The organism is Rhizobium sp. BK008, from assembly GCF_014197345.1.
In the GTDB taxonomy this organism is placed as follows: Bacteria; Pseudomonadota; Alphaproteobacteria; order Rhizobiales; family Rhizobiaceae; genus Rhizobium; species Rhizobium anhuiense.
The window spans coordinates 341,914-399,007 of record NZ_JACIFK010000001.1; the positions used below are offsets into that span (position 1 = coordinate 341,914).

The 57,094-nt window shown below is 61.2% G+C and carries 52 protein-coding genes; 24 read left to right on the forward strand and 28 right to left on the reverse strand.

Annotation, left to right across the window (positions count from 1 at the left end; translation table 11 throughout):
* Positions 1-49 precede the first annotated feature (49 nt).
* Complete coding sequence (locus tag FHT69_RS01565; RefSeq protein WP_183904822.1) at positions 50-241, forward strand: hypothetical protein; 192 nt, start codon at positions 50-52, stop codon at positions 239-241.
* On the opposite strand, the gene xdhC is transcribed toward FHT69_RS01565, so the two are convergent.
* The 4 genes from xdhC to FHT69_RS01585 all read right to left on the reverse strand — a co-directional run bounded on the left by xdhC (position 214) and on the right by FHT69_RS01585 (position 5,830).
* Positions 214-1,032 carry a xanthine dehydrogenase accessory protein XdhC gene (gene xdhC, locus FHT69_RS01570; RefSeq protein WP_183904823.1) on the reverse strand — a complete coding sequence of 273 codons (819 nt, stop codon included), beginning with the start codon at positions 1,030-1,032 and terminating at the stop codon, positions 214-216. The genes FHT69_RS01565 and xdhC overlap by 28 nt on opposite strands.
* Before the next feature lie 107 nt (positions 1,033-1,139).
* Entirely contained in the window at positions 1,140-3,479 is a 2,340-nt protein-coding gene (gene xdhB, locus FHT69_RS01575) for a xanthine dehydrogenase molybdopterin binding subunit (protein ID WP_183904824.1), read from the reverse strand.
* 79 nt (positions 3,480-3,558) lie between these two features.
* Positions 3,559-5,025: a xanthine dehydrogenase small subunit gene (gene xdhA / locus FHT69_RS01580; RefSeq protein ID WP_097542059.1), complete on the reverse strand. Its 1,467-nt coding sequence runs from the start codon at positions 5,023-5,025 to the stop codon at positions 3,559-3,561.
* A gap of 28 nt (positions 5,026-5,053) precedes the next feature.
* Positions 5,054-5,830, reverse strand: coding sequence for a 3-hydroxybutyrate dehydrogenase (locus FHT69_RS01585; RefSeq protein ID WP_183904825.1), 777 nt, complete (start codon positions 5,828-5,830; stop codon positions 5,054-5,056).
* 158 nt (positions 5,831-5,988) lie between these two features.
* On the opposite strand from FHT69_RS01585, the gene glpK reads away from it, so the two are divergent.
* The 6 genes from glpK (at position 5,989) to map (ending at position 11,954) form a co-directional block, all read left to right on the forward strand.
* Positions 5,989-7,482: a glycerol kinase GlpK gene (glpK, locus tag FHT69_RS01590; protein WP_132572791.1), complete on the forward strand. Its 1,494-nt coding sequence runs from the start codon at positions 5,989-5,991 to the stop codon at positions 7,480-7,482.
* Between the two features lie 163 nt (positions 7,483-7,645).
* Positions 7,646-8,020, forward strand: a complete 375-nt coding sequence (locus tag FHT69_RS01595) for a YciI family protein (RefSeq protein WP_011653034.1) — start codon at positions 7,646-7,648, stop codon at positions 8,018-8,020.
* On the forward strand, positions 8,017-9,276 hold the full coding sequence (locus FHT69_RS01600; RefSeq protein WP_047611372.1) for an RNA polymerase sigma factor: 1,260 nt from the start codon (positions 8,017-8,019) through the stop codon (positions 9,274-9,276). Before FHT69_RS01595 ends, FHT69_RS01600 begins: the two co-directional genes overlap by 4 nt.
* A 100-nt stretch (positions 9,277-9,376) precedes the next feature.
* On the forward strand, positions 9,377-9,844 hold the full coding sequence (locus FHT69_RS01605) for an SRPBCC family protein (RefSeq protein ID WP_063474494.1): 468 nt from the start codon (positions 9,377-9,379) through the stop codon (positions 9,842-9,844).
* A 250-nt stretch (positions 9,845-10,094) separates the two neighbouring features.
* Complete coding sequence (locus tag FHT69_RS01610; protein ID WP_063474692.1) at positions 10,095-11,156, forward strand: LLM class flavin-dependent oxidoreductase; 1,062 nt, start codon at positions 10,095-10,097, stop codon at positions 11,154-11,156.
* A 39-nt stretch (positions 11,157-11,195) separates the two neighbouring features.
* Positions 11,196-11,954 carry a type I methionyl aminopeptidase gene (map, locus tag FHT69_RS01615; RefSeq protein WP_183904826.1) on the forward strand — a complete coding sequence of 253 codons (759 nt, stop codon included), beginning with the start codon at positions 11,196-11,198 and terminating at the stop codon, positions 11,952-11,954.
* Positions 11,955-12,182: 228 nt separating this feature from the next.
* On the opposite strand, the gene FHT69_RS01620 is transcribed toward map, so the two are convergent.
* Positions 12,183-12,758, reverse strand: a complete 576-nt coding sequence (locus FHT69_RS01620; RefSeq protein ID WP_183904827.1) for a PadR family transcriptional regulator — start codon at positions 12,756-12,758, stop codon at positions 12,183-12,185.
* Between the two features lie 166 nt (positions 12,759-12,924).
* Between FHT69_RS01620 and FHT69_RS01625 the strand changes: the two genes are divergently transcribed.
* Positions 12,925-14,109, forward strand: a complete 1,185-nt coding sequence (locus FHT69_RS01625; protein ID WP_174824438.1) for a YbfB/YjiJ family MFS transporter — start codon at positions 12,925-12,927, stop codon at positions 14,107-14,109.
* A gap of 126 nt (positions 14,110-14,235) precedes the next feature.
* Positions 14,236-15,501, forward strand: coding sequence for a peptide antibiotic transporter SbmA (sbmA, locus tag FHT69_RS01630; protein WP_063474495.1), 1,266 nt, complete (start codon positions 14,236-14,238; stop codon positions 15,499-15,501).
* A gap of 210 nt (positions 15,502-15,711) precedes the next feature.
* Here the strand turns inward: sbmA and FHT69_RS01635 are convergent, their stop codons facing one another.
* Complete coding sequence (locus FHT69_RS01635) at positions 15,712-16,701, reverse strand: polysaccharide deacetylase (RefSeq protein WP_183904828.1); 990 nt, start codon at positions 16,699-16,701, stop codon at positions 15,712-15,714.
* A 392-nt stretch (positions 16,702-17,093) separates the two neighbouring features.
* Between FHT69_RS01635 and FHT69_RS01640 the strand changes: the two genes are divergently transcribed.
* From FHT69_RS01640 to der, 3 genes are all read left to right on the forward strand, one after another.
* Positions 17,094-17,678 (forward strand): NnrU family protein, encoded by a 585-nt coding sequence (locus FHT69_RS01640; protein WP_063474497.1) that lies wholly within the window; start codon positions 17,094-17,096, stop codon positions 17,676-17,678.
* 326 nt (positions 17,679-18,004) lie between these two features.
* Complete coding sequence (locus tag FHT69_RS01645; RefSeq protein ID WP_063474498.1) at positions 18,005-18,688, forward strand: tetratricopeptide repeat protein; 684 nt, start codon at positions 18,005-18,007, stop codon at positions 18,686-18,688.
* A gap of 16 nt (positions 18,689-18,704) precedes the next feature.
* Entirely contained in the window at positions 18,705-20,120 is a 1,416-nt protein-coding gene (gene der / locus FHT69_RS01650; protein WP_047611354.1) for a ribosome biogenesis GTPase Der, read from the forward strand.
* Positions 20,121-20,412: 292 nt separating this feature from the next.
* On the opposite strand, the gene FHT69_RS01655 is transcribed toward der, so the two are convergent.
* Complete coding sequence (locus tag FHT69_RS01655; protein WP_063474499.1) at positions 20,413-20,850, reverse strand: MarR family winged helix-turn-helix transcriptional regulator; 438 nt, start codon at positions 20,848-20,850, stop codon at positions 20,413-20,415.
* A 161-nt stretch (positions 20,851-21,011) separates the two neighbouring features.
* On the opposite strand from FHT69_RS01655, the gene FHT69_RS01660 reads away from it, so the two are divergent.
* Positions 21,012-22,025 (forward strand): alpha/beta hydrolase, encoded by a 1,014-nt coding sequence (locus FHT69_RS01660; RefSeq protein ID WP_063474500.1) that lies wholly within the window; start codon positions 21,012-21,014, stop codon positions 22,023-22,025.
* 5 nt (positions 22,026-22,030) lie between these two features.
* Here the strand turns inward: FHT69_RS01660 and FHT69_RS01665 are convergent, their stop codons facing one another.
* Positions 22,031-23,212 (reverse strand): glycosyltransferase family 1 protein, encoded by a 1,182-nt coding sequence (locus tag FHT69_RS01665; RefSeq protein WP_183904829.1) that lies wholly within the window; start codon positions 23,210-23,212, stop codon positions 22,031-22,033.
* Positions 23,213-23,450: 238 nt separating this feature from the next.
* Positions 23,451-24,491: a glutamine synthetase beta-grasp domain-containing protein gene (locus FHT69_RS01670; protein ID WP_047611346.1), complete on the reverse strand. Its 1,041-nt coding sequence runs from the start codon at positions 24,489-24,491 to the stop codon at positions 23,451-23,453.
* A 433-nt stretch (positions 24,492-24,924) separates the two neighbouring features.
* On the opposite strand from FHT69_RS01670, the gene gstI reads away from it, so the two are divergent.
* Positions 24,925-25,113 (forward strand): glutamine synthetase translation inhibitor GstI, encoded by a 189-nt coding sequence (gene gstI, locus FHT69_RS01675; protein WP_063474502.1) that lies wholly within the window; start codon positions 24,925-24,927, stop codon positions 25,111-25,113.
* Positions 25,114-25,266: 153 nt separating this feature from the next.
* On the opposite strand, the gene FHT69_RS01680 is transcribed toward gstI, so the two are convergent.
* The 7 genes from FHT69_RS01680 to FHT69_RS01710 all read right to left on the reverse strand — a co-directional run bounded on the left by FHT69_RS01680 (position 25,267) and on the right by FHT69_RS01710 (position 32,317).
* Positions 25,267-26,187 carry a sugar kinase gene (locus FHT69_RS01680; RefSeq protein ID WP_047614320.1) on the reverse strand — a complete coding sequence of 307 codons (921 nt, stop codon included), beginning with the start codon at positions 26,185-26,187 and terminating at the stop codon, positions 25,267-25,269.
* Positions 26,188-26,371: 184 nt separating this feature from the next.
* Entirely contained in the window at positions 26,372-26,713 is a 342-nt protein-coding gene (locus FHT69_RS01685) for a hypothetical protein (protein WP_063474504.1), read from the reverse strand.
* Positions 26,714-26,878: 165 nt separating this feature from the next.
* Positions 26,879-27,865, reverse strand: coding sequence for an ABC transporter ATP-binding protein (locus FHT69_RS01690; RefSeq protein WP_127430173.1), 987 nt, complete (start codon positions 27,863-27,865; stop codon positions 26,879-26,881).
* Complete coding sequence (locus FHT69_RS01695; protein ID WP_047611339.1) at positions 27,858-28,850, reverse strand: ABC transporter ATP-binding protein; 993 nt, start codon at positions 28,848-28,850, stop codon at positions 27,858-27,860. The genes FHT69_RS01690 and FHT69_RS01695 overlap by 8 nt, the downstream gene beginning before the upstream one ends.
* Positions 28,851-29,768 carry an ABC transporter permease gene (locus tag FHT69_RS01700; RefSeq protein WP_047611337.1) on the reverse strand — a complete coding sequence of 306 codons (918 nt, stop codon included), beginning with the start codon at positions 29,766-29,768 and terminating at the stop codon, positions 28,851-28,853.
* A complete protein-coding gene (locus FHT69_RS01705) occupies positions 29,765-30,688 on the reverse strand; it encodes an ABC transporter permease subunit (RefSeq protein WP_132572773.1) in 924 nt (307 codons plus the stop codon). The genes FHT69_RS01700 and FHT69_RS01705 overlap by 4 nt, the downstream gene beginning before the upstream one ends.
* A gap of 48 nt (positions 30,689-30,736) precedes the next feature.
* On the reverse strand, positions 30,737-32,317 hold the full coding sequence (locus tag FHT69_RS01710) for a peptide ABC transporter substrate-binding protein (RefSeq protein WP_132572770.1): 1,581 nt from the start codon (positions 32,315-32,317) through the stop codon (positions 30,737-30,739).
* Positions 32,318-32,602: 285 nt separating this feature from the next.
* On the opposite strand from FHT69_RS01710, the gene FHT69_RS01715 reads away from it, so the two are divergent.
* The gene (locus FHT69_RS01715; RefSeq protein WP_063474508.1) at positions 32,603-34,249 is read left to right on the forward strand and encodes an alpha-glucosidase family protein; all 1,647 of its coding nucleotides are present in this window, start codon (positions 32,603-32,605) and stop codon (positions 34,247-34,249) included.
* A gap of 71 nt (positions 34,250-34,320) precedes the next feature.
* Here FHT69_RS01715 and ade read toward each other — a convergent pair whose 3' ends face one another.
* Both ade and FHT69_RS01725 read right to left on the reverse strand, forming a co-directional pair.
* A complete protein-coding gene (ade, locus tag FHT69_RS01720; protein WP_183904830.1) occupies positions 34,321-36,018 on the reverse strand; it encodes an adenine deaminase in 1,698 nt (565 codons plus the stop codon).
* A 119-nt stretch (positions 36,019-36,137) separates the two neighbouring features.
* Complete coding sequence (locus FHT69_RS01725) at positions 36,138-37,241, reverse strand: branched-chain amino acid ABC transporter substrate-binding protein (protein WP_047611329.1); 1,104 nt, start codon at positions 37,239-37,241, stop codon at positions 36,138-36,140.
* A gap of 114 nt (positions 37,242-37,355) precedes the next feature.
* Between FHT69_RS01725 and FHT69_RS01730 the strand changes: the two genes are divergently transcribed.
* Both FHT69_RS01730 and FHT69_RS01735 read left to right on the forward strand, forming a co-directional pair.
* Entirely contained in the window at positions 37,356-37,592 is a 237-nt protein-coding gene (locus tag FHT69_RS01730; RefSeq protein WP_183904831.1) for a hypothetical protein, read from the forward strand.
* A gap of 134 nt (positions 37,593-37,726) precedes the next feature.
* Positions 37,727-38,641: an HD-GYP domain-containing protein gene (locus FHT69_RS01735; protein WP_047614315.1), complete on the forward strand. Its 915-nt coding sequence runs from the start codon at positions 37,727-37,729 to the stop codon at positions 38,639-38,641.
* Positions 38,642-38,745: 104 nt separating this feature from the next.
* Here FHT69_RS01735 and FHT69_RS01740 read toward each other — a convergent pair whose 3' ends face one another.
* Complete coding sequence (locus tag FHT69_RS01740) at positions 38,746-40,071, reverse strand: aspartate aminotransferase family protein (protein ID WP_029867900.1); 1,326 nt, start codon at positions 40,069-40,071, stop codon at positions 38,746-38,748.
* On the opposite strand from FHT69_RS01740, the gene FHT69_RS01745 reads away from it, so the two are divergent.
* On the forward strand, positions 40,070-40,354 hold the full coding sequence (locus tag FHT69_RS01745) for a hypothetical protein (RefSeq protein WP_183904832.1): 285 nt from the start codon (positions 40,070-40,072) through the stop codon (positions 40,352-40,354). The two genes, FHT69_RS01740 and FHT69_RS01745, sit on opposite strands and share 2 nt — an antisense overlap.
* A gap of 73 nt (positions 40,355-40,427) precedes the next feature.
* On the opposite strand, the gene FHT69_RS01750 is transcribed toward FHT69_RS01745, so the two are convergent.
* The 5 genes from FHT69_RS01750 to FHT69_RS01770 all read right to left on the reverse strand — a co-directional run bounded on the left by FHT69_RS01750 (position 40,428) and on the right by FHT69_RS01770 (position 44,567).
* Positions 40,428-40,745 (reverse strand): ArsR/SmtB family transcription factor, encoded by a 318-nt coding sequence (locus tag FHT69_RS01750; RefSeq protein ID WP_003561417.1) that lies wholly within the window; start codon positions 40,743-40,745, stop codon positions 40,428-40,430.
* Between the two features lie 116 nt (positions 40,746-40,861).
* Positions 40,862-41,611, reverse strand: a complete 750-nt coding sequence (locus FHT69_RS01755; RefSeq protein WP_029867901.1) for a HugZ family protein — start codon at positions 41,609-41,611, stop codon at positions 40,862-40,864.
* Positions 41,612-41,642: 31 nt separating this feature from the next.
* Complete coding sequence (gene choV, locus FHT69_RS01760) at positions 41,643-42,695, reverse strand: choline ABC transporter ATP-binding protein (protein ID WP_029867902.1); 1,053 nt, start codon at positions 42,693-42,695, stop codon at positions 41,643-41,645.
* On the reverse strand, positions 42,692-43,537 hold the full coding sequence (choW, locus tag FHT69_RS01765) for a choline ABC transporter permease subunit (protein WP_024319499.1): 846 nt from the start codon (positions 43,535-43,537) through the stop codon (positions 42,692-42,694). The genes choV and choW overlap by 4 nt, the downstream gene beginning before the upstream one ends.
* Before the next feature lie 73 nt (positions 43,538-43,610).
* Positions 43,611-44,567, reverse strand: coding sequence for a choline ABC transporter substrate-binding protein (locus FHT69_RS01770; RefSeq protein WP_029867903.1), 957 nt, complete (start codon positions 44,565-44,567; stop codon positions 43,611-43,613).
* Between the two features lie 237 nt (positions 44,568-44,804).
* Here FHT69_RS01770 and FHT69_RS01775 point away from each other — a divergent pair, with 237 nt between their 5' ends.
* From FHT69_RS01775 to FHT69_RS01785, 3 genes are all read left to right on the forward strand, one after another.
* On the forward strand, positions 44,805-45,407 hold the full coding sequence (locus FHT69_RS01775; RefSeq protein ID WP_029867904.1) for a thymidine kinase: 603 nt from the start codon (positions 44,805-44,807) through the stop codon (positions 45,405-45,407).
* Between the two features lie 73 nt (positions 45,408-45,480).
* On the forward strand, positions 45,481-46,554 hold the full coding sequence (locus tag FHT69_RS01780) for a hypothetical protein (protein ID WP_183904833.1): 1,074 nt from the start codon (positions 45,481-45,483) through the stop codon (positions 46,552-46,554).
* Positions 46,555-46,702: 148 nt separating this feature from the next.
* Positions 46,703-47,833 carry a DUF2333 family protein gene (locus FHT69_RS01785; protein ID WP_183904834.1) on the forward strand — a complete coding sequence of 377 codons (1,131 nt, stop codon included), beginning with the start codon at positions 46,703-46,705 and terminating at the stop codon, positions 47,831-47,833.
* Positions 47,834-47,880: 47 nt separating this feature from the next.
* On the opposite strand, the gene FHT69_RS01790 is transcribed toward FHT69_RS01785, so the two are convergent.
* On the reverse strand, positions 47,881-48,342 hold the full coding sequence (locus tag FHT69_RS01790; protein WP_029867908.1) for a PAS domain-containing protein: 462 nt from the start codon (positions 48,340-48,342) through the stop codon (positions 47,881-47,883).
* A gap of 46 nt (positions 48,343-48,388) precedes the next feature.
* Positions 48,389-49,114, reverse strand: coding sequence for a helix-turn-helix transcriptional regulator (locus FHT69_RS01795; RefSeq protein WP_183905363.1), 726 nt, complete (start codon positions 49,112-49,114; stop codon positions 48,389-48,391).
* A 331-nt stretch (positions 49,115-49,445) separates the two neighbouring features.
* On the opposite strand from FHT69_RS01795, the gene FHT69_RS01800 reads away from it, so the two are divergent.
* Positions 49,446-51,095: a hypothetical protein gene (locus tag FHT69_RS01800; RefSeq protein WP_183904835.1), complete on the forward strand. Its 1,650-nt coding sequence runs from the start codon at positions 49,446-49,448 to the stop codon at positions 51,093-51,095.
* Positions 51,096-51,155: 60 nt separating this feature from the next.
* Here FHT69_RS01800 and FHT69_RS01805 read toward each other — a convergent pair whose 3' ends face one another.
* Positions 51,156-51,686: a TIGR00645 family protein gene (locus FHT69_RS01805; RefSeq protein WP_080759844.1), complete on the reverse strand. Its 531-nt coding sequence runs from the start codon at positions 51,684-51,686 to the stop codon at positions 51,156-51,158.
* A 157-nt stretch (positions 51,687-51,843) separates the two neighbouring features.
* On the opposite strand from FHT69_RS01805, the gene FHT69_RS01810 reads away from it, so the two are divergent.
* Positions 51,844-53,523 (forward strand): formate--tetrahydrofolate ligase, encoded by a 1,680-nt coding sequence (locus FHT69_RS01810; protein ID WP_029867912.1) that lies wholly within the window; start codon positions 51,844-51,846, stop codon positions 53,521-53,523.
* A 67-nt stretch (positions 53,524-53,590) separates the two neighbouring features.
* On the opposite strand, the gene FHT69_RS01815 is transcribed toward FHT69_RS01810, so the two are convergent.
* Positions 53,591-54,538, reverse strand: a complete 948-nt coding sequence (locus FHT69_RS01815; RefSeq protein WP_063474510.1) for an extensin family protein — start codon at positions 54,536-54,538, stop codon at positions 53,591-53,593.
* Positions 54,539-54,809: 271 nt separating this feature from the next.
* Between FHT69_RS01815 and FHT69_RS01820 the strand changes: the two genes are divergently transcribed.
* The gene (locus FHT69_RS01820) at positions 54,810-57,044 is read left to right on the forward strand and encodes a TonB-dependent hemoglobin/transferrin/lactoferrin family receptor (RefSeq protein ID WP_063474511.1); all 2,235 of its coding nucleotides are present in this window, start codon (positions 54,810-54,812) and stop codon (positions 57,042-57,044) included.
* Positions 57,045-57,094 lie beyond the last annotated feature (50 nt).

Here is a 57,094-nt window from a genome sequence, read left to right on the forward strand (position 1 = left end):
TTTTAGCCGCAAACTGCAACTCATACCATCAAACCATTGGGGTTATGTCATGGATTGCTATGCTATCGAACAAAGCCCGCCGCAGCCGGCCATTGGAGTTTTCCGGCGCATCGGCGGCCAGCTGGCGCGGATCTGGCGCATGCCCAGCCTCGATCTCGACACGGTGCCGGATCGCGTCAAGCGCGATCTCGGTTTCCTCGACGGGCGCGATCCCTACTGCGAGGACGAACGCATGCGGTAGGCCGCAAGCGCCGTCAGGATTTCGGCGGCGGTCATCGCGGCGATCACCTCAGGGCGCTTGTCCCTGACCGCCGAGCCGCCGATCGGCAGCGTCAGGCGTTCTGACCAGCCACGTTCTCCGCCGCCCTCGCGGGAAAGCCAGCTTACGAACGTGGCGCGCTTCGTCGCCGAGCCGATCATGCCGATATAGGCGAGGTCGGTCCGTTCCAGCGCCTCGCGGGCGATGAGGAAATCCAGCGCATGGTCGTGCGTCAGGATGACCAGCGCGCCGCCGGCCGCAACATCCTTCACCAGCGCTTCCGGCATCGGCACGAGCCGCGTCTTCGTTTCGGGAGGCAGGCTGGTGATTTCTTCCTGCCGCGTCTCGACGACCGTGATTGACAGCGGCAACGGCGCCAAGGCCGCGGCCAGCGCCCGACCGACATGACCGGCGCCGAAGAGATAGACCTCCGGCAGACGCTCGGTCTCGCCGGCAAGCCTGACTTCGATTTCTTCGGCAACCGCCTGTGTCACCCGGCGAAACCGCAATTGCGTGCGCCCGCCGCAGCACTGGCCGATGTCGGGCCCGAGCGGGATATCCATCTCCGCCATCCCGCCGGTTCCCGCCAGCATGTCTCGCGCATTGCCGATCGCCATGAACTCGAACTGGCCGCCGCCGATCGTGCCCCATAAGGCGGTTTGCGAGACCAGCATGAAAGCGCCCACCTCACGCGGGGTCGAACCTTGTGTGCCGGTGATGTCGATGAGGATGCTGTCCGGGTGGGCGGCGAGGAAGCGGCGGATGGCGGTCATGGGTGAATGACCGGTAGGTTCGTGGGTGTCTCACGGCGGTTCCAGTCTCTCTGCCCGCCCCGATCAGCCGCCGAGGCCAATAAACAAGCGGGACGCATTCGCATCTCCTACACCCGCTTCATCCGCTCGACTGCCATCAGTACCCGCTCGGGCGTCGCCGGCGCATCCAGCCTCGGGCAGACCTTGTAGTTGGCCACACTCGCCACCGCCATCGACAGTGCCTCCAGCACCGAGATCGCCAGCATGAAGGGTGGTTCGCCGACCGCCTTGGAGCGACCGATGGTGGCCTCAGCGTTCTCCGACCATTCGGCGAGGCGCACGTTGAAGGTCTTTGGACGGTCGGAGGCGAGCGGAATCTTGTAGGTCGAGGGGGCATGGGTGCGCAGCCGGCCCTTGTCGTCCCACCAGAGTTCTTCCGTCGTCAGCCAGCCCAGGCCCTGCACGAAGGCGCCTTCGACCTGGCCCATATCGATCGCCGGATTCAGCGAGCGACCGACATCGTGGAGGATGTCGGTACGGTCGATCAAATATTCGCCCGTCAGCGTGTCGATCGACACCTCGGTGCAGGAGGCGCCGTAGGCGAAATAATAGAAGGGCGTGCCGCGGCCGGCCTTGCGGTCCCAGTGGATCTTCGGCGTCTTGTAGAAGCCGGCGGCGGAAAGCTGGACGCGGGCGAAATAGGCCTGCTTGATGAAATCGGGAAAGGGAATCTCGATCTCGCCGGCGCGCACCCGGTTCGGCAGGAAGACGATGTCGGAGGGCGCCGCATCCCATTTTTCGGCAGCAAACGCCACCAGCCGTTCCTTGATTTGGCGGGCGGCGTCGAAGGCTGCCATGCCGTTCAAATCCGAGCCGGAGGAGGCCGCCGTCGCCGAAGTGTTCGGCACCTTGGCCGTTGTCGTCGCGGTGATCTTCACCCTGTCGATATCGACTTGGAAGCTGTCGGCCAGCACCTGCGCCACCTTGGTGTAGAGGCCCTGGCCCATTTCGGTGCCGCCATGATTCAGATGGATCGAGCCGTCCTGATAGATGTGGACGAGGGCGCCGGCCTGGTTGAAGGCGGTCATGGTGAAGGAGATGCCGAATTTGACCGGCGTCAGCGCGATGCCCTTTCTGATATAGCGGCTGTCGCGGTTGAAGGCGATGATGGCGTTGCGGCGCGCCTGGTATCCGGCGGTCTCTTCCAGCTCCTCGACGACGCGGGCGATGATATTGTCCTCGACCTCCTGATGGTAAGGGGTGAGCGTGCGCCCGGAGCCCGGCTGGCCGTAAAAATTCCGCTTGCGGACGTCGAGCGGATCCTTGCCGAGGGCATAGGCGATCTCCTCGATGAAGCGCTCGGCGCCGAGCATGCCCTGCGGCCCGCCGAAACCGCGGAAGGCGGTGTTGGAAACGGTGTGCGTTTTCAGCGGTTTCGAGACCAGATGCACATGGGGGTAGAAGTAGCTGGAATCAGCATGGAAGAGGGCGCGGTCGGTCACCGGTCCGGAGAGGTCGGAGGAGAAGCCGCAGCGGGCCGCATAGGTCGCGTCGACCGCGTGGATGCGACCTTCGGCGTCGAAGCCGAGTTCGTAATCGACGAGGAAATCGTGGCGCTTGCCGGTGGCGCTCATGTCCTCGTCGCGGTCCGGGCGGAACTTGACCGCGCGGCCGAGCTTCTTGGCGGCGATGGCGGCGAGTGCTGCGAACTGATTGCCCTGCGTCTCCTTGCCGCCGAAGCCGCCGCCCATGCGGCGCACATTAACGGTCACAGCGTTGGACGGGACATCAAGCACATGGCCGACGATGTGCTGGATTTCACTCGGATGCTGCGTCGAGGACCAGACGGTGACCTCGTCGTCCTCGCCGGGGATCGCTACGGCGATATGGCCTTCGAGGTAGAAATGCTCCTGTCCGCCGATGCGCATCTGACCCTTCAGACGCATGGCCGCATTGGTCATTTCCGTTTCCGGCTCGCCGCGCCTGAGCGTCATCGGGGTGATGACGAGCGGGCTGCCATTGGCGAGCGCACCATCGATATCGCTCCAGTGCTGCAGGTCGCGATAGTCGATCTTTGCCAGCCGCGCGGCGCGGCGGGCAGCGTCGCGCGTTTCGGCGATGACGGCAAAGATCGGCTGGCCGTGGAACTGAACTAAAGTTTCGGCCAGCAGCGGCTCGTCATGGCTGCCGTTCGAGCTGACGTCGTTGACGCCGGGCACGTCCTTGCCGGTGAAGACCCATACGACGCCGGGATAGGCGGCGACGGCGGAAAGGTCGATGCCGGCGATTTTGGCATGCGCCCGGTCGGAGAGGCCGAGGGCGCCGTGCAGCAGGCCTGCGGGTTCCGGAATGTCGTCGATATAATCGGCGGTTCCAGTGACGTGCTTATGCGCGGAATCATGCCGCAGCGCGCCGTGCATCGGGCCTGATATGATAACCTTGCGGTCGTCGAAGGTGGACTTGTCCATTAGCGCCTCCCTGTCGAGAGATTGCCCGCAGCCGATGCTCCGGGCGCTCGCGGCTCAGCGCCGACGGTCAATCTTTCCATCACGCCACCTCCTCGAACCGCTGCAGTTCCGCCGGCGCGCCGACGGTCTCGAGGTAGAACCGCGTCAGCAGGTTCTTTGCCGTCAGCTGGCGGTATTCCGCCGAGGCGCGCCAGTCGGTCAGCGGCTGGTAATCGGCGTCGAAGGCGGGACGGGCCGCCTCGATCGTCGCTTCCGTCCATGGTTTGCCGATCAGTTCGGCCTCCACCGTGCGGGCGCGTTTCGGCGTTGCCGCCATGCCGCCGTAGGCGATGCGGATATCGGTGATCATCTCGGCATCGTCGAGCGTCAGCAGGAAGGCGCCGAGCACGGCGGTGATGTCCTCGTCGCGACGCTTGGTGATCTTGTAGGCGGCAAAGCGGCTGGTTGCTGCCGGATAGGGCACAAAAACGCTTTCGACGAATTCGCCGGGTTTCCGGTCCTGCTTGCCATAGGCGATGAAGAAATCCTCGAGCGGCATTCTGCGCTGGCCTTGCAGGGACCGAAGCGTCAGCGTCGCGCCGAGCGCGATCAGCGGCGGTGGGCTATCGCCGATCGGCGAACCGTTTGCGATATTGCCGCCGATCGTGCCCATATTGCGCACCTGCTCGCCGCCGATGCGGTCGATCAGCCGCCCGAGCGCGGGGATTTTCTTGGAGATCGCCTCGAAAGCCTTGGTGTAACTGACGCCGGCGCCGATGGTGATGCCATCCTCGCCTTCCCCAACCGACTGCAATTCGCTGAGGTGGCTGATGAAAACCACCGGGCTCAGCCTGCGCATCTGCTTCGTCACCCAGAGGCCGACATCCGTCGCGCCGGCGACGATAATCGCATCAGGCTCCTGCGAGAGGACTTCGGCGAGCGCCTGGACCGAAGCCGGCACGATCAGCCGGTCGTCGCCATTGGCAATCCGGATCGTGCCGCTCGCCTGCATCGCCCAGAGCCGGGCGACGATTTCGGATCGCGTCCGTTCCAGCGGATCGAAGAGGGTGCTTGGCCGCATCAGGCTCACCTGCTCGGCAGCCTTGACGATCGGCTCATAGCCGGTGCAACGACAGAGGTTGCCTTGCAGCGCCTTTTCGATCTCGTAGCGGCTGGGGTTTTCCCTGGTCAGCCACAGGCCATAGAGCGACATGACGAAGCCCGGGGTACAGAAGCCGCATTGCGAGCCGTGACAATCGACCAATGCCTGTTGCACCGGATGCAGCGCGCCGTCCCTGCCGGCGAGATGCTCGACCGTCACCACATGGGTTGCGTGCAGTGAACCGATGAAACGGATGCAGGCATTGACGGATTCATAGGCGAGCTTACCGTCGGCAAGCCGCCCGACGAGCACGGTGCAGGCGCCGCAATCGCCTTCCGCACATCCTTCCTTGGTGCCTGTCAGCCGTCGCTTCAACCGCAGAAAATCGAGAAGCGTCTCGGTCGGCCTGACATCGGTGAGCGTGATGTCCTCGCCATTCAGGATGAAGCGGATGCTGTCGTTCATGATATTCCCGGTTATTTTTTCCAAATGGTTAAGCCGCCGTCCAGCCACCGTCAATCGAGATATGCGTTCCGGTCACCTGGCGGGCCGCGTCGCTGGCGAGGTAGAGCGACAGTGCACCGATTTCCTCGGCCTTGACGAATTCACGCGTCGGCTGCGCCTTGAGGATGACTTCGCTCTTCACCTGCTCCTCGGTCATGCCGCGGGCTTTGGCGGTATCCGGGATCTGCTTCTCGACGAGCGGTGTCAGCACATAGCCGGGGCAGATGGCGTTTACGGTCACGCCGAATTCGGCAAGTTCAAGTGCTGCCGTCTTCGTCAGGCCTAATATACCATGTTTTGCCGCGACATAGGCGGATTTGAAGGGGGAGGCGACGAGCCCGTGGGCCGAGGCGATGTTGATGATGCGGCCGTACTTCCTGGCCTTCATCAGCGGGATCGCGGCGCGCATGGTATGAAAGGAGCTCGACAGATTGATCGCGATGATCTGATCCCATTTTTCGATCGGGAAATCCTCGATCTTCTCGACATGCTGGATGCCGGCATTGTTGACCAGGACGTCGACGGTGTCGAAGGTCTTGTCAGCCGTTTCGATCAGGTCGGCGATCTCGGCGGGCTTCGTCATGTCGGCCGGATGATAGATCGCCCGGCCTTTGGACAATGATTCAAGCCGCTCGACGATCGCCTTGATTTCATCGACCTTTCCGAAGCCGTTGATGACGACGTTGTCGCCCATTTCGGCGAAGGCCGTGGCGATCGCAAGGCCGATGCCGCTGGTGGAGCCGGTGACGACGACTGTTCTGCACATGCTTTTCACTCCTGAAATCGCGATGCTGCGTTGCAGCGTTATTTGCGAGGTTATGCCCAAAGCCGTCGGGCTGGCAATTCCGCTTTATTCGCTTTTCTCGCCCGCATCCGTGTCCTATTGATTTGCCTCGACAATTGACATGTTGAGGGAGGGTTTTCATGAGCGGATATGTTCTGGCGATCGATCAGGGAACGACATCGACGCGGGCGATCGTCTTTGACGGCGATATGCGTATCGCCGGCAAGGGCCAGAAGGAATTCACCCAGATCTATCCGCGTTCCGGCTGGGTCGAGCATGATCCCGAGGAAATCTGGGATTCGGTCGTCTCCACCGTCCACATGGCGTTGCGCGACGCCGGGATCGAGGCCAAGGATCTCGCAGCACTCGGCATCACCAACCAGCGCGAGACCGTCGTCGTCTGGGAGCGCGAAACAGGGCGACCGATCCAGAATGCCATCGTCTGGCAGGACCGGCGCACGGCAAGCTATTGCGACAATCTGAAAAGGCAGGATCTGGAGCGGCTGTTCACCAAGAAGACCGGCCTGATCCTCGATCCCTATTTTTCCGGCACGAAGCTTTCCTGGATGCTGGCTAACGTAAAAGGCGCGCGGGCACGCGCCGCCAGGGGCGATCTCTGCTTCGGCACGATCGACACTTTCCTGATCTGGCGGCTGACGGGTGGCAAGAGCTTCGTCACCGATGCCACCAATGCCTCGCGCACATTGATGTACAATATTGCCGAAAATACGTGGGACGAGGATCTGCTCGACATTCTGAGGGTGCCGGCCGCCATGCTGCCGGAGGTCAAGGATTGCGCCGCCGATTTCGGCACGGTCAATCCCGACATCTTCGGTGCAGCGATCCCGATTCTCGGTGTTGCCGGTGACCAGCAGGCGGCGACCATCGGCCAGGCGTGTTTTGCGCCGGGCATGATGAAATCGACCTACGGCACCGGCTGTTTCGCGCTGCTCAACACCGGCGCCGATATGGTGCGTTCCAGAAACCGGCTGCTGACCACCATCGCCTATCGCCTGAACGGCGAGACGACCTATGCACTGGAGGGTTCGATCTTTATCGCGGGTGCCGCCGTGCAATGGCTGCGGGACGGGCTCGGCATCATCGACAGCGCCGCCGAAACCAACGCGCTGGCCGAAAAGGCCGATCCGACACAGGAAGTCTATCTCGTGCCCGCCTTCACCGGCCTCGGCGCGCCGCACTGGGATGCCAAGGCGCGCGGTGCAATTTTCGGGCTGACGCGCAACAGCGGTCCGGCGGAGCTCTCCCGGGCGGCACTGGAAGCCGTCTGCTACCAGACCCGTGACCTGCTCGACGCCATGCAAAAGGACTGGAAGAACGGCACAGAAGACACGGTGCTGCGCGTCGACGGCGGCATGGTCGCTTCAACCTGGACGATGCAGCGCCTTGCCGACCTGCTCGATGCCCCGGTCGACCGCCCGGTCATTCTCGAGACGACGGCGCTGGGGGCCGCCTGGCTCGCCGGCAGCCGGGCAGGGGTGTGGCCGGACAAGGACGGTTTTTCGGCGAGGTGGAAGCGGGATCGGCGGTTCGAGCCCGATATGGATGAGAAGCTGCGGGCGGCAAAGCTCAAGGGCTGGAAGAACGCGGTCAAGCGGACCTTGAGCGAGGGGTGATCAGCGCCGGGATGTAGTTCCGTTCGTCCCAGGAGATGCACCGCTATTCTTCAGCTACGGCGCCGCCCGTGCTCCGCAGATCACGAATCTCCGCCCATAATTTTTTGATGCGCGCTGTCGGTCAAGGCGGTACTCCTTCGTCATTCGGAAAGAGGAGTGAGCGATGCTTTATGCAATCCTTTGTTACGCCCATGAGGAAACCGTCTTTGCCTGGAGCAAGGAGGAGGAAGCTGCCGTCATGGAGAAACTCTATGCCGTGCAGGAGCCGCTTGCCGCATCCGGCAAACTCGGCCCCGTCGGCCGGTTGATGCCGACGACCGCTGCGACCACCGTGCGCAAGGGCAAGGACGAACCCTTGGTCATCGACGGGCCCTTTGCGGAAACGAAGGAGGCGCTTCTCGGCTTCTATGTGGTCGACTTCGAAACGCTCGACGAGGCGATCGCCTTCTCGAAGCAGCTTTCATCCGTCAATCCAGGTTCCACCTCTTACGAAATTCGGCCTTTCTACGTGTTCAGGCCCGGAGATGCTTCATCATGACAGACATTGCCTGGATCGACCTCGCGCTTGCATCGGCCCGCCCGAAGGCGCTCGGCGCGCTGCTGCGCTATTTCCGCAATCTCGATATCGCGGAAGAGGCTTTTCAGGAGGCGTGCCTGAGGGCGATCCGGACATGGCCGGAGAAAGGGCCGCCGCGTGACCCCACAGCCTGGCTGATCTTCGTCGGCCGAAACAGCGGCATCGATGCTGTGCGCAAACGAGCGAAGACCCAGGCTCTGCCGGATGAGGACGTCATCTCCGATACCGAGGATGCCGAAAGCGATATTGTCGAGCGGCTCGATGATTCCCATTATCGCGACGATATTCTGCGGCTTCTTTTCATCTGCTGCCACCCGGACCTGCCGGCGACCCAACAGATCGCCCTGGCGCTGCGCATCGTCTCCGGCCTTTCGGTGCCGCAGATCGCGCGTGCCTTCCTGGTGTCCGAAAGCGCCATGGAGCAGCGCATCACCCGGGCCAAGGCGCGCGTCGCCAAGGCAGGGGTGCCTTTCGAAACGCCGAGCCCTGAGGAAAGGGCCGAACGGCTCTCGATCGTCAGCACGATGATCTATCTGATCTTCAACGAGGGCTACAGCCAGGCCGATCCCCGGCATGAGGCGGCTGCCTTCAGCGACGAGGCGATCCGGCTGGCTCGGTTGATGCTGCATATCTTCCCGTCGGAACCGGAGCTGATGGGGCTGCTTGCGCTCATGCTCCTGCAGATCTCGCGCCGGCCGGCGCGCTTCAGCGCCGAGGACGAGATCGTGCTGCTCGAGGATCAGGACCGGTCGCTCTGGAACCAGCCCTTCATCAACGAGGCCTTAGCGCTGCTCGACAAGGCGCTGCGCCATCGTCGGCCTGGCCCCTATCAGTTGCAGGCAGCCATCGCCGCCGTTCACTCCCGGGCAAAACGCGCTGGGGATACCGACTGGGTGGAGATCGACCTGCTCTACCGCGCGCTGGAGCGCCTTCAGCCGTCGCCTGTAATAACGCTCAACCGGGCCGTCGTCGTCTCCAAGCTCCAAGGTGCACAGGATGCGCTCGATCTCATCGATCCGCTTGGCGAAAAACTCGGCGGCTATTTTTACTACCACGGCTTACGGGGCGGGCTGCTGAAGCAGCTTGGCCTGACCAGCCAGGCGCGCGAAGCCTTCGACCGCGCCATTGCCCTGGCCCACTCGGCCGCCGAGGCCGCCCATATCCGCAGGCAGATCGACAAGATGCAGGAAGAGGCCACGCAGCCGATCGCAAAATAAAATCCGAAAAGGCCGGTACGCTGTCGGAACGGCGAACGTCGACACGTCCTTGTAACAACCTGACAGGAGACAGGTTTCATTCAAATGGAGAGATGTCGCAATGACCGCCAGCACGCAACATGAACTCGTCCTCGTGCGCGAATTCGACGCGCCACGCGAGAAGATCTACAAGGCATGGACCAATCCCGATCTGCTGAAGCAGTGGTTCGTGCCGCGTCCCTGGGGTGTGGCGGACGCAACGCTCGACGTCCGCCCCGGCGGTTCCAGTCTCGTCGTCATGCATGATCCCGAGGGCAATCAGTATCCGAACCGCGGCGTCTATCTCGAGATCATCGAGAATGAGAAGATCGTCTTCACAGATGCCTATACCAGCGCCTGGGTACCATCCGAGAAACCTTTCTTTACAGGTGTCATCCTGCTCGAAGATCTGGGCAACGGTCGCACCAGATATACGGCCAAGGCGCTGCACTGGCGCGCCGAGGACAAGGAAGCGCATGAGAAGATGGGCTTCCACGAAGGGTGGGGCAAGGCTGCCGATCAGCTGGCGGAGCTGCTGGCGAAGATGTGAGCGGCGGCTGGACGGCGCGGCGAGGGTGCGCCGTCCAGCCGCTTCAAGTACGATCTAAGGCGGTTCGAAAGATGAATCCGCCGGCGCTTCGAAGTGGTTGAATTCAGATTCGAATTAATCGATCGCTCTGCCTGATCACCAAACACATCATGCCGCCATCGAAATTCTCGAACATTCCGTTCCACAATTTGTATTTGCGCTCCATCCCAGCCATCCTTATCTCAGCCGGGAATTCAATAGGATGCCGATGATGGAACTGGGGCTTTACACATTTGCCGACGTCAATCCGAGCCCTGCCGGCAGCAGAGGTGTCGAAGGGGCGGAGCGGCTGAAGAACCTGATCGAGGAAATCGAGCTCGCCGACCAGGTGGGGCTCGATGTCTTTGGGCTCGGCGAGCATCATCGGCCGGACTATGCGGCATCCGCTCCTGCTGTCGTATTGGCCGCGGCCGCGGTCAAAACCAAGAACATCCGGCTGACCAGTGCGGTCACCGTGCTCTCCTCCGACGATCCGGTGCGCGTCTTCCAGCAGTTTTCGACGCTCGACCTGCTCTCCAACGGCCGGGCAGAGATCATGGCCGGGCGTGGCTCCTTCATCGAGTCCTTCCCGCTATTCGGCTATAATCTCGAAGACTACGACCAGCTTTTCGAGGAGAAGCTCGATCTGCTGCTGGCGCTGCGCGACAGCGAGGTTGTGGAGTGGAAGGGCGAGCTTCGCGCGCCGATCAACGGGCGCGGCGTCTATCCCAGGCCGCTGCAGGATCCGCTGCCGCTCTGGGTCGCCGTCGGCGGCACGCCGCAGTCGGTGGCGCGCGCCGGGGCGCTCGGGCTGCCGGTGGCGCTGGCGATCATCGGTGGTGAGCCACGCCGTTTCGCGCCGCTCTTCGATCTCTACCGCGAGGCTGCGCGCCGGGCAGGGCAGGACCAGGCGAAGCTGAAGACCAGCATCAATGTCCATGGCTTTATCGCCGATACGACGGAGGCCGCCGCCGACCAGTTTTACGGGCCGCAGGCCGAAGTGATGAACCGCATCGGCCGCGAGCGCGGCTGGGGGCCGACGAACCGGGCGCATTTCGATATGTCGCGCGGGCCGAACGGCGCGCTCTTCGTCGGCGATCCCGAGGCGGTCGCCGAAAAGATCATCGCCCATCACGCGCTTTTCAGGAACGACCGCTTCCTGCTGCAGATGGCGATCGGCCTGATGCCGCATGATCAGATCATGCGTGGTATTGAACTGTACGGGACGAAAGTCGCGCCGATCGTCAGAAAGGCATTGACTGAAAAGGGTGAAGGGGCGAAAGCCTCAGCTTGAGGTGGCCGCGGCCGCCCTGCGCACGGCCGGGACAGACGAATGGTTATCGCAAACGACGACGAACTGACAAAGCTCAAGGAGATCGGCCGCATCTGCGCCAACGCCATCCAGGTGATGGCGGCAGCGATGGAGTCCGGCATGACGACGCTGGAGCTCGACGGGATCGGCCGCAAGGTGCTCGAGAATTCAGGTGCGCGCTCGGCGCCGGAGTTCTGCTACCAGTTTCCGGGTGCTACCTGCATCAGCATCAATGAGGAAATCGCCCACGGCATTCCCGGCCCGCGCGTCATCCGCGCCGGCGATCTCATCAATATCGACGTTTCGGCGGAGAAGGACGGTTTCTTCGCCGATACCGGCGCCTCCTTCGCGATGCCGCCGGTCAAGCCGAAGATCGAACGGCTTTGCCGCGACGGCAAGCGGGCGCTTTGGGTCGGGCTCAACCAGGTGAAATCGGGCGAACCGCTGGCCAAGATCGGCACCGCAGTCGGCGCCTTTGCGCAGAAGAACCGCTATACGCTGGTCGCCAATCTGGCGAGCCACGGGGTCGGGCGATCGCTGCACGAGGAGCCGGCCGAGCTCTCGACCTGGCCGGACCCTTCGGAAAAGCGGATGATGACGGAAGGCCTCGTCTTCACCGTCGAGCCGTTCCTTTCGCTCGGCGCCACATGGGCCGAGGGCGGCGACGATGCCTGGACACTCTATGCCGATCCCAAGGCGCCGACCGTGCAATATGAGCACACGGTGGTGGCGACTCGCAACGGCCCGGTGGTTTTGACCTTGCCGGATGCGCGGGGGTAGGGGCAGCTCGCCAACGTTCCTCATCCTTGTAGGTTGCCGTTGCTGAGGTGCGCAGCCTGTAGGGCGGAGCCTCGAAGGATCATACTTGCTTGTCGCTTCTTGCATTCATCCGGCGTCAGTGCACCCGCCTCGCCCTTCGAGGCCCCTGCGAGGCGCATCAGGATGAGGCTTCTTGGGGGAGCGGCGCGGCGTCCTCGAACCCGACGTGCGTCGGCGCTAACCCCGTCTTCACCCCCGCGTTTCCGGCCTGCCGCCCCGCAGAATTTCGGTGGCGGCACGTTCCAGTATGCCGGCGATGCGGGCGGCTTCGGGTTTCGACCAGGGATAGCGCATGCGCAGGGCTGAGCGCAGCAGCATGCGGGCGGCGCGAATATCGCCGCCATCCTGCATGAAATCGCCGTCATCGCCCTCGTCGGCGCCGTGACGATCGGTTTCGAAGACGCGCTTCACATGGGCCATCTTCTCGCCGATGCGTTCCAGCTTGGCGAAGGTATGCAGGATCATGGCGCGGTTTTCCTCGACGCGGCTGCGGCCGGCCTCGGTGATGCGGTAGAGCTTCTTGGCGCCCTCAGCCTCCACCTCGGCAAGGCCAGTTTCCTCGAGATAGGTGAGTGCGGGATAGATGACGCCTGGGCTCGGCACATAGAAGCCGCCCGAACGTTCTTCCAATATCTTTATCAATTCGTAGCCGTGGCGCGGCTGCTCAGCGAGCAGTGCCAGGATGACGAGCTGCAGATCGCCCGCCGCGAATTTGCGGCCCATGCGGAAATCTCCGCCGAACATGCCGCCTTTAAAACCTCTCATTGCCCTTCCTTTCATCGTTGGATGTATCGTTAGCTATGTCGTAAAACATATATCTTACGATAACTACTTTCAAGTGCGGCCGAGAATTTTTGATGTTCGGGGAAATTGATCGATCGATCAGAATTACTTGATTGTGGTGCGGATGTTGCGGCGCGATAAGCGCTGCATGCTCGAGCGCACCCGTCACTCCCGGCCGAACCTTGTCTCCACTGCCGCTGCCGGCGCCGTTGCGATGGCGGCCGCCATGGGCTTCGGGCGCTTCTCCTATACTCCCATCCTGCCGGGCATGATCAGCGGCGTGCCGCTTTCGGCCGCGGATGCCGGCTTCATTGCGTCGGCGAATTTCGTCGGTTATCTCGTCGGCGCAGTGCTTGCCGCCTATGGCTGGGCGGCGGGTCGGGAGCGGCTGGTTGCGCTGCTGTCGCTGCTGGCAACGGCGATCCTGCTTGCCGCCATGGCTGCCACCGATTCCGTCGCGATCTTCTCTGTCATCCGCTTCCTGGCCGGCCTCGCCAGCGCTTTTGCGCTGGTCTTCACCTCGTCGATCGTGCTCAGTCACGGAGCTGCTGCCGGCAATGACCACGTGCAGGCGGCGCATTTTGGTGGGCCGGGAGTGGGTATCGCGCTGTCCTCAGTCATGGTGTTTCTGATCGGCCTCGGCTTTCACGATGGGTCGGGCGGCTGGCGGGCCGACTGGATCGGCGGGGCGCTCTATTGCGCGGCAAGCCTCGTCGTCGTTTTCCTGCTGCTGCCGGCGGCGCCGGCGCAATCGGCGCAGGCGGGCAGGGAACCGGCGCTGGTCTGGAACCAGCCGATGGTGCTGCTGACGCTCTCCTACGGCCTGTTCGGTTTCGGCTACGTCATCACCGCGACCTTCCTCGTCACCATCGCGCGCCTTTCTGCAACCGGGCCCTTCGTCGAATTCCTCTGCTGGTTCATCGCCGGCCTGACGGCGGCGGTCGCGCTGTTTGCCTGGAAGCCACTGGTCAGATCGCTGGGGCTTGGCGGCGTCTATGTCGCGGCCCTTCTGGTCGAGGCCGCGGGCGTGGCCGCGACCGTGGCGCTGCCGCCTGCCGTCGCACCGCTGATCGGCGGGGCGCTGTTTGGGGCGACCTTCCTGGCGATCACGGCTTACGGGCTGCAGATCGGCCGCAAGCTTTCGCCTCAGAGCCCGCGGCGGATCCTGGCGATGATGACGGCCGCCTTCGGCGTCGGCCAGATCGTCGGGCCTGTTGTTGCCGGCTGGATTGCCGAGCGCAGCGGCAGTTTCACCGTCCCGACGGTGATTGCCGCCATCGCGCTCGTCGCCTGCGCAGCGCTTGTCATGCCGGTGATCAGGAAAATCGCTTAACCGGTTACATCTCCGTAACAATGGGCCGAACCCATTGCTGCTTCCTTGGAACTGCCTTAGTTTCCGGCACAATCCGTGTTCCACGACACTCCCGAGACTCACAGTTCAGGAAAGCAAAGCCCTCCCGTGTTTCATTCCTTTTTTCCACAGCCAAAGGCGTTCTTTACTTCACTCGTCGTTTGGACCCTGATTTCCATTGCCGGCTGGTATCTCTTCGCTGCCGGTCTCGGCGCATCGCTGGGCTTCGCACCGGTTGCCGAGGAACAGCAGCCGATCGACCTTTCGTTTTTCCTGCTCCCAGAAAACGTCTGGTTTTACAGCTATTTCTTCCTTTCGGCAGTGATCTTCTGCGGCGCATGGCATCTGAAGGCGCTGCGCCACCCCTGGAAACTGTGGTCGATCTGGGGTTCGGCACTGATCATCTTCGTGACCTATTTCGGCGTTCAGATCACCGTGGTGATCAACAACTGGCGCCGGCCGTTCGGCGATCTTCTGCAGAACGCATTGTCGAAGCAGCCGGGCATTTCCGTCGACAATTTCTACAGCCTGATGTGGATCTTTTGTCAGATCGCATTTCTCAGCATGTTCGTGTCGATCATGACCGACTTCTTCACCAGCCACTACATCTTCCGCTGGCGAACAGCGATGAACAATTTCTATATGTCGAAGTGGGAAAAGCTGCGTCACATCGAAGGTGCCTCACAGCGCGTTCAGGAAGACACGATGCGCTTTTCGAGCACGCTCGAAGGTCTTGGTATCAGCCTCATCAACTCGGTGATGACGCTCGTGGTATTCCTGCCGATCCTTCTGGCGCTATCGCATTATGTGACGGAACTGCCATTCGTCGGCCCGGTGGCGAATTCACTCTTCTGGCTGGCGCTCTTCTGGTCGGCGTTCGGCACGGTTCTGCTGGCGGTCGCCGGTGTCAAGCTGCCGGGCCTGAACTTCCGCAACCAGCGCGTCGAAGCAGCCTATCGCAAGGAACTGGTCTATGGCGAGGACCATGCGGAACGGGCTCAGCCGCTGACAGTCAGTGAGCTCTTCGGCAACGTTCGTAGGAACTATTACCGGATGTATTTTCATTACATGTATTTCAATGTCGCCCGCTATTTCTATATCCAGGCCGACGCGCTCTTCGTGGTCTTCATGCTGGTGCCGACGATCGTGGCGGGCGCCATCACCTACGGGATCTTCCAGCAGATCTCGACCGCCTTCGGACAGGTCAGCAACTCGTTCCAGTATCTCGTCAACTCCTGGACAACGATCATCGAGCTGCTCTCCATCCACAAGCGCCTCAAGGCCTTCGAAGCGGCAATCGACGACGAGCCGCTGCCGGATATCGACCAGCGCTACCTGGAGCGTGACGCGGGCGTCGTGCATGCTGACGGTTGATGGACGGGACTTGTCCGTGATCCAAATGTCGGCGCGTGGGGCTCTTCATCTGCCCGCCGGCACCTTCCCTCCGTTGGGGAGAAGAGACTTGCCGCAGGGTCTCGATTCCTCCTTCTCCCCTTGGGGAGAGATGCCCCGTAGGGCGATGAGGGGCGGCATGATACGCCGTCTCGGCGATGGTGCCATCAATCCTGATGTGGTGCCACGCCGTCAGAGACCCGACGCCCGCTCCAGCTTCCCGCGCGCCTCGATCATCGGGATCGCTTCCGAATAGCTGATGCAGGCGACGTCAGCCCGGTGGCAGACGTCGCTGACCAGGCGGTCGAGGGCGCGCCAGTAGGCGCCGCCGTTCATTTCGACGAAGTGGAAGCCGAGCTGGAGCGGGATGCGGGCGCCGGCATACTGCTTGTCGAATGCCTCCCTGAAGGCGGCATAGGCGCGCGCCTCGAATTCAGCGGAATCGGCCGTGTCTTCCTCGCCCTTGGAATGGCGGACGAAGAGATTGTAGTCCATGCCGATGATCGGCTTTTCATTCGGGCCTTCGGGGATCAGCGGCAGGCCGAAGCGGATGATGCCGTCTTCCTCGACGGGCATGGCCGGGCCCTTGGTGACAAGGCTCGCATCATAGCTGAACCCCGCCTTCTTTTCTGCGGCGGTCATGTCGGCGTCCGCTGTCGCCGAGAGATAGGGGGCGCGAAAGCCCTTGATGCCGTGGTCGACCAGCTCCTGCCAACCGGCCGGCTCCTCGAGGCCGACGCTCTTCCAGGCATTCTTCAACGTCGCGCGAAAGGTCGCGTATTCGGCCGACCAGTCGGCCTCGCTCCATTGGCGGCCGTCGAAGTGGCCGCAGGCATGGCTCGATATGTCGTGGCCTTCAAGATGGGCGTGCCAGATATTGCCAAGGCGTTCGCGGATCTCGTCGTCGCTCTGGGCGAAGCCGACATTGGATTTTCCGCGTTTCTGGTGCGGCGCCTGATAGGCCTTCTTTGCCGCATCGTTCATCAGGAAGGTGCAGGAGAGGAAATAGGTGAAGTGGGCGCCGTTCTTCGCGGCCATCTCGCGGCTCTTCAACCACAGCGCATTGTCGTGGGCGCCGTCGAAGGAAATGATGACGAGCTGTTTCGGCCGGTCGGCCGCCTCGGCGGTTGCCGGGAGCAGGAACGAGGCAGCCAGACAGGCGGAGAGGAAAAAACGGGACATGGACACCGCGACAATTTGTTCGCGGTTTCCCTCTAACAGAAATGCGGCGAAGCTGCGGTCTCGCTGGCATTTATTTACGCCAGCCGTTAGAGCCTTTCCTGGTCAGCTTGAAGCATGCTGCCGGAGCAGGTTTTCGTCAGGGCAGAGGCGATTGGCGAAGGGCATACCCCACGGTACGTCCGAGCCGATCGCCTTTGATCCTGGCGGAAAGATGCCCGGCCCTTCGGGTTGGCTGAAACGGGCCGGCTGATCGACCGGCCGGCTTGGCCGTAGAACTGGGCTACGACGCGCGCCGGCCGGTCGACCATCCGACTCCGTTTGAGCCAACAGAATGCTTCAATCTGACCAGGAAAGGCTCTAAGCCATGACAAACGGCACGGAAGGGACTCGCAATGACATTGCTTATCGTCGGCATCATACTTTTCCTCGGAGTGCATCTGGTGCGGGTGGTGGCCCCCGGTTTCCGGCGTTCGATGATCGCAAGCCTCGGCGAGACGGGCTGGCGGGCGGCCTATTCGATCGCGAGTCTGGCCACGCTGATCCTGTTGATCTACGGTTTCGGGCAGGCGCGCGCGGTGACCGGCATGCTTTACAATCCGCCGGTCTGGACGGCGCATATCGCGATTACGCTAATGTTGATCGCACTGATCTGTCTCGTCGCCTCGCTGCTGCCGGCGGGGCATATCGCGACGAAGACCAAACATCCGATGGTGCTGTCGGTGAAGATCTGGGCGCTGGCGCATCTGCTCGCCAATGGCGAGACGTCCTCGGTGCTGCTGTTTGCAGCCTTTCTCGCCTGGGGCGTCATTCTGCGCATCTCGCTCAAACGGCGGCAGCGGGCGGGCGAGATTGTGGTCCGGCCCTTCGTCTCGGCCAAATACGACCTCTATGCCGTCGTCATCGGCGTCGTCGCCTGGGCGTTGATCATCTGGAAGCTGCACGAATGGTTGATCGGGGTCTCGCCGCTCGTGATGTGACCGGCGCATAACCCCAAAAATCGATTCCGATTTTCGGAAAGGATTATGCGCGGATTCAAAGTGTTAGAGCGTCCTTAGTGCGTCCTGTCGGACGCGTTAGGGATAGGGCGGTTCAGCTTTTCATGGAAGCGCAGAACCGCTCTAATTTTTTGTTTTAGGCAATTCCCGGCAAAAGCGCTTCGCGCTTTGCCTGGGAAACCGCTTCGCACTTTTCCTGGAATTGCTCTAATCTTTCACATCCCCCTTACAACAGCGGCAAAATGGAGTAGAAGGCCGACAATATGCGTTTTGCATGTGTATGGGTATTTCCGCGGCCGGAGACGAGAATGGCATTCAACGACGACAGCTTCATCCGTGAAGTCAATGAGGAATTGCGGTCTGACCAGATGAAGGGCGTCTGGCGCCGGTTCGGCCGCTATATCATTGCCGTTGCCATCCTGATCGTCGTCGGCACCGCCGGCAAGGTCGTCTACGAATATTGGGACAACAACCGCTCCTCCGGCACCGGCGACCAGTTCCTGGCGGCGATGAAGCTTGCCGACGAGAATAAGAACGACGAGGCGCTGGCCGCGCTCGACAAGCTTGAGAAGGAAGGCCACGGCGCCTATCCGGTGCTGGCGCGCATGCGGGCCGCGACGGTCCAGGCGCAGAAGGGCGACGCTAGCGCGGCGATCGCCGCCTTCAACGAGATCGGCAAGGACAATGGTGTTCCTGCCGCCGTGCGCGATGCCGCCAGAATGCGCGCCGGCTGGCTGCTCATCGAAAATGGCAGCTACGAGCAGGTTTCGGCTGCGATCGAGGAAATGGCCGTGCCGGGCAACGCCTTCCGGCATTCGGCGCGCGAAGCGCTCGGCCTTGCCTCCTATAAGGCCGGCAACATGGCGCAGGCGCGCCAGTGGTTCCAGTCGATCGTCGATGATACCGATAGCCCGCGCAATGTTGCCAATCGCGCCCATATGATGCTTGATCTCATTACCGCATCCGGCAAGGCGCCCGCCGCACAGGGCTGAGTTTTAAGGAAAAAGAATGAGTTTCACGGTCGCCATCGTCGGTCGTCCGAATGTCGGCAAGTCGACGCTTTTCAACCGACTGGTGGGGAAGAAGCTGGCGCTTGTCGATGACACGCCGGGCGTGACCCGCGACCGCCGGCCGGGCGATGCGCGGCTGATGGGCCTGACCTTCACGATCATCGATACCGCCGGTCTGGAAGAGGCCGACGCGGAAAGCCTGCAGGGCCGGATGCGCGCGCAGACAGAAGCGGCGATCGATGAGGCAGATCTTTCGCTTTTCGTCGTAGACGCCAAAAGCGGGCTGACGCCCGTGGACACCGCCCTTGCGGAAATGCTGCGCCGGCGCGGCAAGCCGGTGGTGCTGGTCGCCAACAAATCCGAAGCGCGCGGATCCGACAGCGGCTTTTACGACGCCTATACACTCGGCCTCGGTGAACCGACGCCGATTTCGGCCGAACACGGACAGGGCATGATCGACCTGCGCGACGCGATCGTCGCGGCGATCGGCGAGGACCGGGCCTATGCGAAGGAAGATGTTGCCGTCACCGACGTCGACATTTCCGAGACTGCGGGTGAGGACGAGGACGAAGAGCCCGTCTATGACGACACCAAGCCGCTCAGGGTGGCGATCGTCGGCCGGCCGAACGCCGGCAAATCGACACTAATCAACCGCTTCCTCGGCGAGGACAGGCTTTTGACCGGGCCGGAGGCCGGCATCACCCGCGACTCCATCTCGGTCGAATGGGACTGGCGTGGCCGCACCATCAAGATGTTCGACACCGCAGGCATGCGCCGCAAGGCGCGGGTGATCGAGAAGCTGGAGAAGCTCTCGGTCGCCGATGCGCTGCGCGCCATCCGCTTCGCCGAAACCGTCGTCATCGTCTTCGATGCGACGATCCCCTTCGAGAAGCAGGACCTGCAGATTGTCGACCTGGTGCTGCGCGAGGGGCGCGCGGCCGTGCTCGCCTTCAACAAGTGGGACATGATCGAAGACCGGCAGGCGGTGCTTGCCGACCTGCGCGAAAAGACCGACCGGCTGCTGCCGCAGGCGCGCGGCATCCGCGCCGTGCCGATCTCCGGCCAGACCGGCTGGGGACTCGACAAGCTGATGCAGTCGATCATCGATACCGACAGGGTCTGGAACAAACGCATTTCGACGGCGCGTCTCAATCGCTGGCTGGAGACGCAGCAGATCCAACATCCACCACCGGCGGTTTCCGGCCGACGGATCAAGCTGAAATACATGACGCAGGTCAAAGCCCGCCCGCCGGCTTTCATGATCTCCTGCACCCGCTCCGATGCGCTGCCGGAATCCTATACGCGCTACCTGATCAATGGCTTGCGCGCCGATTTCGACATGCCGAGCGTGCCGATCCGCATCCATTTCCGCTCGCCGGACAATCCGTTCGAAGGCAAGAAGAGGCGGACGTAGAGCTGGGCTTGCAATGATTGCCGGCGTTTTGTGAAGTTAGGGCGTGTGCCGTGTGGCACACGCTTGGCCTGCCTGACATCTCCCCCACAAGGGGAGATCGGCAAGAAGCTATGCCTCGCCTTAAATTTGCGGTTCATGTGATGGCCAGTTGTTTGGGGAAGCCATCACGCCCAGCCGATCTCCCAACCTGTAGGGGGTCCGAAGGACGGGTCAGACCCGTGGTTCGACCCCGAGCCCGGCAGGGCAGAAGGGGCTATCACAAGCTCTGTGATAGCCATCTGCTGTTCAACAGCTAAGCCACGCTTCTATTCAACGCCTCGCGCAGCGCCACGATCTCGCTCTGCAGCCGAGTGAGATCGACGGCATCGCGGCCGCTGGCAGCGGCGATGCAGCCGGGAATGCCGATCGCCTTTTCCTTCAGGCGAAGGCCTTCTTCGCTCAAGCGGATGACGACGACGCGTTCGTCCTCCCGGCTGCGTTCGCGTCTGACATAACCAGCGGTTTCCAGGCGTTTCAGCAGCGGGGTCAGCGTGCTCGATTCCAGGAAGAGCTTTTCGCCGAGGCCCCCGACGGTCTGGCCATCCTGCTCCCATAGAGAAACCATCGCCAGATATTGCGGATAGGTAAGTCCCAGAGCATCGAGCAGCGGCTTGTAGACGCGGTTCAGTGCGTGGCCTGCCGTATAGACGGCGAAGCAGATGAAATTGTCGAGCTTCAGTTGATCCTGCATGGCTTGTCTCCGAAACTGACGAAATTTATATCGCGCAATAAATAATCGGAAGCGATTTTTATGCATGGCAGCCATGACTAAATTTAAATTGTCCGATAAATAATCGTGCGCGATATAAACTCGGTGTTCACAACGAACATCGAAACCGAGAGGACAAGACAATGTCGACCATCAAGACCGCAGTTTCCGCAGTCGCACTGCTCGCAGCTTCCGCCGCTGGCGCGCTTGCTGATCCGGTACTGGAACCGGCAACGCAGAAATTCATCGACGGGCTTGCCGGTGGCGCGCCGATCTACACGCTCTCGCCGGCCGATGCCCGCGATGTCCTAGCCGGGGCGCAGAAGGGCGACGTGAAGATGCTTGCTGCCCAGGAAGAGGGCAGGGTCATCAAGGCAGGCCCGACAGGCAGCATCAAGCTGCGCATCATCCGCCCGGAACATGCCAAGGGCACGCTGCCGGTCATTCTCTATTTCCATGGCGGCGGGTGGGTTTTGGGCGATGCGGATACGCATGACCGGTTGGTGCGCGAGATCGCCAACGGCGCCGATGCCGCTGTCGTCTTCGTCGATTACGAACGCTCGCCGGAAGCCCGCTATCCCGTCGCCATCGAGCAGGCTTATGCTGCGACCAAATATGTCGCCGAACACGCCAAGGAGTTCAAGGTCGACGCCAGCAGGCTCGCGGTCGCCGGCGATAGCGTCGGCGGCAACATGGCGGCGGTGGTGACACTGCTTGCCAAGGAACGCGGCGGTCCTGCCATCGATCAGCAGGTGCTGTTCTACCCAGTCACCGACGCCAATTTCGACAACGGGTCCTACAACCAGTTCGCCGATGGCCCGTGGCTGACCAAGGAAGCGATGAAGTGGTTCTGGAACGCCTATTTGCCTGACGAAGCCAAGCGCAAGGAGCCGACGGCCTCACCGCTGCAGGCCTCGCTGGAGCAGCTGAACGGCCTGCCACCGGCGCTCGTCATCGTTGACGAAAACGACGTGCTGCGCGACGAGGGGGAGGCTTACGCTCGCAAGCTTAGCCAAGCTGGCGTCAAGGTCACGTCGATGCGCTATAACGGCACGATCCATGACTTCGTGCTGCTGAACGCGATTGCCGAAACGCCTGCCGCACGCAGCGCGATTGCGGTCGCCAACGACACGCTTCGCAGCGCGCTTCACAAGTAAACCAATCAGTCTGCGGAGGGGAGAGGCCCGGCGGTTTCGCCGGGCTTTCTGCTTCTTGGAAGCGATTTGGCAAATTGCCAGGCCTTCTTCCATTTCGGCGTGATGATGCCGTTGGCGGCGCGGATATTGTTGATGAACTGCAGGGTCGCTGCTTCCCAGGAATATTGCATGGCGAACTCACGCGCCTTCTGCCGCGAGGCGGAGAGGGCGGCAAGGCAGGCGATCTGCAGGTTGGCATCGAGTGCCCCGACTTCACTGTCCTCACCGATGATGTCGAGCGGGCCGGTGACCGGATAAGCTGCGACCGGAACGCCCGATGCCAGCGCCTCGAGGATAGTATTGCCGAAGGTGTCGGTGAGCGAGGGAAAGACGAAGACATCGGCCTGGGCATAGATTTTCGCCAGATCCTCACCGAATTTCACGCCGGTGAAGTGTACCTGGGGATAGCGTTGCTCCAGTTCGGCGCGCGCCGGGCCGTCGCCGACGACGACTTTCGAGCCGGGCAGGTCGAGATCGAGAAAGGCCGGCAGGTTCTTTTCCAAGGCGACGCGACCGACCGTCATGAAGATCGGACGGGGGAGGCCGAAAGGCTCGTCTTCAAGCGGCATGGGGTGGAATTGCGAGGCGTCGATGCCACGGGTCCAAGGCATCAGGTTCTTGATGCCGCGCGCCGATAGCTCGCGGGCAAGGCTCGGTGTCGCCACCATGCAACCGGCACCGCCATTGTGGAACCAGCGCACGAAGGCATAGAGCCAGCTCTGCGGGATCGGCAAGCGGGCAGAAACATACTCCGGAAAACGCGTGTGATAGCTTGTCGAGAAGGGCATGCGCTTGCGCAGGCACCAGCGCCGGGCAGTGAGCCCCAGCGGGCCTTCGGTGGCGATATGCACGTAGGAAGGATTGTGCTTTTCGATCTCGCGGGCGACGCGGCGGTAATTGGCGATCGACAGGCGGATCTCGGGATAGGTCGGGCAGGGGATGCTGTGGAAGCGCTCCGGCGTCACCATCGAAACCTCGACGCCCATCTTCGCCAGCTCGCGATTGGTGTTCTCGATCGAGCGCACGACGCCGTTCACCTGCGGATGCCAGGCGTCGGTGACGATTACCAGCCGTTCCGGCAGATTACCGGCGGCTGCGGCACTGGCCCAGCTTTCGCCGCTATAAGTGTTTGCCGGACGTTGCAACATGTCACGATTTCCATCTGCGTTGCAGTGATCTGGCAACGCTCAACCCCAAAGCGGGGTTCCGGAACGGCGATTCCCGCTTCTCTATTTTGAGGCATGACCATGATGGAAATATTACAGCCGCATGCCAGCATCTGCAGGGCCTTAGCGGCTCGATCCCCGCGAATATGTCAGCGGTCGATCGCAGTTCTCTTACGGAAAGAATGACGGCGCCGGTCATGGACCGGCGCCGTTTGGGAGGTTAAGCGGCAGCGGAAGCCGAGCTTGCTGTCGGAACTTCCGAAATCGTCTTCAGAACCTGCGAAGCGATCTGGTAGGGGCAGCCCTGCGAGTTCGGGCGGCGATCTTCCAGATAGCCCTTGTAGTCGTTCTTGACGAAGGAGTGCGGAACGCGGATCGAAGCACCACGGTCGGCAACGCCGTAGGAGAACTTGTTCCACGGAGCCGTTTCGTGCTTGCCGGTCAGGCGCTTGTCGTTGTCAGGACCGTAGACGTTGATGTGGTCCATCAGGTTCTTTTCGAACTGCGCCATCAGCGCTTCGAAATAGGCCTTGCCGCCGACTTCGCGCATGTACTTGGTCGAGAAATTGCAATGCATGCCCGAGCCGTTCCAGTCGGTGTCACCGAGCGGCTTGCAGTGATACTCGATGTCGATGCCGTACTTTTCGGTCAGGCGCTGCAAGAGGTAGCGTGCCATCCAGATTTGGTCGGCGGCCTTCTTGGAGCCCTTGCCGAAAATCTGGAATTCCCACTGGCCCTTGGCCACTTCGGCATTGATGCCTTCGTGATTGATGCCGGCAGCGAGGCAGAGGTCGAGATGTTCTTCGACGATTTCGCGGGCGACGTCGCCGACATTCGAATAGCCGACGCCGGTGTAGTAGGGACCCTGCGGAGCCGGGTAGCCCTGCTCGGGGAAGCCGAGCGGACGGCCGTTCTGGTAGAAGAAATATTCCTGCTCGAAGCCGAACCAGGCATCTTCGTCGTCGAGGATGGTGGCGCGGGCATTCGATGCGTGCGGCGTGACGCCATCCGGCATCATGACTTCGCACATGACGAGAGCGCCGTTGGTGCGGGCCGGGTCGGGATAGATGGCGACCGGCTTCAGCACGCAATCGGAGCTGCGGCCTTCAGCCTGCTGCGTCGAGGAGCCGTCAAAGCCCCAGAGCGGAAGCTGTTCCAGCGTCGGGAATGCGTCGAATTCCTTGATCTGCGTCTTGCCACGCAGGTTCGGTACCGGAGTGTACCCATCGAGCCAAATATACTCGAGCTTATATTTTGTCATCGTGACTCTCTCAATGCTACGAAGGTGAGCAAATCCGGAGACGATCTCGGCGCGCAAGCGCATCCGACCGCCAGGGGATGACGCTTTAAAAGCATGTAGCGTGCCAGTTCAGTTGCCGGGCCAAAGAAAAATCGCGAATCAGCCAGTCGACGCGCATTTTTCTTTTTCCAGAAACAGCCCGATTTGACGGTCGAGGGCCCTATCTTCAAGCAGAACGCGGCTTTTCCGCTTCGGAATCGGATGAAAATTGAGGCGTTAGGGCTGAAATGATGAAGTGTTGAACAAATAGGCGGAAGCTTTCGGCCTGGTCAGCATGTCGAGCGGCTATAATTACAACAATGCATATATATTGTGCAATTTGCATAAACTATGTGCATTGTGCTATGGTAATGGTCCTGAATGTTGATGCGCCGTGCTGAATGGAGGCGATCTCATGCCCACCGGTTTCCATCGTGAATCCGCAACGATCTACCAGTTTCCCGTCAAGCCGATGCGGGCCACCAACCGGTTCGAACGCGCCCGGCTGATGGAGCGTGAGGCGGCCGATGTCTGCGATGCGCTCGACAGCTGCTGGTATCATGACGAGGCGGTTCGCGAGTCCGATCGGCCGAAGAAGTCCTGATTTCGAAATCCTGATTTTCCTGGCACCCGACCCGGTAAAGCGGAGTTTTTGGCTCGTGCGCGGATCTAAAGCAGCGGTGCTTCCCCTGGGCGCGCGGTGCAGGAGATGCCGACAAGGCGGGGGGAGCGTTCGTAGGGTGTTGTCAGCGCGGGTTCAGCCGCGATCCAATCCAAGCTTTTCCTTTGCGACCAATGCGCCGTGTTCGCTGACGACGCGGGCTGCGACCTTTGCGGCGAAGCGGGCGGCGGCCGGTGCGTCCGAGGTCTCAAGGTAGCGGGCAAGGAAGGCGCCGTTGAAACTGTCGCCGGCGCTGGTGGTGTCCACCACTTTCTTCACCTTTTCGGCTGGAACGAAGGTCTCCTCGCCGGCAAAATTCAACCTTACTCCGTCTGCGCCGTTCTTGACGACGATATCGACAGCGCCCAGCGTGCGATAGCGGTGGATCGTTGCCTCGATGGAATCGTCGCCGAAATGGGCGGCCTCGTCGTCGAAGCTCGGCATGACGATCACGGAGGAGCGGGCGCCCTCGCTGATCGTCGTATGCATGACGTCGTAGCTCGACCAGAGGCGGGGACGGATGTTCGGATCGAACACGACGAGCTTGCCGGCGGCCTTGGCGCGGCGGACCTCGGCGAGCAACGTCTCAGCATCCTCATGCGGCAGGATGGCAAGGGTGATGCCCGAGAAATAGATAACGGCAGCGCTTTCCACCGCCTCGCGCAGACGATCCGGGTCGGCGGCCAGGCTGCGGGCGGCAGAGCTGTCGCGCCAATAGCTGAAGGAGCGTTCGCCGTCTTTCAGGTTGATCATATAGAGGCCGGGCGTCCTGCCCCTGATGCGGCGGATCAGGCTCGTGCCGATGCCTGATTTGTCGATGAAGGCCAGCATCTCGTCCGACATGGCATCGTCGCCGAGAGCGGTGAAATAATCGACCGACCAATCGGCGGCAAGGCAGGCGCGGGCATACCAGGCGGTGTTGAAGGTATCGCCGGCGAAGCCTTTGCGCAGCAGGCCGTCGCCTGCCTGCGAGAGCTCCACCATGCATTCACCGATCGATAGAAACCGTCTGCTCACCTTGTCCTCCCGGCATGAGAGCGCTGCAGATCCAACAGGACACGCTACGGACGCTCTATCACTTTGAATTGGCGGATTATCCGCTGCTCTTCATTCGCTGATACGCGGAGCCGGGCGGAGTGACAAGCGCCGATATCAGGCCCGCCTTCACCGATGAGGCGAAGGCGGGCTTTCGGAAGGATGCCTATTCGTGGATGGTATAGCTGCCCATCGCGCAAAGATCCTGCGTATCCTCTGTGGTTGCGAGGTTTGAGCCTTCCTCGAATTCGAAGCGCATGTCGTATTTGCAGACGGTGCGGCCATCGGCGATGGTGATATCGATGCTCTCGCCCGGATTGAGAACGTCGTCGCCGAAGACGTCTTCTTCCCATTCGCCGACGCCGGTCGGCGAACTGTAGAAGCGCGTCAGGACGGAGTTCGTTCCGTTGGTGAGCTTGAAGTTCAGATCTTCGGCATGCGACGAACCGGCGGAGGCGGCGATCATCGTGGCGGCGAGTGCGATCAAAGCTGATATTTTCGATTTCATGTAAGCGTTCCCCTGGCTTGCGATTAGGCCGAAATGGGATAGCACGCGCTCATAAAATCTTTCTTATTGGGGACTTTAGATCCAAAAATAGTCCGCTTCGTTCTGACAATGGATGGCGCATCAGGCATCCAAGGCGAGGCCGCTCTCACGCGGCCCTCGTTCCGTTCATGGCCTGTCCATATGATAACAGGCGGCCTTCTGGCCGGGACGGACCTCCTCGGTCGGCGGCATTTCGGTGCGACAGATGTCGGTCGCCTTCCAGCAGCGCGGTGAGAAGACGCAGCCTTTCGGTGGGTTGAGCGGTGAAGGTGGATCACCCTGCAGCCGGATCCGGGTGCGCAGGCGCGCGAGCTTCGGATCCGGGATCGGCGCGGCGGAGAAGAGTGCCTGCGTATAGGGATGGGCGGGATGGTCAAAGACGGTGGCGCAGTCGCCGGCTTCGACAACCCTGCCGAGATAGAGCACCAGCACATCGTCGGAGATCAGGCGCACGACGGAAAGGTCATGGCTGATGAAGATCAGCGTCAGGCCGAACTCCTTGCGCAGCTTGCGCAGAAGCGTGATGACCTGACCCTGGATCGAGACGTCGAGGGCCGAAACCGGCTCGTCGCAGATGATGAGTTTCGGTTTGGTGACGACCGCGCGGGCAATGCCGATGCGTTGCGCCTGGCCGCCGGAGAATTCGTGCGGATAGCGGTTGATCATTTCCGGCACCAGGCCGACGGCGGTCATGATCTCGCGGACACGCTCGGTGCGCTCGGTTTTGGAGAGTTTCGGCTCGAAGACGGTGAGCGGCTCGGCGATGATGTCTCCGACCGTCATGCGCGGGTCGAGCGAGGCGATCGGATCCTGAAAGATGATCTGCATGTCGCGGCGGGCGGCGCGCATTTCCTCGTCCGACAGGTCGAGAAGGTTCCGGCCCTGCCAGAGGATGCGACCTTTCTGCGATTTCAGCAGCCGCAGGATGGAGCGACCGAGCGTGGACTTGCCGCAGCCGGATTCGCCGACGATGCCGAGCGTGCGGCCTTCGCTGAGGTCGAAGCTGACATTGTTGACGGCGGTCAGGAAGATCGGCGGCTTGAAGAGGCCTTTCGCCGGCAGCTCGAATTGGGTCGTCAGGTTCTCGACCCTCAGAAGCGATCGTTCAGCCATGGTTGAGCAGCTCCTCGCGACGCGGGAAAGGGTGGTAACAGGCGGCGCAATGGTGCGGCGCCAGCGTTTCGAGCGGCGGCGGGCGATCGATGCAATCGTCCTGGACCTGCGAGCAGCGCGGCGAGAAATTGCAGCCCTTCGGCAGGTGCTGCAGGTTTGGCGGGCGGCCCGGGATGACGACGAGGTCGTCGACATCCTGGTCAGGGCGCGGGATCGAGGCATGCAGTGCTGCGGTATAGGGATGGGCCGGGTTGTCGAAGAGCTCGTCGACGGGAGCCTCCTCGACGATGCGGCCGGCATACATGACGGCGACGCGGTCGGCGAGGCCGGCAACCACGCCGAGATCGTGGGTGATCATGACGAGCGCCGTGTTCATCTCCGCCGTCAGGTCGTTGAAGAGATCGAGGATCTGCGCCTGGATGGTGACGTCGAGCGCCGTCGTCGGTTCGTCGGCGATCAGAAGTTTCGGCCGGGTGAGCAGCGCCATGGCGATGACGATGCGCTGGCGCATGCCGCCGGATAGCTCGTGCGGATAGAGGTGGAAGCGCCGGGTCGGGTCGGGAATGCCGACGCGTTTCAGCATGTCGAGTGCGGCGGCGGATGCGGCGCGCGCCGTGAGCCCGCCGTGAACCTCGAGCTGCTCCGTCAACTGCCGGGAGATCTTCAGCGATGGATTGAGGGCGGTCATCGGGTCCTGGAAGACCATCGCCATGTCCTTGCCGCGGATCTGGTCGAGTTCGCGCGGTTTCAGCGCCAGCACGTCCTTGCCTTCGAGCAGCGCCTGTCCCGTCGTTCTGCCGTTCTTGGCGAGCAGGCCCATGATGCCGAGGAAGGTCTGGCTCTTGCCGGAGCCGGATTCGCCGACGATGGCGATGCGCTCGCCGCGCTTGACCGTCAGGTTCATGTTCGAGACCGCCTTCACCTCTCCATCCGGCGTCTTGAAGGTGATCGAGTAGTCTTTGAGTTCGAGGAGGGTGTCCGTCATTTAACGATCCTTCGGGTCGAACGCGTCGCGCAGGCCGTCGCCGATGAACAGCAGGCTGAGCAGCAGGGCCACGAGGAAGCTGGCCGGGAAGACCAGCAGCCAGGGCATGCTTTCCATGGCATCGGTCCCCTCGGCGATCAGCGTGCCGAGCGAGGTCAGCGGCTCCTGCACGCCGAAGCCGAGATAGGAAAGGAAGCTTTCGGTGGCGATGATTTCAGGCACCGTCAGCGCCGCGAAGATGACCACGGGGCCAACGAGGTTCGGGATGATGTGCTTGATGATGATCTTGAACGGCCGCTGCCCGGATGCGCGGGCCGCCTCGATGAATTCGCGATGCTTGATCGACAGCGTCTGGCCGCGCACGATGCGGGCCATGGTCAGCCATTCCAGCGCGCCGATCGCCGCAAAGAGCAGATAGACGTTGCGGCCGAAGATCACCATCAGCAGGATGACGAAGAGGATATAGGGAAGCGCATACATGATGTCGACGAAGCGCATCATGATCGCATCCAGCCTGCCGCCGATATAGCCCGATACCGCGCCGTAGAGCACGCCGATGAAGACGGAGACGACGGTCGCCGTCAGCGCCACGGCAAGCGAGACGCGGGTGCCGTAAAGGACGCGGGCGAGAAGGTCGCGGCCGTTCGGGTCGGTACCGAAATAGTGGCCGGTTTCGATCGAGGGCGGTATGCGGAAGGCCGCCCAATCCGGATCCTCATAGTTGAAGGGAATGAACCAGGGGCCGAGGAAGGCCGCAAGGATCAGCAGCGCCAGGACGAAAATCGACAGGACGGCTGCCTTGTTGCGCCCGAGGCGGCGTAACGCATCCCTGGTGAGCGAACGGCTTTCGGGCGCAAGGCCCTCCGCCTCCAGCAGTTCCTGGGCGAGCAACTCGCGTTTTGCGGGATTGAGAATCATCGGTTTCTCACTTTCGGATCGAGCCACGCATAGGCGATATCGACGAGAAGGTTCAGGAACACGATCAGCACCATGTAGAAGATGACCGTGCCGAGAACCATGCCGTAGTCACGGTTCAGCGCTGCGTTGACGAAATAGCGGCCGATGCCGGGCAATCCGAAGATGCTCTCGACAACCAGCGAGCCGGTGAGAAGGTAACTTGCCGCTGGACCCAGATAGGAGACGACAGGCATCATGGCGGGCTTCAGCGCATGGCGCATGACTGTCAGGCGGGGACCGATGCCTTTGGCCTTGGCGGTGCGAATGAAGTTCTGATTCATCACCTCGATCATCGAGCCGCGGGTGATGCGCGAGATACGGCCGGCATGCGGCAGCGCCAGAACGACGATCGGCAAGATGAGGTATTTGATCGAGCCGTCACCCCAGCCGCCGACCGGAAACCAAGCGAGATGGATGCCGAAGACGAGCTGCAGGATGGGCGCAATCAGGAAGTTCGGCAGCACGACGCCCACCAGAATGAGCGCGCCCAGAATATAATCCGGTGCCTTGTTCTGATAGAGAGCCCCAAGACAGCCGACGGCCACGCCGACAATGATGGCAATCAGGAAGGCAGCCGTACCGATGGTGAAGGTGTAGGGCAGACCGATCATGATCTGCTGGGCGACGGTGAAATCCTCGCTGGCGAAGGAGGGGCCGAGATCGCCCCGGAGCAGGTCACCGACATAGATCAGGTACTGCTGGATGAGCGGCTTATCGAGATTGTAGTGGATCGCAAGGTTCTTCAGGATCACCGGCGGCAATGGCCTTTCGCCATCGAAAGGGCCGCCGGGGGCAAGGCGCAAAACAAAAAAGCAGGCTGTGACGGCGATCCACAGAACGGGGATCGTCGATAGCAGGCGACGGAGGGCGTATTTGATCATGATCGTGGGCCGGTCCTTTCCGCAATGCGCGGAAAGGACCGTTTTCCCTTACTCTTTCATCGACAGCCAGCGGGTGCGGTGGATGTCCTGAATATTGTCGACGAAGCCTTCGATCTTCGGCGAAACGACGTTCTTCGAGACATAGTAGTAGATCGGCAGAGCGGCGGATTCATCCAGCGCCAGTTGTTCGGCCTTCTTGAAGATCGCCGCACGCTTGGTGAGGTCCGTCTCGGCGTTGCCTTCCTTGATCAGCTTGTCGTATTCGGGATTGGACCAGCGGCCATAGTTCATCTGTACGCCTGTCACCAGGAGGTTCAGGAAGTTGTCCGGGTCGTTATAGTCGGCGAGCCAGCCGGCGCGGCCGATTTCCACCTGGCCACGCTGCATCTGGTCGTAATGCACCTTGGTTTCGGCATTGACAAGCTCGACATCGACGCCGAGCGGCTTCCACATGGAGGCAATGGCGACGGCGATGCGCTTGTGGTTGTCGTTGGTGTTGTAGCTGAGCACCGCGTGCAGCGGCTTGTCCGGGCCGAAACCGGCTTCGGTCAGAAGCTTCTTGGCTTCGGCGACCTTCTCGCTATAGGGCAGGTCCTTCCAGCTGACATAGGCCGGCTCGCCGTAATTCGCTGTGCCCGGCGGAACCCAGGAATAGGCCGGCAATTCGCCGGTGCCGAGGATCTGCGGGCCGATCACTTCACGGTTGATCGCCATGGAGAGAGCCTGGCGGACGCGCTTGTCGCTGAAGGGCGGCTTCTGCGAGTTGACGACATAATAGTAGAGGCCGGAGAAGGGGGCGACGTGCGCCTGGCCGGGCAGGTTCTTCTTCATCCATTCATACTGGTCGGTCGGGAAGTCGGTGAGGATGTCGAATTCGCCGGCGCGATAGCGTTTCAGCGCGGCTTCCTGGTCTTCGAGCACGAAGAACTTCGCGCCGTCGATCTTCAGGTCCTTGGTGTCGTACCACTGGTCGTTCTTGACCGTCGTGACATGCGAGCCCGGAACCCATTCGACCGGCTTGTAAGGGCCGTTAGTGACGATGTTGCCGATCTTGACCCAATCCTGACCCTTCGCCTCGACGACATGCTTCGGCAGCGGATAGGCGGTGTAATGCATCAGGGCATTGAGGAAATAGGGCGTGGCATTTTCGAGCGTGATTTCGAGCGTCTTGTCGTCGATCGCCTTGACGCCGAGCTGGTTGAGATCGGTGATCTCGCCCTTGTTGATCTTTTCCGCATTCTTGATGGTGAATTGCAGATAGGCATAGTCAGCGGCGTTCTTCGGGTCGACGAGGCGCTGGAAGGCGAAGACGAAGTCTCCTGCCGTTACCGGCTGGCCATCGGACCACTTGATGCCGTCGCGAAGCTTGAAGGTGTAGACCTTGCCATCAGGCGAAATCGTCCAGCTTTCGGCCTGGCCTGGGATCGGATTGTCCTTGGCGTCCTCGGTGACGAGGCCCTCGAAGATGTCACCGGCGATACGGTTCTCCCAGTCGCCTGACAGTTTCTGCGGATCGAGCGACTGCGGGTCGCCACCATTGTGAATGTTCAGCGTGGCCGCATGCGCCGAAAACGCCAGCAATGTGCCAAGCATTGCAGAGGCGAGAAATTTTTTCGTGAATTGGTTCATGGTGGGTCCACCTTTCTAGGCTTTGCGCCTTTATTAGACATTTGTTCCCGGTGTTTGACCTCTTACGTGCAGGTCAGTGCGCACATTATCGCAAAGGCTTTGCGTTGCAACCCCAAATCCGGTGGGTGGAAAGGGGTTGTGGACAAGCCTATATACGTCTCCCCCTTGTCGGATCGCGACGATGCCTCCCGGCCTTCGCAGCGCCTTCATAACGGCTTCACATGGTTGTCTTTTGTTTCTTCCGCTTTAGTGTGGCGGGCGCAAACGAGGCAGGAGATGTAGCCGATGGCATTGCAGGCAGGCGGGAGTGCGGACTGGTGGCGCGGCGCGGTGATCTATCAGGTCTATCCGCGATCGTTTCAGGATACCAACAGCGACGGGCTCGGCGATCTCAGGGGAATCACCCGCCGGCTGCCGCATATTGCCAGCCTCGGCGTCGACGCGATCTGGCTCTCGCCCTTCTTCAAGTCGCCGATGGCCGATATGGGCTACGACGTTTCCGATTATTGCGATGTCGATCCGATCTTCGGGACGCTCGCCGATTTCGACGAGATGATGGCCGAGGCACACAGGCTCGGCATCAAGGTCGTCATCGACCAGGTGATCTCGCACACATCAGACCGGCATCCCTGGTTCGTCGAGAGCCGGTCGAGCCGGACCAATTCCAAGGCGGATTGGTATGTCTGGGCCGATCCGAAGCCTGACGGTACGGCGCCGAACAACTGGCTGTCGATCTTCGGCGGACCGGGCTGGGAATGGGATGGCGTGCGTCGCCAATATTACCAGCATAATTTCCTGACCTCACAGCCGGACCTCAACTTCCACAGCAAGGCAGTGCAGGATGCGGTACTGGAGACAGTGAGGTTCTGGCTCGACCGCGGCGTCGACGGCTTCCGGCTGGACACAGTGAACTATTATTTCTGCGACAAGCAGCTCAGGAGCAATCCGCCGCACGAGCCGGACGAGGACGACGCAGGCCTCGATGCGCCCGACACCAACCCCTACGGCATGCAGAACCATCTCTACGACAAGACGCAGCCGGAAAATGTCGATTTCCTCAAGCGCTTCCGGGCGCTGCTCGACCAATACGAAGATCGCACGACCGTCGGCGAAGTCGGCGACGGCGCGCGTTCGCTGAAGACGGTCGGCGCCTATACGAGCGGCGGCGACAAGCTGCACATGTGCTACACATTCGATCTGCTCGGACCGGATTTCACCGCCGTGCATATTCGCGGCTGCGTCGAGGCTTTTCAGAAAGCGGTGACCGACGGCTGGGTCTGCTGGGCTTTTTCCAACCACGACGTCATGCGCCATGTCAGCCGCTTTGCGCGGACGGAGGAAGAGCGGCCCGTCATCGCCATGCTGGCGATCTCGGTGCTTGCGGCGCTGCGCGGCTCGATCTGCCTCTATCAAGGCGAGGAACTCGGGCTTCCGGAGGCCGAACTCGCCTTCGAGGATCTGCGTGACCCCTATGGCATCCGCTTCTGGCCGGCCTTCAAGGGCCGCGACGGATGCCGCACGCCAATGCCCTGGGAGGCGGGCAAAGCGCATGCGGGCTTCACCTCGGCGGAAAAGAGCTGGCTGCCGGTGCCTTACGAGCAGGCAGCACTTTCGGTGGATATGCAGGAGGCAAGCGACGGCTCGGTGCTGCATCACTACCGCAGGACGCTTGCTTTCCGGAGGAGCCATCCGGCACTGATCGACGGCGATATGACCTTCATCGGCACCAACCAGGATCTGCTCGCCTTCACCCGCGAAAAGGACGGAGAAAAACTACTCTTCGTCTTCAACCTGACGCGCGAACCGGCGGAATTCCACCTGCCTGATGGCGTGGTGCTTGAGGAACCGCTCGAGATGCCGGGCTTCGGGGCGATGGCTGGCGTGGGATCGGTGAAGCTTGCGGCGCTCGACGGGTTTTGCGCGCGGGTTTGATGTTCTTTCTGCCGTAACCATGAAGGCAACATTCAAAGGTCGCCCACTGCGAAATCAGCCCTAGAATTGCATCACCCGATCAACGCGAACTTATCCACGTCAACCATGCCGCGGTCGGATATCTTCAGGTGCGGGATGACCGGCAGCGGCAGGAAGGCGAGTTGGAGGAAGGGTTCCTCGAGCGTGGCGCCGAGCGCGAAGGCGGCTTTGCGCAGGTGGTGCAGTGTATCGCGGACCGTCTCATAGGGCTCAAGGCTCATCAGGCCGGCGATGGGCAGGGCGATTTCGCCGGTGACCTTGCCGTCTTCGACGACGACGAAGCCGCCCTTGATTTCGCCGAGACGGTTTGCCGCGCGCGCCATATCGTCCTCGCTGACGCCGACGACGCAGATGTTGTGGCTATCATGGCCGACGGTGGAGGCGATCGCGCCCTTCTTCAGGCCGAAGCCCTGAACGAAGCCGTTGGCATGGTTGCCGTTCTTGCCATGGCGCTCGATGACGGCGACCTTGATGATATCGTTGGCAAGATCGACCGCAGTCTCGTTGCCGCTGACCGGCAGGCGGTAGCGGCGATGTTCGGTGATGATCTTGCCCGGCATGACGCCGATGACGGGCGTTTCGCCCTCTGCGACCGGCACGCCGAAATGGGCGGCGTTGACGGGCCGGGCCTTGACGCTGTCGAGGCCGATCGGAGCAACCGGTTTGCGCGAGGAAAAGAGTGCATCGGTGACCCGGCGGCCGGCGGAGAAGACCATGTCGGCGCGACAATTTTCCAGGCTGTCGAGAACCACAAGATCGGCGCGCCAGCCCGGCGCGACCAGACCGCGATCCCTGAGGCCGAAGGCGCGGGCCGCCGAGATCGAGGCGGCGCGGTAGATCGCCAGGGGCTCGACGCCGCTTGCGATCGCCGTGCGGATCATGTGATCGAGATGGCCCTGTTCGGCGATATCGAGCGGATTGCGGTCGTCGGTGCAGAGCGCCAGATAGGGCGACAGCCGCTCGGTGATAATGGGTATCAGCGCGGCGAGATCCTTGGATACCGAACCTTCACGCACGAGGATATGCATGCCCTTGCGGATCTTTTCCAGTGCTTCGCGGGCCGTCGTGCATTCGTGCTCGGTGCGGATGCCGGCCGAGAGGTAACCGTTGAGGTCGTTGCCGGACAGCAGCGGCGCGTGACCGTCGATATGGCCGCCCTGGAAGGCCTCGAGCTTGGCCATGCAGACAGGATCCTTGTGGATCACGCCGGGGAAATTCATGAATTCGGCAAGGCCGATGACTTTCGGATGGTGGCGGTAGGGCAGGAGGCGCTCGATCGGCAGATCGGCGCCGGAGGTTTCGAGATGGGTCGCTGGAACGCAAGAGGAGAGCTGGACGCGGATGTCCATGATCGTCTCCAGCGCCGATTCGAGAAAGAATTCGATGCCGGCGCTTCCGAGCACATTGGCGATCTCGTGCGGATCGCAGATCGCGGTGGTGACGCCATAGGGCAGGACGCAGCGATCGAATTCATGCGGCGTCACCAGCGAGGATTCGATGTGCAGATGCGTGTCGATGAAGCCGGGAACGACGATCCTGCCCGAAATATCGACCTCGGTCTCGCCATCATAATTGCCTGAGGTGCCGACGATGCGATCGGCGCCGATGGCAATGTCGGAGAGGACGAGTTCGCCGGTGACGAGATCGAAGAAGCGGCCACCCTTCAGCACGATATCGGCCGGCACGCGGCCGACGCCCTGGTCGATGAGACGTTCGAGCTTGGTGGTCATGGCATTGCTCACATTACAACCGATTCCGAAACTTATAACCGATCTGCCGCCACAAGCGAGTGCCGCAAAACGAAACCGGGCGCCGTAAGGGCGCCCGGTCGTTGACGGTCAGCGATGGTTTATTCGGCAGCAACGATCTTGCCGGCTTCCCATTTGTAGAGCGAGAAACTCTGCGAGGTCAGGTCGCCGGTTTCGCCGTAGGTGATTTTGCCGATGGCGGTCGGGATCTCCTGGCCGCCCTTCAGCGCGGTCGCGACGGCTTCCGCATCCTCGGCGCTGCCGGCCTTCTCGATGCCAGCCTTCAGCACTTCGACGGCGGCATAGGCGTTCAGGGTGAAGGCTTCGGCCGGGATGTTCTTGGCGGCGAGCGCCTCGGCTGCGGCCTTGGAGTCCGGGTTCTTGGTGGCGTCCGAGGCATTGGTGAAGATGGTGCCGGCGGCGGCATCCGTGCCGATTGCCCAGAATTCGGTGTTGGAGAGGCCGTCGCCGCCGATGATCGTCGCGTTGGCGGCGAGGTCATGCAGTTGGCGGGCGAGCAGACCGCCTTCCGGGTGATAACCGCCGAAATAGACGAGGTCGACCTTCTCGGACTTGATGCGGGTGGTGAGCGCGCTGAAATCCTTGTCGCCTGGGGTGATCGCGTCATTGACGACTTCGGTGATGCCGCCGGCGTTCAGCGTCGCCTTGAAGGCGTCGGCAAGGCCCTTGCCGTAGGCGCCCTTGTCGTTGACGATGGCGACGCGCTTGTCCTTGAAATTCTTCAGCACATATTGGGCGGCGACTTCGGCCTGCTGGTCGTCGCGGCCGCAGGTGCGCAGCACGTTGGTGAGACTGCGCTTGGTCAGGTCAGGGGCCGTCGCAGTCGGAGTGACCATCAGCACGCCGTTTTCAGCAAGCACGTCCGAAACCGGGATGGCGACGCCCGAGGTCACCGGGCCGACAACGAAACGGATACCGTCGCCGACGACCTTGTTGGCGGCGGAAACGCCCTGTTTCGGTTCGCCGGCATCGTCGGCCAGTTCGAGGACGACCTTCTCGCCGAGAATCCCGCCCTTCTTGTTGATCTCGTCGACGGCGGTCTGAGCGCCGTTCTTCACCTGATCGCCATAGGCCGCGACGGGGCCGGTCAGCGGCGCGATCAGGCCGATGGTGATATCGGCATGGGCGAGCGGCGCAAAGGCGAGTGACGCGACGAGGGTCGCCGTCAATGTCTTGAGGGTCATTGTCTGTCTCCTTGGATGGGGTCATTCGACCCACGATGAGGTGCCGCGCCGGTTTTTCCGGATCGTTCAACGACCCTCAGGCCGTGCCAAGGACGATCGATATCGGCGCGATCAATGCGCCCTCCGGCCATGTTTGGCTCGAACGGGCGCAACGCCAAGATTTCTAGGAATTTTGGTGAGATTCCGCAAGATGATAACAAAATGAAACGAAAATCGAGCCGATTCGGCGCGAATCGTCGAAAAATCATCGATCTCGGCGCCGTTTTCCATTTTTTCTTGGTGCCGGCACCCCGCGTCAGCGGCGCGCCGATGAACCCTCCCGAATTTCGCGGAAGCTCTCTATCTGTCTGACTATTCGAATTCCGCTTTGAGATTAACACTTGATTCTACCAGTTAGTGTAGAACCATTGTGCGCGCATATATTGCTGCGATGCAAAAGAGCGGTCGAAATAAACAGAGAGATATTTTCAGGAATAGAGAGCTGGATGCTCAAGCGGGTCGAAGCCAGACAGGTGCGCACCGGAATGTTTGTAGAGGCGATCGAGGGTGCCTGGCAGGATCCTCTTCTGTCTAAACGAAGATTTCTCCTGCGCCGTGAAATCGATGCCCAGAAGCTTCGCAAGAGCGGCATGACAGGTGTTATCATCAACACCAGCAGAGGCCTCGACATTGATGGCCTGCCGGGCGGCAATATCGAGATCGATACCAAGGCGGCACGCGAGACCATCCAGAAATCCGTGCAGGTGCTGGAAAGTGTTTTTGGTCGACTCCAGCACGGCGACGGGATCAGCATAGATCAGGTGGCTCCGGTGATTTCCTCGGTCTCCAAGTCGATAGATCAGAATCCCACTGTCTTTTTGAGCGTTACGCGTCTGAAATCCAGGGACGAAGCGACATTCCTGCATTCCATTTCGGTGAGTGCGCTGATGATCCTTTTCAGCCGTCATCTCGGGCTTGACGAGGCTACCGTGCAGGCGCTCGGCACGGCGGGATTGCTGCACGATGTCGGTAAACTCGAAATTCCGCTCGAGATACTGAACAAGGAAGGTCCCTTGGACGAGGACGAGATCAAGATGATCCGCGATCATCCGGAAAAGGGACACGCAATCCTGTCACGCCAGGAAGGCATATCGGAGATCGTTCTAGACGTCTGCCTCAACCATCATGAGCGTATCGACGGCAAGGGTTATCCCCGCAAGCTTTCCGAAGAGCAGGTCAGCTTCCATTCGCGCCTTGCCGCGATTTGCGACGTCTATGACGCCATCACCTCCGTGCGGCCGTACAGAGCGCCATGGAGCGCGAGCCAGGCATTGAAGTGGATGCTTGGCAATGAAGGGCATTTTGATCGCCGGCTCCTGAAGAAATTCGCCCTCTGCCTTTCCGTCGCCGCCGTGAACTGAAATCCATCCATCTTCGCAACAAAAGGGCCTGCACGGGCTTACAGCGCCGCGCCTCTTTTCTGACGCGCGACGCAGGCGCTGTTGCCGGAAGCTTGCGAGCTTTTTCAGATGTTGTTTTGCAGGATCGTCCGCAGCTTGCCGAAGAGCTCGTCGATGTGTTGCTTCTCGATGATCAGTGGCGGAGAGAGCGCGATGATATCGCCGGTGGTGCGGATCAGCAGGCCGCTTTCATAGGCTTTCAGGAAAGCGGTGAAGGCGCGCTTGGTCGGTTCGCCGGCGATCGGGTCGAGTTCGATCGCGCCGATCAGCCCGGTGTTGCGGATGTCGATGACATTGGGGCAGTCCTTCAGCGAATGCAGCGCGTCGGCCCAGTAGTCGGAAAGCTCGGCGGCGCGTGTCAGCAGCCCCTCTTCCTTGTAGGTGTCGAGCGTCGCAAGCGCGGCAGCTGAGGCGATCGGATTGCCGGAATAGGTGTAGCCGTGGAAGAACTCGATCATGTGCTCCGGGCCATTCATGAAGGCATCATGGATCTCGGAGGTGACGAAGACGGCGCCCATCGGAATGACGCCGTTGGTCAATCCCTTGGCGGCGGTGATCATGTCGGGCTTGACGTCGTAATATTGCGCGGCGAAGGGAGCGCCGAGGCGGCCGAAACCGGTGATGACCTCGTCGAAGATCAGAAGGATGCCGTGCTTGGTGCAGATCTCGCGCAGCTTTTGCAGGTAGCCTTTCGGCGGGATCAAGACGCCGGTGGAGCCGGCCACCGGCTCGACGATGACGGCCGCGACGGTAGAGGCGTCATGCAGAGTGACGATACGCTCGAGTTCGGTGGCGATGTCGCCGCCATGCTCGGGCTCGCCGCGGGTGAAGCTGTTCTTGCCGGGCTGGTGGGTGTGCGGCATGTGATCGACGCCGGTCAAAAGCGTGCCGAACATCTTGCGGTTGGTGACGATGCCGCCGACCGAGATGCCGCCGAAATTGACGCCGTGATAGCCGCGCTCGCGGCCGATCAGGCGGAAGCGTGAACCATTGCCCTTCACCCGGTGATAGGCGAGCGCCACCTTGAGCGCCGTCTCGACGGATTCAGAACCGGAATTGGTGTAGAGAACGTGGTTCAGGCCTTCCGGGGCGATATCGACCAGCCGGTTTGCCAGTTCGAAGGCCTTGGGGTGGCCGAGTTGGAAGGCCGGCGCGTAATCGAGTTCGCCGGCCTGCTCGCGGATCGCCTCGGTGATCTTCGGGCGGCAGTGGCCGGCATTGACGCACCAGAGGCCAGCCGTGCCGTCCAGCACCTGACGGCCGTCATGGGTCGTATAATACATGTCCTTGGCGCCGACGAACAAACGCGGCTCCTTCTTGAACTGGCGGTTTGCCGTAAACGGCATCCAGAAGGCGCGAAGATCGTTCGGTGCGTTGAGGCGGTTGGACATGCTGTTCTCCTGGCCGCTGACGGCCCTTTCCCGGGGGCTTCTCGCCCATATTTTACTGCCCGGTCAAATTATCAGGGCTTCCCAAGGCGTCAACGGGAAAAGTCCCGGAGCCCCTCCTGACGGCAGGCTCAAGCTGCTTCGCTCGATCACGGGCGAGCGCCTCGGCGCGGTCATGCTGCAAGTCTTTCCGGTGAGGGGAGCAGGAAGAATATGGCTTTCAAGAAAAAAGCACGACCGGCAAATCGCAAATTTGCCGGTCGTGCCATTAATGTTCAGGTGCTGAAATATCGCTGCCACGCCTCCGGGAACATCCCCTTGCGGCAGGGCATCGGCCGACATTCATGTCAGCGCTATCATCAAGCGGCGGATCTATTCCTGTTTTGCACGAGGTAGATATCTTCGAGCGTTGCCAGAATTTTCATGACCGGCTCGGAGGTGCTCGAATAGTAGATGGTTTGTGCGTCCCGTCGGGTCTTGACCAGCTTTTGAGCGCGCAGTTTCGACAGGTGCTGAGAGAGAGCCGACTGGCTGAGGCCGACCTGCGTCGCCAGCACACCGACGGCGACTTCGCCCTTCACGAGGCTGCACAGGATCAGCAATCTCTTCGGGTTGGCCATGGCCGACAATAAAGCTGCCGCCACGTTCGTGTGATCGGCCAAATCAGAGGTTTCCATATGTTATCTTCCTAATGCGAAACGTACATCATGCGTGCTGGCACTGGCCCCTCAGCCGAGATTTTGACTGATGCCAAAAACTAGCAACTGGGGTCGAAGATTGTATATACCTAAATTTAAGGTATCGAGTATGCTATTTTAGATATGTTTGAACAAATGTGATCGGCATCCACAGCGAGGGTTTCGAACTCGTGTCGCAGCAGAAAATCGCCGGAAATCATGTCGAAACCTGAGGAATCGATACCACAAATACGCCAAGAACCCGATTCCGGCGCCTTTAGGCGGTCAGCGAGCCTTTCGGCCACATCGGGGTGACGTTCTACTAAATCTCGCACTGCTGCCGTCGCTGCGGCGGCGATCTCCTCATTCGCGGCCGACTGGATTATCAGATCGTTGCCATCGAGCTGGTAGGCGCGGCCGAAGCCGCCATTGAGGCTGGCCTGCTCCGGCTTGAGACGGAAGAAGAGGAAATCAGGGAAGTCGATATAAAGCTTCGCCTTGGTGTGGCGATCGAGAAAACGTGTGCGGATACGTTCGTAAAACGGGTGCCCGCGCTCGACGGCTTCCGCCAGGCATTGGGTCGTCAGACGCCCGTGGGCGAGGGGATCGCCCCTGCCGGGCTCGCCGGTCAGGAGCGAGGCGCGCGGGTCGCTGCCGAGCGCCCTGGTATGGGCCGACAGCCTCGAAACCAGGATGACGGGCGTGCCGTCGATGTCGATCGCGACCAGCACGCGGCTGGCGAAGGGAAAGCCGGTCTCGGGGTCGAGAACGGCAATCGCCGCGTGCCGCGCGGAGCGCAGAAGCACGCGGGCGAGCTTGCGGGCCTCGTCGTCGGTTTCGCGTAAGGGCGAGGGCTGATCTTTCATATCCGCTTTGTGGCAAAGCGGACGGAAAACATCAAGCGTCCTGCTTGCGGCGATGGCGGGTGAGGCCGGCGACGATATCCTGGGCCGAGATGGTGCCGACGATCGCGCCGTTCTCGACGATGCCGATACTGCCCGGCTGGCGGGCAAGGGCATCGAGGACATCGACGAGTGGCGTCGCGGCACGGGCCGTGGCGCTGACGCTCATGCCGGCGGCAGTCTGGCCGAGGCCGGGCTGCATCACGTCGGCCGCCGTCAACATATTGATCGGATTGAGGTTCTGCACGAAATCCGCGACATACTGGTCGGCCGGGTTCTTGACGATGTCATGCGGCGTTCCGCACTGGATGATGCGGCCGCCCTCCATGATGGCGATGCGGTTGCCGATGCGGAAGGCCTCGTCGAGATCATGGCTGACGAAGAGGATGGTCTTCTTCAGCCGCCGCTGGAACTCCAGGAGTTCGTCCTGCAAGCGGGTGCGGATCAATGGGTCGAGTGCCGAGAAGGGCTCGTCCATCAGCAGGATCGGGGCGCCGGTGGCAAAGGCGCGGGCAAGGCCGACACGCTGCTGCATGCCGCCTGACAGTTCGTTGACCTTGCGGTCCGCCCATTTCGTCAGGTTCACGAGTTCGAGCTGCTCACCGACGCGGACCTTGCGTTCGGCCTCCGGCATGCCCGCGAGCTCGAGACCGAAGCCGACATTGTCGGCGACGGTGCGCCAAGGCAGGAGGGCGAACTGCTGGAACACCATGGAGACGGTGTGGGTGCGCAGGTCGCGCAGGGCTTTGGCATTGCATTTGTAGGGGTTGACGGAGCCGGTGGCGGCCGAGACTGCGACATCGCCGCGTACCACGGGCGCGAGCCCGTTGACGGCGCGCAGCAACGTCGATTTGCCGGAGCCGGAAAGGCCCATCAGCACCAGGATCTCGCCCTCCTCGATCGTCAGCGAGGCATTGGCGACACCTAGCACCAGGCCGGTCGTGGCGCCGATTTCGTCGCGCGTTTTGCCCTGGTCGACCATGGCAAGCGCGGTTTCCGGCCGGTCGCCGAAGATGATGCTGACATTGTTAAAGCTTACCGCGGTCATGCGCCGCCTCCTTCACCCGCCGTGCGGAACATCCGGTCGAGAATGATCGCCAGGATGACGATGCAGAAACCCGCCTCGAAACCCTTGGCGATATTGACGGTATTCAGCGCGCGGACGACCGGCACGCCAAGCCCGGGAGCGCCGACAAGGGCGGCGATAACGACCATCGACAGCGACAGCATGATGGTCTGGGTGAGGCCCGCCATGATCTGCGGCGTGGCGAACGGAAGCTCGATCTTGCGTAGCACCTGTATCGGCGTCGCGCCGAAAGCGACGGCGGCTTCGACGAGCGAAGGCGGCGTCGAGATGATGCCGAGCCGCGTCAGCCGGATCGGTGCGGGGATTGCGAAGATGACGGTGGCGATCAGCCCGGGCACCATGCCGAGGCCGAACAGGATCAGCGCCGGGATCAGATAAACGAATGTCGGGATGGTCTGCATGAGATCGAGCACCGGGCGCATGGCGGCATAGACCCAAGGGCGGCGGGCGGCGGCAATCCCGAGCGGAATGCCGATCACCATACAGACGAAGGTGGCGGCGAGCACGAGGGCGAGCGTCTCCGTCGTCTCTTTCCAATAGTCCTGGTTGACGATGAGCAGCAGCCCGAGACAGGTGAAGACGGCGACCGCGATCGACCGGCGCAGCCAGAAGGCGATGGCGGTGATGGCAGCGATGACGATCAGCGGATGAGGCTTCTGCAGCACGAAGAGCAGGCCGTCTATGGCGCTCGATAGCAGGAAGGCGATCTGGTTGAAGAACCATTCGCCGTTCGAGGTCAGCCAATCCACGAAGGATTTGGCCCAGGGGCCAACGGGAATCTTAAATTCGGTGATCCAATTCAAGGGGCGCGCCTATCCAGAAAAACAACAATCGGACAAAAATGAAACGGGGCGGCGAGCCGCCCCGTTCATGTCATCAGAGACCGAGGCCGGTCTTGGCGGCCGCCAGTGCGTCGCCCTTGCCGTCGCGGGTTTTGACGCCCGCAAGCCAGGGTTCGATCGCCGAGGGGTTCGCCTTCAGCCATTCGGAAGCCGCAGCCTCCGGCTCCTTGCCGTCGTTGAGGATCTTGCCCATGATGTGGTTCTCCATGTCGAGGGAGAACGTCAGGTTCTTCAGCATCGCGCCGACATTCGGGCATTCGTCGAGGTAACCGGCCCGCACGTTGGTGTAGACCTTGGCGCCGCCGAAATCCGGACCGAAGATATCGTCACCGCCGGTGAGGTAGGTCAGCTTGAAGTTGGTGTTCATCGGATGGGGCTCCCAGCCGAGGAAGACAACGGGCTTGCCGGATTTGTCGGCACGCGCGACCTGAGCGAGCATGCCCTGCTCGGAGGATTCGACGACTTCCATATCCTTCAGGTCAAAAGTGTTCTTCTCGATCATGTCCATGACGAGGCGGTTGCCGTCATTGCCAGGCTCGATGCCATAGATCTTGCCGTCGAGATCGTCCTTGTGAGCGGCGATGTCCTTGAAGTCCTTGATGCCGAGCTCGGCGCCCTTGGCGTTGGTGGCGAGCGTGTACTTGGCGCCGACAAGGTTGGGGCCGAAGGATTCGACCGACTTATCGTCGAGGTAGGGACGGACATCCTTTTCCTGTGTCGGCATCCAGTTGCCGAGGAAGATGTCGATGTCCTTGTTCTTCAGCGAGGTGTAGGTGACCGGCACCGAAAGGACCTTAACATCGGTCTGATAGCCGATGCTCTTCAGAATGACGGATGCGGTGGCGGTGGTGGCGGTGATGTCAGTCCAGCCGACATCCGAGAAATGCACCGTAGAGCAGCTGTCTGGATCTGCGGCGAAGGCGGCGGTCGCAACGGAGAGGGCGGCGACGGCAGTTGCAGTGACGAGTTTGAATGTGCTTGTTGTTTTCATTTTAGACTCCCAGTCTTTAAGTTCCCAAGCCAACCATCAATAACCGAGTTTGACAAGCGACCTCAGTGCGTTTGCGTCGTATCGACCCATGCGATTGCGACGTCGGCGGATTTTTTCGCGACGCCCTGTTTTCGGGGCTTTCGGCGGTTTTTGAGCGTGGATTCCTGTGATTATCGCCGCCACGGGGCTTTTCTTTGCCATTCCGAGCTTTCAATAAGCCGATTAAGGAGAAATCGGATGGCAAAACTCTATTTCAACTACTCGACGATGAATGCCGGCAAGTCGACGATGCTGCTGCAGGCCTCCTATAATTATCAGGAGCGCGGCATGCGCACCGTGCAGTTGATCGCCGCTTTCGACGAGCGCGCGGGCCGGGGCGTGATCGGTTCGCGGATCGGCTTGGAGGCGAGCGCCATTCCCTTCGAGCCGCACGAGGATCTGTTTCGGCTGGTCGCGACGTTGAGCGGCGAAGGGGCGCCGATATCCTGCATCTTCGTCGACGAGGCGCATTTCATGACGCCTGTCCATGTCTGGCAGCTTGCCAGGGTCGTCGACAGGCTCGGTATCCCCGTCATGGTCTACGGGCTGAGAACCGATTTCCAGGGCAAGCTGTTTCCGGCCTCGCAGGAACTGCTGGCGATCGCCGACGAAATGCGCGAGGTGCGCACCATCTGCCATTGCGGGCGCAAGGCGACGATGGTGGTGCGACACGACGCAGAGGGAAAAGTGTTGCACGAAGGCGCGCAGATCGATGTCGGCGGAAACGAGAAATATGTCTCGCTCTGCCGCAGGCATTGGGACGACGCGATGAACGGTGCCTGGATCGCCGAGCCGGTCTGAAGCCGCGAAGCTGCCTGTTTTCTTTGGCGCCGCAAGCGACTAGCTTGAGCAGGAGATTCCCTGGAGAGATCAGGTGCGCAAACCCCCGCCATTCGACGGCCAGTACGAAGTCGCAGGCAGACTTGCCGAGAGCATTGCGGCGGAGGGAGCCTATTGCGTGGCTGCGATCGGCGCCTTTAGCGGTGACGAAACACGGTCGGCCGACGAGATCTTCATCGAGCAGAATGTCCGCTTCCAGGCCCATATCGCCGATGCTGCGGGGCTCGACGCCCAACTGGCCGAGCTGGTCTTTGCCCTCGACCGGCTGACGGCCGAGGTTTCGGCCGATCTCGACAGCTTCCGGGGGCTGACGCTGCGCGAGAAGATGGCCGGCTGGCTGTCGCGCCAGCGGATGTGGCGCATGTATACCTCACGTGTACGTGAGGCGCCCGTCATCGAACGGCTGCTCGATCTTTTGGCGAAATCGGACGCGCTCGCCAGGCTGATCGCCGGCCAGCGCGCCTTGCTCACCGAACGGCACAAGGCAGCCGAACTCAGCCTCGTCGACATTGTCGAGCAGCGGCGCCGGCTGGTCGTTTCCATCGATATCGCCCGCCTCAAGATGAAGGAGCTCAATGCCAAGGCGCTGACGACGCAGGGCCGTATCGGCGTCTATGGCAACAGGGTGCATTGGGAGCAGATGGAGGCGGAGCGGCGGGCGTTGAAGGCGGAGGCCGAGCGGATTTCCGCCGGCGAGCACGAGATGCGCGACGATAGCCAGCGGCGCGAGCGCTTCATCGGCCTGTTCCAGGCTTTTGTCGATTCGCTGAACGGCCGGATCGCCGCCTGCAACGTGCTGCTGCGCAAGCTGATGATCGATGTCGAGGAGCGGCTGATCATCTACCAGGCGCAGGTCGATACCGACCGGCCGGGCATGAAGATGCGGATCAAGCCAGAACTCTTTCCCGATATCGCCGCGCCGATCCGGCTGTTCGAAAAGGGCATGCTGGTCGCCCAGGATCTGGAGCGACGAAAGAGCCGCGCCGATCTCGAATTCGCCAGGCGGTTTCCGACCTATGCCGAGCCGCCGCCGGCAACATCGGGAGCACCTCTGATCGACACGGCGCGCAGGTCCTTCCGTTTCAACCTGCCTTTCCTGCGTTCCTGATCGCCGGGCGCGTTGCGCGCCCTTTTTCGCCATAACTTCAATCCGAAAAATCGAGAGGCTGTTGTTGTGCTCGGGCCATCGAGCGCATATGTGGAAGCAGCGGGGCGGCAATGTCCCGATGTTCGCCTCGCCCTGACAGGAGACGACGATGCTTGACGGGATTGCCGGTTTTTTCAGGCTGATCGGCCAGACGATCGGCCGCTGGGCCCGCCTGTTTGCCGCTTGGGCCTTCTGGCCTTTTCTTGCCGCACATGGCTGGTATCAACGCCGGAGCTGGATGATCCGATTGCCGGTCATCGCGTTGGTGGCGCTGTTCGTCGTGCTTTACGGCTATTTCTTCTGGCAGACGCAGATCTGGACGAATTTCAACACCGCCTTCGTCGACCAGTACCGGCTTTCCGAACGCAAGGTTGCCGCCGGGCAGGACGTGCCGGTCGCTGAAGGAGCCGATGCGACCGCGCCAAAGACCTGCCAGCGCTCGGCGATCGTCGACGTCGCGGCCGATCTGACCGATTTCAATGTGAACCAGAACGCATGGATTTCCTCCATGCTGCTCTACAAGATGGGCTTCTTCGGCATCGACTGGGATCACACGCCCTTCCTCGACAACAAGGCGTCGTTCCAGCGCGGCGTCAACCAGGCGGTCCGGCGGACCTCGGTGGAGCTTGTCGACACGCTCGGGCGCGTGCGCGGCACATCGGGTATCAACAACGACCTGCAGCGCGCGCGGGGCAATCTGCAGTTCGACGAATATAGCTGGTATTTCGGGTTCAATCCCTTCGGGCCGAAGACGCCGACGCCTTCCTATTACCGCTCGGCGATCGGCAGCCTGCGCAAGTTCAACACTGATCTCGCCCTCTGCAACGCCATTTTCGATGGCCGTGCCGACAATCTGGTGCAGTTCATCGACCGCATCGCCAACGATCTCGGCGGCACCTCGGATATGCTTGCCGAGCGCTCGGAAAACCACAATCGCGGCTGGTTCGATACCCGCGCCGACGACCGGTTCTGGTTCGCCTACGGCCAGCTCTACGGCTATTACGCGATCATGGCGGCTGCCCAGGCCGATTTCTCGCAAGTTGTGTCGGAGCGCAATCTCGGAGCGATCTGGGGCGGGACCATGCGACAGTTCCAGGCGGCGCTGCGCATCCAGCCGGCGATCATCTCGAACGGGCGCGAGGATGGCTGGATCATGCCGAGCCATCTCGCCACCATGGGCTTTTATATTCTGAGGGTGCGCTCGAACCTCGTCGAAATCCGCTCGGTGCTCGACCGCTAATCCCGCGCGTCCAACAGACGAGCTAATCAGGCGTTATCGCTGTCGAGTCAGCGAGACGCCGTGTTGTCCTCGAAGCCGACGACACGCAGTTTCTCGACGAATTCGTAGGTGATGCCGACGATGCCGCTGCCACTTTCATCGTCACGGAAGCGGCCGACGCTGCGCACCACCTTGTAGCCGCCAAGCCGGTTGTCGACACGATAGACAAAATGGAAACCGGCGCGGTGAAGGCTCGCCTCTTCGAAGGTTTGAGCGATGAGGCTGCGGTCCTCCTCATGAATGCGCGACATCAGCTCTGTCAGATTGACGGGGCCGTCGCTGTAGGGGAGATCGAAGATCGTGTGCACATCCTCGCTTGCAAAGAAATGTCCAGTCTCGATGTCGATGCGCCAGAAGCCGAAAAGGCGATAGGCAGCAAGCATCTGGACAATTTCCGCATCGGTGATGCCGATGTGGGCGCGGGATTGCGCTGTCTTGTCAATGACGGGCTGTTCGAAACGAAGAGACACGATTCCCCCAGATCACGGGACGACGTGCCGACTCTCTTCTGATGCCTCAGTTGATCAGCTTCAATCGAATTGCCTTAGCTACCAACTGGGTGCGGTTGACGCAATCGAGTTTTTTGATCGCGTTCGTCATATAGGCGTTCACCGTATGGTCCGAGAGCGCCAGGATCTGGCCGATTTCGATCGAGGTTTTGCCTTGGGCAGTCCAGCGTACAACTTCTAGTTCGCGAGTCGACAGCGCGTTATGCGCGCATTCCTCGTTGCGTTTGACTGCATTGTATGCATCGAGTGCATGCAGAATGATCATTGCCAACTCATTGATCTCGCTCTGGCCGAGTGCGGCGCGGTCGCCGCAGAACCAGAAGACCAACCGTTGGCCATCGGCTGCGATGGTCGGCATGGCGACGCCTGCCGGTATGGCATGGCGCAGCATCAGGGCACGCAGTTCGGCAGGAAAGGCCTGACCATTGACGGTGTCGTTGAGGTGCCAGACCGGCGGCACAACGGACTCTCTCAGCCGCACGCCAAATGGACAACCGCGCATCATGTGGGCGCGATCAAACTCCCTGACATAGGCGGCCGGAAGCGAACTCTCGATCAGCAGCGGTTTCAAAAGAAGGTCTTCGGGAGAAGGGGCGTGCATCAGCGTCGCATGCGACAATCCGAAGGCTGTGGAGATTCTGCCGAGCGCCTGTGCAAAGAGGCCACGTGTTCGTGCAGTCGCAAGCTCTGCCGAAAGCAATGACTGTCTTTCAGAGGTAGTCATGTAAGACATTTGTACGCCTCCGGCAGCCCCAATGTTACCGCTATCAAACACAGAAAGGCGGCGGGATGCTAGTCCCAACCGACTTGGCGCAAGCCGATTCATTCAAATTGTGAAAAATTAGTCACAGTAGATCGCGTCTTGGTTGAGTTTCGACTTGCAAAAATAGCGTTGCGGTATCTTTGGCTCCCGCGTGGCCGCAAGCGATGGATCTCACGCAGCCGGACAGGAAGAGAATCACTTCGGGAAAGAGGTTGGGCGGTAACCACCAGCGAAATCTGGCTTGCTGCGGTTCGATGCAATTGCTAATCGTATTCTCATGTATAACTGAGGCGATTTAATCGTGCGCTTTGCAATTTTTGTTTTTCGCAAGCATCTGTTTTTCCTTATATTACTCGCCCTGTTATTTTTGAGCTTGCCGATCGGTGCCGCGATCTCACAGGCTGCCGAGAAGAAGAAGCAGGCGGGGCAGGCGCCAATGCGTTTCATCATCGTACGAAGCCTCCTCTGCATGGAAGACTGTCGTGAATGGATATCGGCAGAGGGGCGCATAACCACCGATACTCCCGGCCAGCTCCGAAAAATTCTGAAGAAAATCGGGGATCGGAAATTGCCGGTGGTCTTTCAGTCAGAAGGTGGTGAGGTCGATGCTGCCTATGCGATGGGCCGGATGATCCGCAAGGCCGGTCTGGAAACAGCCGTTGGAGGCACGCGACTGAAGGATTGCCCAGCGGACGATACGCGCTGCGCCGCCGCTATCGAAAAGGATGGCAGCTCGGTCGGCGTCACCTATTCGGATGGCGCATACTGCTTTTCCGCATGTCCTCTGGCTTTCGCCGGCGGTACCTCGCGCGTCTCGTCGCAATGGGCTTTCATCGGTGTCCACCAGATCACGACCGTCTACAAGAGAGAGCGTGTCTCCTATCGCATCGAATACAAGATCGTGAATGGCAAGAAGACGGAAATTTCCCGCAAGGAGGTTGGACGCAAATCCGCGGGGCAGAGTAGTTCCACTAAACTTGGAAAGAAGGCGGCCGCTGCCCTGACGGGCTATTTGAAGGAGATGGGCGTCAGTGCCGATCTGATCGGTTTGATGTTGAGTACCCCTCCTGATCGCATCACTATCGTACCGCCAGCAGATGCACTTCGCATGGGGCTGAACACCGACATGCTGGCTTACAATGAGTGGCCGGGCATGCCGCTCTGCGTGGCGGGTGCAGCCACTGATGCCGCCTGCCACGGCCATTCGGCGGTCGAAGCGGCTGGGGCGCCCGCAACTGCAGACACAAGCGAGAAACAGCCGACAACTCTGCCGATGGACTTTCTCCTGATGTATCATGGCAATTGCCAGGAGGAGTGCACGCAGTGGATTTCTGCGGAAGGAGACATCACGCCGGATACCCCGGCTCGGCTGGCGGCAATCTTGAAGACGCTCGGCGAAAGAAAGCTGCCGCTCGTTCTTCAGTCCAATGGCGGGGACATGGATGCGGCTTTCGCGATGGGGCGTGTGATCCGTGCGGCAGGTCTGGAGACCTCGATTGGCAGAACGCGGTTGCCGAACTGCCCGACGCTCGATCCGCGTTGCAAGGCGAGCATGGCCAAAAGCGGTCCGACGGAGGGGGAGGTCTCTGCCGGCGGTGCATACTGCCTTTCGACCTGTACTCTCGTCTTGATGAGCGGAACGCCGCGGATTGTCGGATATTCCGATATCGGCCTTGTCAGACCCACGACGGCTGAAGATAGGAAATTCTTCGCCTATTTCGACGAGATGGGCGTTAATGCCGAGTCTTTCGAGACGATGATGCTCGCGACCTCGATTGAGCGAAAGAATATTCCTCGTTCTCAGGCGCTCGAGCTTGGCATCGTCAACGGGATCATCCCTTACGGTGATGAGCCCGGTGATCGCCTATGTGGACCCGATGCCAAGGAAAGTCTTCGATGCCCCAGAAAAGCTGAGGCAGAGATCGCTCCTGTAGCTGCGGCCTCGAATTGATGCGGAAAAGAACGCCGGTGTGCCCACTCACTGACGTGGGACAATCAGTTCGTCGTCCCTTTACCCCTTGTCCTTCAAATCATTTTTCGACGTCACGCTCATCAGCTTCTCCAGGAAGCCGAGCATGACGGCGGAGGCGACGAAGGCGAGGTGCATGAAGGTCAGCCACATGATCTTGCCGTCGGCATATTTGTCGGCATTAAGGAAGACCTGCAGCAGATGGATGGAGGAAATGGCGACGATCGAGGAGGCGACCTTGATCTTCAGGCTGCCTGAATCGAGCTTGCCGAGGAAGGAAACCTCGTTGTCAGCCTCACTGGCCTCATCGAAGCGGCTGACGAAATTCTCGTAGCCCGAGATCATCACCATGACGATCAGGCTGGCGACGAGGGCTGCGTCGATCAGACTGAGCATGGCAAGGATCATCTCCGCTTCGTCGAGCTCGAAGACGCCGGAGGCGATCTTCAGGAGCTTGTAGGCGAAGGAAACGGCATAGACGGCGAGCGCCGCTACCAGGCCGATATAGAAGGCGACGAGGAGCCAGCGGCTCGACAGGATGATGCGCTCAATGATGAGTTCCAGTGACTTCATGTTTTCACCCTGTGAAACCGCAATCGTTGACCGCCACATAAACGCCCAGCGTGGTTGCCGCAAGGCGTGGCGCTATTCACACTTCGCCGATATTTCGCTATCTCGATAAGGGGAAAACAACGACTCTGCGTCCGCGGAGGTCGGACGGGGGACATCCATGCCAGCCATCAAATCCGATATCGAAATCGCGCGCGCAGCTGCCAAGAAGCCGATCTTCGAGATCGGGGCGAAACTCGGCATTCCGGTTGAGCAACTCGCTCCCTATGGTCACGACAAGGCGAAGGTCAGCGCTGAGTTCATCGCGGCGCAGGCAGGCAAGAAGGACGGCAGGCTGATCCTCGTCACTGCGATCAATCCGACACCGGCGGGCGAGGGCAAGACGACGACCACCGTCGGGCTCGGCGACGGGCTGAACCGGATCGGCAAGAAAGCCATCATCTGCATCCGCGAGGCTTCTCTCGGCCCCTGTTTCGGCGTCAAGGGCGGGGCGGCCGGCGGCGGTTATGCGCAGGTCGTGCCGATGGAAGACATCAACCTGCATTTCACCGGCGATTTCCATGCGATCACCTCGGCGCACAATCTGTTGGCGGCGATGATCGACAACCATATCTACTGGGGCAACGAAGAGAATATCGACATTCGCCGCATCACCTGGCGGCGGGTCATGGACATGAACGACCGGGCGCTCAGAAGCATGGTCTCCTCGCTCGGCGGTGTCGCCAACGGTTTCCCGCGCCAGGGCGGGTTCGACATCACCGTCGCCTCCGAGGTGATGGCGATCCTCTGCCTCGCCACCGATCTCAAGGATCTGGAGCGGCGGCTCGGCGACATCATCATCGGCTATCGCTTCGACCGCACGCCGGTGCATGCGCGCGACCTGAAAGCCGACGGCGCCATGGCGGTGCTCTTGAAGGATGCGATGCAGCCGAACCTCGTGCAGACGCTGGAGAACAATCCGGCCTTCGTGCATGGCGGACCCTTCGCCAACATCGCCCATGGCTGCAATTCGGTGACGGCGACGAAGACGGCGCTGAAGCTCGGCGACTATGTGGTGACGGAAGCAGGCTTCGGGGCCGATCTCGGAGCGGAGAAATTCTTCGACATCAAATGCCGCAAGGCCGGACTGAAACCGGATGCGGCGGTCATCGTCGCGACCGTCCGGGCGCTGAAGATGAATGGCGGGGTGAAGAAGGAGAATCTCGGCACCGAGGACGTGGCGGCGTTGAAGAAGGGCTGCGCCAATCTTGGACGGCACGTCGCCAATGTGCGCCGGTTCGGCGTGCCCGTCGTCGTGGCGATCAATCATTTCGTCTCGGATACCGACGCCGAGATTGCGGCGGTCAAGGAATTCGTCTCAAGACTCGGCGCCGAGGCGATCCTCTGCCGCCACTGGGCGCTGGGTTCGGCCGGCATCGAGGAACTGGCGCACAAGGTGGTGGAACTGGCTGAATCCGGCCAAGCGAAATTCCAGCCGCTCTATGGCGACGACATTTCGCTGTTCGAGAAGATCGAGATCGTCGCCTCGAAGATCTACCATGCCGGCGAGGTGACGGCCGACAAGGCGGTGCGCGACCAGCTACAGACATGGGAGGAGCAGGGCTACGGCAATCTGCCGATCTGCATGGCGAAGACGCAATATTCCTTCTCCACCGATCCGAACCTACGCGGGGCGCCGGAAGGCCATGTCGTCACTGTGCGGGAGGTGCGGCTTTCGGCGGGCGCCGGCTTCGTCGTCGCCATCACCGGCGAGATCATGACGATGCCCGGCCTGCCGAAATCGCCGTCGGCGGAGCGGATTTTCCTGAACGATCAGGGTTATATCGAGGGCTTGTTCTGATCTTCAGAACGCTTGCTCATCTGTTCGACGGCCTGATTCAAGCGTGAACCGCAACTCGTTGAAATGATTAGTGGCAATAGCGATAGCCGCCCTTCCTCTCGATGACGTCGAGATGGAAATGCGTCTCGTGGGCCGCGTCGCTTTCGGGGTCGAGGACGGTGGTGAAATAGAGGCAGCCGGCGGCGCTGACGGTGCGCTGGAAGGCGCCGGTGAGCGTCGGATCCTCGCGGCGGGAGCGGACGGCGACATCCTCGCCCTTTTCGAAATGGAAACTCGCAATATCGATGGCGTTGCCGCGGGCATGTTCGGAGATCTTGCCTGTTCCGGCGCCATTACGCAGGCGGCACATATAGGCCGTTGCCTGGTTGACGGTGGTGATGCGGCCCTGCTCCGGCAAGGCGGCGGAGGCGGCCGGGATGACGCTGTCCTTCATCCAGCGGGCAAGGGCGAGTGCTGCCGGGCAGCGGAGCGTCGCTTCCGGCTTCAGGCTGACGCCGGGCAGGGCTTCGGAGACGATGATCGGTTTGTCGATGCCGCAGCCGTTGCCGTCATCGATACGCGGCGTTTCCTTGAAGACGACGCCCAAAGCCCGGAGTGCGGCCGTGCATTCGGCGTGCTCGGTGTCGCTTTCGGGTTCGATCGTCAGATGCTGTTCTTCGAGCGTCTGCTCGGCTGGCGGCTTGTTTTCTTCAGTCGGGGTCTGCGGGCTTTCAAGCTTGCCCGGGGGCAGCGGCGGGCCTTGCATGGGTTCGGCCGGCGCAGGCTGGGCCGGTTCGGCCCCCGGCGTCGACGGCTGGCTCGGTGCCTCCGGAGCCTTTACATCAGGTTTCGGCTGAGGGGCCGGCACCTCTTCAGGCGCGGGCGGTTCCGCCTCCGCAGGCGGGACAGAGGTGGGGCTGCTCGTCTCGCCGGCATCGGGCCGAGGTTGGGGCAGTGGACCTTGTGGGGGCAAGCGGGCGCCGGCAAGAAAGGCGGTAGCGGCGATCAGGATCGCCAGTATCGAAAGTTTTCTCAACGCATCCGATTCCCTGCTGCCGATAGTTAGGGATAATGCGCGAGGGCGGTTTTCGTTGCAAATGCGCAACGTTTAGGAAGATCGTTAAAACTTGATAATATTATTCAACATAAATCGCCGGATTATGTTGACAATAGAACTCATGTTTTTTATGCGGCAAAAAGAAGGCAGAAATTCTGCGTCGCCTTCATCCGCAAAAGCCCAGCCAGCCCCTCGAGCGTTTGACGCGCCACGACCAGCCAGCCCGGTAATCATCATTAGAGGGTAGGTTATGATCGTCCGGCATTGGCGTTCGGTTTTGTTGGTCTGCACGGCAGCCACAGTTGTTTTTCCTGTTTCGCAGTCTTTCGCGCAAAGCGCTCCGGCAACGACGCCGCAAGCCACCGCAGAAGACAGCACCGTCCTGCAGAAGATCGTCGTCAAGGGCAAACGCGTGGCGCCGGGCAGCGTCGCCGACACGCCGCTTGCGACCGAGATCACCGCCAAGACGCTCGAAGAGAAGCAGGTCACCAATTTCGACGATATTGGCCGCAGCGTCGATGCAGGTGTGAACTACTCGCGTGGCGACGCGGGCTTCAACCTGCGCGGCCTCTCCGGCGCTCGCATCCTGACCACCATTGACGGCATTCCGATCCCGTATATTTCGAACAGTTCGCGCCAGGGTGCTTTCGCGCCGGCCAACGCCAATGGCGGCGGCGATACCTTCGATTTCGATTCGCTGTCGTCGCTCGATATCGTGCGCGGCGCAGATTCGAGCAAGGGCGGCTCGGGCATGCTCGGTGGCGCCATCGTTCTCAATACGCTCGAGCCGGAGGATCTCATTCCCGAAGGCCGGGATTGGGGTGCGATCGTCAAGTCGACATATGACAGCGAGGATCGCAGCATTTCCAGCTCGGCCGCCGCTGCCAAGAAGATCGGCAACACGTCGATCCTGTTTCAGGGCGGCTACCGCAAGGGCCATGAACGCGACAATATGGGCGACAACGACAGCTATGGCCGCTCTCGCACCGAGGCGGATCCCGCCGATTTCGACCAGCACAACCTGCTCTTCAAGCTGCGACAGGAGCTGGAAGGCGGTCATCGCATCGGCCTGACGGCCGAACGCTTCCGCCGCGATCTCAAGACCGACCTGCGCGAGCTCCAGGGCGGCACGACGCCGCGCAACTTCCGGATCGACAATTATGACGGCCGCGAACTGCGCGACCGCGACCGCGTTTCTCTCGATTACGATTATGAGGCGCAGTCTTCCGACGCATTCTTCAGCAGTGCGCGCGCAACGCTTTATTGGCTGGATTTGAAGAAGGAAGCCGGCAGCCGGGGCCGTACGACCGCCAATGTGGCCTATGGCCGTAACAACCAGATAGAAAACGAAACCTGGGGCTTCAGCGGCACGGCGACGAAGGATTTCGAATATTCCGGTCTCAGCCACTCCGTTCGCGTGGGCCTCGACGTCGGCATTTCCAGCTGGAGCCAGTATAGCTGGGCACTTTGCCCGACGCCCACAACGTGCCCGGCGCTGAACAACCAGGCGGAAGTGCCCAATGTCGACAGCCAGAACCTGGGGCTGACCTTCGAAGACAAGATCGAAATCGGCAATACCGGCTTAGCGTTGACACCCGGCTTCCGCTTCGACTGGTTCAACTACAATCCGTCGACCGGCGGAAGTTTCGCAAGCAATACCGGGCTTACTCGTTTCGGGGACCTGAACGACCGGACGGAAGCCGGCCTATCGCCGAAGATCCTTGCCACATATGACCTGACGCCCGACGTGCAGCTTTACGCACAGCTGGCCGTTGGCTTCCGCGCACCCACCGTGGACGAGCTCTACAGCCGCTTCTATAACCCGACGGGCCGCTACGCCCAGCTCGGCAATCCCGATCTGGAGCCGGAAATCGGCCGCGGCGTCGAAATCGGCGCCAATTTCGACACGGGCGATTTTACCGGTCGGGTTGCGGCTTTTCACACCCGCTACCAGAACTTTATCGAGACGGTGACAAGCCGGGACGCGACCGGCTTTACGGAGTTCAACTACACGAACGTGTCTGCGGCCACAATTTCGGGTATTGAAGCCAGTGCCGTCAAGACATTCAACAATGGCATCAACCTGCATGCGTCGCTTGCCTATGCCTATGGCCGCAACGAGGATACGGGCAAATACTTGCGATCGGTTGCTCCCTTCAAGGCGATCATCGGCGGCGGTTGGAGCAACGACAACTACGGTTTCGATCTTTCCTCGACGCTCTCGGCAGCCATGCCTGACGACGATGTTGCGACCACATTCGATGCGCCCGGTTATGGTGTCGTCGATCTGACGGCATGGTGGACGCCGGAACAGTTGAAGGGTCTGCGTATCCAGGGGGGTGTCTACAACATCTTCGATCAGGAGCACTACAACGCGCTCGCCGTGCGCGACGTCAACCTGACCTCGGTGACTGCGTCGCAGCCCCAAGAATGGTATTCGGAGCCGGGCCGTACGTTCAAGGTGTCGATCACCAAGACTTTCTGATCGCGATCGCGCTTTCTAGGCTGGGGGAGGGCGGCTTTCGGGCCGCCCTT

Bases quoted from the DNA above. Each gene is read 5' to 3' on its own strand.
- FHT69_RS01565 (WP_183904822.1), top strand. From the start codon at position 50: ATGGATTGCTATGCTATCGAACAAAGCCCGCCGCAGCCGGCCATTGGA.
- xdhC (WP_183904823.1), bottom strand. From the start codon at position 1,032: ATGACCGCCATCCGCCGCTTCCTCGCCGCCCACCCGGACAGCATCCTC.
- xdhB (WP_183904824.1), bottom strand. From the start codon at position 3,479: ATGGACAAGTCCACCTTCGACGACCGCAAGGTTATCATATCAGGCCCG.
- xdhA (WP_097542059.1), bottom strand. From the start codon at position 5,025: ATGAACGACAGCATCCGCTTCATCCTGAATGGCGAGGACATCACGCTC.
- FHT69_RS01585 (WP_183904825.1), bottom strand. From the start codon at position 5,830: ATGTGCAGAACAGTCGTCGTCACCGGCTCCACCAGCGGCATCGGCCTT.
- glpK (WP_132572791.1), top strand. From the start codon at position 5,989: ATGAGCGGATATGTTCTGGCGATCGATCAGGGAACGACATCGACGCGG.
- FHT69_RS01595 (WP_011653034.1), top strand. From the start codon at position 7,646: ATGCTTTATGCAATCCTTTGTTACGCCCATGAGGAAACCGTCTTTGCC.
- FHT69_RS01600 (WP_047611372.1), top strand. From the start codon at position 8,017: ATGACAGACATTGCCTGGATCGACCTCGCGCTTGCATCGGCCCGCCCG.
- FHT69_RS01605 (WP_063474494.1), top strand. From the start codon at position 9,377: ATGACCGCCAGCACGCAACATGAACTCGTCCTCGTGCGCGAATTCGAC.
- FHT69_RS01610 (WP_063474692.1), top strand. From the start codon at position 10,095: ATGGAACTGGGGCTTTACACATTTGCCGACGTCAATCCGAGCCCTGCC.
- map (WP_183904826.1), top strand. From the start codon at position 11,196: ATGGTTATCGCAAACGACGACGAACTGACAAAGCTCAAGGAGATCGGC.
- FHT69_RS01620 (WP_183904827.1), bottom strand. From the start codon at position 12,758: ATGAGAGGTTTTAAAGGCGGCATGTTCGGCGGAGATTTCCGCATGGGC.
- FHT69_RS01625 (WP_174824438.1), top strand. From the start codon at position 12,925: ATGCTCGAGCGCACCCGTCACTCCCGGCCGAACCTTGTCTCCACTGCC.
- FHT69_RS01635 (WP_183904828.1), bottom strand. From the start codon at position 16,701: ATGTCCCGTTTTTTCCTCTCCGCCTGTCTGGCTGCCTCGTTCCTGCTC.
- FHT69_RS01640 (WP_063474497.1), top strand. From the start codon at position 17,094: ATGACATTGCTTATCGTCGGCATCATACTTTTCCTCGGAGTGCATCTG.
- FHT69_RS01645 (WP_063474498.1), top strand. From the start codon at position 18,005: ATGGCATTCAACGACGACAGCTTCATCCGTGAAGTCAATGAGGAATTG.
- der (WP_047611354.1), top strand. From the start codon at position 18,705: ATGAGTTTCACGGTCGCCATCGTCGGTCGTCCGAATGTCGGCAAGTCG.
- FHT69_RS01655 (WP_063474499.1), bottom strand. From the start codon at position 20,850: ATGCAGGATCAACTGAAGCTCGACAATTTCATCTGCTTCGCCGTCTAT.
- FHT69_RS01660 (WP_063474500.1), top strand. From the start codon at position 21,012: ATGTCGACCATCAAGACCGCAGTTTCCGCAGTCGCACTGCTCGCAGCT.
- FHT69_RS01665 (WP_183904829.1), bottom strand. From the start codon at position 23,212: ATGTTGCAACGTCCGGCAAACACTTATAGCGGCGAAAGCTGGGCCAGT.
- FHT69_RS01670 (WP_047611346.1), bottom strand. From the start codon at position 24,491: ATGACAAAATATAAGCTCGAGTATATTTGGCTCGATGGGTACACTCCG.
- gstI (WP_063474502.1), top strand. From the start codon at position 24,925: ATGCCCACCGGTTTCCATCGTGAATCCGCAACGATCTACCAGTTTCCC.
- FHT69_RS01685 (WP_063474504.1), bottom strand. From the start codon at position 26,713: ATGAAATCGAAAATATCAGCTTTGATCGCACTCGCCGCCACGATGATC.
- FHT69_RS01690 (WP_127430173.1), bottom strand. From the start codon at position 27,865: ATGGCTGAACGATCGCTTCTGAGGGTCGAGAACCTGACGACCCAATTC.
- FHT69_RS01695 (WP_047611339.1), bottom strand. From the start codon at position 28,850: ATGACGGACACCCTCCTCGAACTCAAAGACTACTCGATCACCTTCAAG.
- FHT69_RS01700 (WP_047611337.1), bottom strand. From the start codon at position 29,768: ATGATTCTCAATCCCGCAAAACGCGAGTTGCTCGCCCAGGAACTGCTG.
- FHT69_RS01705 (WP_132572773.1), bottom strand. From the start codon at position 30,688: ATGATCAAATACGCCCTCCGTCGCCTGCTATCGACGATCCCCGTTCTG.
- FHT69_RS01710 (WP_132572770.1), bottom strand. From the start codon at position 32,317: ATGAACCAATTCACGAAAAAATTTCTCGCCTCTGCAATGCTTGGCACA.
- FHT69_RS01715 (WP_063474508.1), top strand. From the start codon at position 32,603: ATGGCATTGCAGGCAGGCGGGAGTGCGGACTGGTGGCGCGGCGCGGTG.
- ade (WP_183904830.1), bottom strand. From the start codon at position 36,018: ATGACCACCAAGCTCGAACGTCTCATCGACCAGGGCGTCGGCCGCGTG.
- FHT69_RS01725 (WP_047611329.1), bottom strand. From the start codon at position 37,241: ATGACCCTCAAGACATTGACGGCGACCCTCGTCGCGTCACTCGCCTTT.
- FHT69_RS01730 (WP_183904831.1), top strand. From the start codon at position 37,356: ATGCGCCCTCCGGCCATGTTTGGCTCGAACGGGCGCAACGCCAAGATT.
- FHT69_RS01735 (WP_047614315.1), top strand. From the start codon at position 37,727: ATGCTCAAGCGGGTCGAAGCCAGACAGGTGCGCACCGGAATGTTTGTA.
- FHT69_RS01745 (WP_183904832.1), top strand. From the start codon at position 40,070: ATGCTGTTCTCCTGGCCGCTGACGGCCCTTTCCCGGGGGCTTCTCGCC.
- FHT69_RS01740 (WP_029867900.1), bottom strand. From the start codon at position 40,071: ATGTCCAACCGCCTCAACGCACCGAACGATCTTCGCGCCTTCTGGATG.
- FHT69_RS01750 (WP_003561417.1), bottom strand. From the start codon at position 40,745: ATGGAAACCTCTGATTTGGCCGATCACACGAACGTGGCGGCAGCTTTA.
- FHT69_RS01755 (WP_029867901.1), bottom strand. From the start codon at position 41,611: ATGAAAGATCAGCCCTCGCCCTTACGCGAAACCGACGACGAGGCCCGC.
- choV (WP_029867902.1), bottom strand. From the start codon at position 42,695: ATGACCGCGGTAAGCTTTAACAATGTCAGCATCATCTTCGGCGACCGG.
- FHT69_RS01770 (WP_029867903.1), bottom strand. From the start codon at position 44,567: ATGAAAACAACAAGCACATTCAAACTCGTCACTGCAACTGCCGTCGCC.
- FHT69_RS01775 (WP_029867904.1), top strand. From the start codon at position 44,805: ATGGCAAAACTCTATTTCAACTACTCGACGATGAATGCCGGCAAGTCG.
- FHT69_RS01785 (WP_183904834.1), top strand. From the start codon at position 46,703: ATGCTTGACGGGATTGCCGGTTTTTTCAGGCTGATCGGCCAGACGATC.
- FHT69_RS01795 (WP_183905363.1), bottom strand. From the start codon at position 49,114: ATGTCTTACATGACTACCTCTGAAAGACAGTCATTGCTTTCGGCAGAG.
- FHT69_RS01805 (WP_080759844.1), bottom strand. From the start codon at position 51,686: ATGAAGTCACTGGAACTCATCATTGAGCGCATCATCCTGTCGAGCCGC.
- FHT69_RS01810 (WP_029867912.1), top strand. From the start codon at position 51,844: ATGCCAGCCATCAAATCCGATATCGAAATCGCGCGCGCAGCTGCCAAG.
- FHT69_RS01820 (WP_063474511.1), top strand. From the start codon at position 54,810: ATGATCGTCCGGCATTGGCGTTCGGTTTTGTTGGTCTGCACGGCAGCC.